At 71.8% G+C, this 43,042-nt stretch carries 41 protein-coding genes; 18 read left to right on the forward strand and 23 right to left on the reverse strand.

What is annotated here, in order from left to right:
* Positions 1 to 839 (reverse strand): Holliday junction branch migration DNA helicase RuvB (gene ruvB, locus VQ02_RS01820; RefSeq protein WP_245239593.1); only part of this gene is annotated, 839 nt, incomplete at its 3' end.
* Between the two features lie 162 nt (positions 840 to 1,001).
* Here ruvB and chrA point away from each other — a divergent pair.
* The gene (chrA, locus tag VQ02_RS01825) at positions 1,002 to 2,408 is read left to right on the forward strand and encodes a chromate efflux transporter (protein WP_048442447.1); all 1,407 of its coding nucleotides are present in this window, start codon (positions 1,002 to 1,004) and stop codon (positions 2,406 to 2,408) included.
* Positions 2,409 to 2,507: 99 nt separating this feature from the next.
* Here the strand turns inward: chrA and VQ02_RS01830 are convergent, their stop codons facing one another.
* On the reverse strand, positions 2,508 to 3,260 hold the full coding sequence (locus tag VQ02_RS01830) for a FadR/GntR family transcriptional regulator (protein ID WP_048442448.1): 753 nt from the start codon (positions 3,258 to 3,260) through the stop codon (positions 2,508 to 2,510).
* Between the two features lie 5 nt (positions 3,261 to 3,265).
* Positions 3,266 to 3,802: a hypothetical protein gene (locus VQ02_RS01835; RefSeq protein ID WP_048442449.1), complete on the reverse strand. Its 537-nt coding sequence runs from the start codon at positions 3,800 to 3,802 to the stop codon at positions 3,266 to 3,268.
* A 185-nt stretch (positions 3,803 to 3,987) separates the two neighbouring features.
* On the opposite strand from VQ02_RS01835, the gene VQ02_RS01840 reads away from it, so the two are divergent.
* From VQ02_RS01840 to VQ02_RS01850, 3 genes are all read left to right on the forward strand, one after another.
* A complete protein-coding gene (locus VQ02_RS01840) occupies positions 3,988 to 5,370 on the forward strand; it encodes an aminotransferase (RefSeq protein ID WP_048442450.1) in 1,383 nt (460 codons plus the stop codon).
* 683 nt (positions 5,371 to 6,053) lie between these two features.
* Entirely contained in the window at positions 6,054 to 7,514 is a 1,461-nt protein-coding gene (locus VQ02_RS01845; RefSeq protein WP_048442451.1) for a methyl-accepting chemotaxis protein, read from the forward strand.
* A 509-nt stretch (positions 7,515 to 8,023) separates the two neighbouring features.
* Positions 8,024 to 9,484: a methyl-accepting chemotaxis protein gene (locus tag VQ02_RS01850; RefSeq protein ID WP_048442452.1), complete on the forward strand. Its 1,461-nt coding sequence runs from the start codon at positions 8,024 to 8,026 to the stop codon at positions 9,482 to 9,484.
* A 134-nt stretch (positions 9,485 to 9,618) separates the two neighbouring features.
* On the opposite strand, the gene VQ02_RS01855 is transcribed toward VQ02_RS01850, so the two are convergent.
* The 3 genes from VQ02_RS01855 to VQ02_RS01860 all read right to left on the reverse strand — a co-directional run bounded on the left by VQ02_RS01855 (position 9,619) and on the right by VQ02_RS01860 (position 11,972).
* Entirely contained in the window at positions 9,619 to 11,151 is a 1,533-nt protein-coding gene (locus VQ02_RS01855) for an acyl-CoA carboxylase subunit beta (protein ID WP_048442453.1), read from the reverse strand.
* A 216-nt stretch (positions 11,152 to 11,367) separates the two neighbouring features.
* Positions 11,368 to 11,517: a hypothetical protein gene (locus VQ02_RS38010; RefSeq protein ID WP_167350698.1), complete on the reverse strand. Its 150-nt coding sequence runs from the start codon at positions 11,515 to 11,517 to the stop codon at positions 11,368 to 11,370.
* Positions 11,514 to 11,972 carry a DUF2243 domain-containing protein gene (locus tag VQ02_RS01860; protein WP_048442454.1) on the reverse strand — a complete coding sequence of 153 codons (459 nt, stop codon included), beginning with the start codon at positions 11,970 to 11,972 and terminating at the stop codon, positions 11,514 to 11,516. The genes VQ02_RS38010 and VQ02_RS01860 overlap by 4 nt, the downstream gene beginning before the upstream one ends.
* A 144-nt stretch (positions 11,973 to 12,116) precedes the next feature.
* Between VQ02_RS01860 and VQ02_RS01865 the strand changes: the two genes are divergently transcribed.
* Complete coding sequence (locus VQ02_RS01865) at positions 12,117 to 13,283, forward strand: complex I NDUFA9 subunit family protein (protein WP_048442455.1); 1,167 nt, start codon at positions 12,117 to 12,119, stop codon at positions 13,281 to 13,283.
* 147 nt (positions 13,284 to 13,430) lie between these two features.
* Here VQ02_RS01865 and VQ02_RS01870 read toward each other — a convergent pair whose 3' ends face one another.
* Both VQ02_RS01870 and argH read right to left on the reverse strand, forming a co-directional pair.
* Complete coding sequence (locus tag VQ02_RS01870) at positions 13,431 to 14,213, reverse strand: SDR family oxidoreductase (RefSeq protein ID WP_048442456.1); 783 nt, start codon at positions 14,211 to 14,213, stop codon at positions 13,431 to 13,433.
* Between the two features lie 349 nt (positions 14,214 to 14,562).
* Entirely contained in the window at positions 14,563 to 15,954 is a 1,392-nt protein-coding gene (argH, locus tag VQ02_RS01875; RefSeq protein ID WP_048442457.1) for an argininosuccinate lyase, read from the reverse strand.
* On the opposite strand from argH, the gene tlpA reads away from it, so the two are divergent.
* Positions 15,953 to 16,600 carry a thiol:disulfide interchange protein TlpA gene (gene tlpA / locus VQ02_RS01880; protein WP_048442458.1) on the forward strand — a complete coding sequence of 216 codons (648 nt, stop codon included), beginning with the start codon at positions 15,953 to 15,955 and terminating at the stop codon, positions 16,598 to 16,600. The genes argH and tlpA overlap by 2 nt on opposite strands.
* Positions 16,601 to 16,651: 51 nt before the next feature.
* Positions 16,652 to 17,860, forward strand: a complete 1,209-nt coding sequence (gene nhaA, locus VQ02_RS01885; protein ID WP_048442459.1) for a Na+/H+ antiporter NhaA — start codon at positions 16,652 to 16,654, stop codon at positions 17,858 to 17,860.
* 13 nt (positions 17,861 to 17,873) lie between these two features.
* Here nhaA and VQ02_RS01890 read toward each other — a convergent pair whose 3' ends face one another.
* Together VQ02_RS01890 and VQ02_RS01895 are read right to left on the reverse strand one after the other, a co-directional pair.
* The gene (locus VQ02_RS01890; RefSeq protein ID WP_048442460.1) at positions 17,874 to 19,421 is read right to left on the reverse strand and encodes a L,D-transpeptidase family protein; all 1,548 of its coding nucleotides are present in this window, start codon (positions 19,419 to 19,421) and stop codon (positions 17,874 to 17,876) included.
* A 447-nt stretch (positions 19,422 to 19,868) separates the two neighbouring features.
* A complete protein-coding gene (locus VQ02_RS01895; RefSeq protein WP_048442461.1) occupies positions 19,869 to 20,822 on the reverse strand; it encodes an acetyl-CoA carboxylase carboxyltransferase subunit alpha in 954 nt (317 codons plus the stop codon).
* 284 nt (positions 20,823 to 21,106) lie between these two features.
* On the opposite strand from VQ02_RS01895, the gene VQ02_RS01900 reads away from it, so the two are divergent.
* The 3 genes from VQ02_RS01900 (at position 21,107) to VQ02_RS01910 (ending at position 23,851) form a co-directional block, all read left to right on the forward strand.
* Complete coding sequence (locus VQ02_RS01900; protein WP_048442462.1) at positions 21,107 to 22,234, forward strand: patatin-like phospholipase family protein; 1,128 nt, start codon at positions 21,107 to 21,109, stop codon at positions 22,232 to 22,234.
* A 61-nt stretch (positions 22,235 to 22,295) separates the two neighbouring features.
* Positions 22,296 to 23,039, forward strand: coding sequence for an acetoacetate decarboxylase (locus VQ02_RS01905; protein ID WP_048442463.1), 744 nt, complete (start codon positions 22,296 to 22,298; stop codon positions 23,037 to 23,039).
* 26 nt (positions 23,040 to 23,065) lie between these two features.
* The gene (locus tag VQ02_RS01910; RefSeq protein WP_048442464.1) at positions 23,066 to 23,851 is read left to right on the forward strand and encodes a 3-hydroxybutyrate dehydrogenase; all 786 of its coding nucleotides are present in this window, start codon (positions 23,066 to 23,068) and stop codon (positions 23,849 to 23,851) included.
* Positions 23,852 to 23,894: 43 nt separating this feature from the next.
* On the opposite strand, the gene VQ02_RS01915 is transcribed toward VQ02_RS01910, so the two are convergent.
* On the reverse strand, positions 23,895 to 25,490 hold the full coding sequence (locus tag VQ02_RS01915; RefSeq protein WP_048442465.1) for an NAD-dependent malic enzyme: 1,596 nt from the start codon (positions 25,488 to 25,490) through the stop codon (positions 23,895 to 23,897).
* Positions 25,491 to 25,831: 341 nt separating this feature from the next.
* Between VQ02_RS01915 and VQ02_RS38930 the strand changes: the two genes are divergently transcribed.
* The 3 genes from VQ02_RS38930 to VQ02_RS01925 all read left to right on the forward strand — a co-directional run bounded on the left by VQ02_RS38930 (position 25,832) and on the right by VQ02_RS01925 (position 27,208).
* Complete coding sequence (locus tag VQ02_RS38930) at positions 25,832 to 25,999, forward strand: hypothetical protein (RefSeq protein WP_245239595.1); 168 nt, start codon at positions 25,832 to 25,834, stop codon at positions 25,997 to 25,999.
* Between the two features lie 12 nt (positions 26,000 to 26,011).
* A complete protein-coding gene (locus VQ02_RS01920; protein ID WP_245239596.1) occupies positions 26,012 to 26,656 on the forward strand; it encodes a YfdX family protein in 645 nt (214 codons plus the stop codon).
* 186 nt (positions 26,657 to 26,842) lie between these two features.
* The gene (locus VQ02_RS01925) at positions 26,843 to 27,208 is read left to right on the forward strand and encodes a hypothetical protein (RefSeq protein WP_048442466.1); all 366 of its coding nucleotides are present in this window, start codon (positions 26,843 to 26,845) and stop codon (positions 27,206 to 27,208) included.
* Positions 27,209 to 27,269: 61 nt separating this feature from the next.
* On the opposite strand, the gene VQ02_RS01930 is transcribed toward VQ02_RS01925, so the two are convergent.
* From VQ02_RS01930 to dapB, 4 genes are all read right to left on the reverse strand, one after another.
* Positions 27,270 to 28,172: a PhnA-like protein gene (locus VQ02_RS01930; protein ID WP_048442467.1), complete on the reverse strand. Its 903-nt coding sequence runs from the start codon at positions 28,170 to 28,172 to the stop codon at positions 27,270 to 27,272.
* A 48-nt stretch (positions 28,173 to 28,220) separates the two neighbouring features.
* Positions 28,221 to 28,565: a CsbD family protein gene (locus tag VQ02_RS01935; RefSeq protein ID WP_048442468.1), complete on the reverse strand. Its 345-nt coding sequence runs from the start codon at positions 28,563 to 28,565 to the stop codon at positions 28,221 to 28,223.
* A 370-nt stretch (positions 28,566 to 28,935) separates the two neighbouring features.
* Positions 28,936 to 29,559, reverse strand: a complete 624-nt coding sequence (locus VQ02_RS01940; RefSeq protein ID WP_048442469.1) for a 2,3-bisphosphoglycerate-dependent phosphoglycerate mutase — start codon at positions 29,557 to 29,559, stop codon at positions 28,936 to 28,938.
* A gap of 34 nt (positions 29,560 to 29,593) precedes the next feature.
* The gene (dapB, locus tag VQ02_RS01945; RefSeq protein WP_048442470.1) at positions 29,594 to 30,391 is read right to left on the reverse strand and encodes a 4-hydroxy-tetrahydrodipicolinate reductase; all 798 of its coding nucleotides are present in this window, start codon (positions 30,389 to 30,391) and stop codon (positions 29,594 to 29,596) included.
* A gap of 240 nt (positions 30,392 to 30,631) precedes the next feature.
* Here dapB and VQ02_RS01950 point away from each other — a divergent pair, with 240 nt between their 5' ends.
* Positions 30,632 to 31,663: an alpha/beta fold hydrolase gene (locus tag VQ02_RS01950; protein WP_048442471.1), complete on the forward strand. Its 1,032-nt coding sequence runs from the start codon at positions 30,632 to 30,634 to the stop codon at positions 31,661 to 31,663.
* Here the strand turns inward: VQ02_RS01950 and VQ02_RS01955 are convergent.
* Positions 31,629 to 32,351 (reverse strand): MarC family protein, encoded by a 723-nt coding sequence (locus VQ02_RS01955; RefSeq protein WP_048442483.1) that lies wholly within the window; start codon positions 32,349 to 32,351, stop codon positions 31,629 to 31,631. The genes VQ02_RS01950 and VQ02_RS01955 overlap by 35 nt on opposite strands.
* Complete coding sequence (locus VQ02_RS01960) at positions 32,348 to 33,094, reverse strand: class I SAM-dependent methyltransferase (RefSeq protein WP_048442472.1); 747 nt, start codon at positions 33,092 to 33,094, stop codon at positions 32,348 to 32,350. Before VQ02_RS01960 ends, VQ02_RS01955 begins: the two co-directional genes overlap by 4 nt.
* A 182-nt stretch (positions 33,095 to 33,276) precedes the next feature.
* Between VQ02_RS01960 and gloB the strand changes: the two genes are divergently transcribed.
* Both gloB and VQ02_RS01970 read left to right on the forward strand, forming a co-directional pair.
* Positions 33,277 to 34,056 carry a hydroxyacylglutathione hydrolase gene (gene gloB, locus VQ02_RS01965; RefSeq protein WP_048442473.1) on the forward strand — a complete coding sequence of 260 codons (780 nt, stop codon included), beginning with the start codon at positions 33,277 to 33,279 and terminating at the stop codon, positions 34,054 to 34,056.
* Positions 34,057 to 34,061: 5 nt separating this feature from the next.
* Complete coding sequence (locus VQ02_RS01970; protein ID WP_048442474.1) at positions 34,062 to 34,514, forward strand: cupin domain-containing protein; 453 nt, start codon at positions 34,062 to 34,064, stop codon at positions 34,512 to 34,514.
* 193 nt (positions 34,515 to 34,707) lie between these two features.
* Here VQ02_RS01970 and VQ02_RS01975 read toward each other — a convergent pair whose 3' ends face one another.
* From VQ02_RS01975 to yddG, 3 genes are all read right to left on the reverse strand, one after another.
* On the reverse strand, positions 34,708 to 36,378 hold the full coding sequence (locus VQ02_RS01975) for a methyl-accepting chemotaxis protein (protein ID WP_048442475.1): 1,671 nt from the start codon (positions 36,376 to 36,378) through the stop codon (positions 34,708 to 34,710).
* A gap of 87 nt (positions 36,379 to 36,465) precedes the next feature.
* A complete protein-coding gene (locus tag VQ02_RS36660; protein ID WP_157080456.1) occupies positions 36,466 to 36,783 on the reverse strand; it encodes a hypothetical protein in 318 nt (105 codons plus the stop codon).
* A gap of 167 nt (positions 36,784 to 36,950) precedes the next feature.
* On the reverse strand, positions 36,951 to 37,844 hold the full coding sequence (gene yddG, locus VQ02_RS01980) for an aromatic amino acid exporter YddG (protein ID WP_048442476.1): 894 nt from the start codon (positions 37,842 to 37,844) through the stop codon (positions 36,951 to 36,953).
* 82 nt (positions 37,845 to 37,926) lie between these two features.
* On the opposite strand from yddG, the gene VQ02_RS01985 reads away from it, so the two are divergent.
* On the forward strand, positions 37,927 to 38,580 hold the full coding sequence (locus tag VQ02_RS01985) for an alpha-ketoglutarate-dependent dioxygenase AlkB (protein ID WP_048442477.1): 654 nt from the start codon (positions 37,927 to 37,929) through the stop codon (positions 38,578 to 38,580).
* A gap of 88 nt (positions 38,581 to 38,668) precedes the next feature.
* Complete coding sequence (locus tag VQ02_RS01990) at positions 38,669 to 39,628, forward strand: hypothetical protein (RefSeq protein ID WP_048442478.1); 960 nt, start codon at positions 38,669 to 38,671, stop codon at positions 39,626 to 39,628.
* A 24-nt stretch (positions 39,629 to 39,652) separates the two neighbouring features.
* Here the strand turns inward: VQ02_RS01990 and VQ02_RS01995 are convergent, their stop codons facing one another.
* From VQ02_RS01995 to VQ02_RS02005, 3 genes are all read right to left on the reverse strand, one after another.
* Positions 39,653 to 40,537 (reverse strand): peptidoglycan-binding protein, encoded by an 885-nt coding sequence (locus VQ02_RS01995; RefSeq protein WP_048442479.1) that lies wholly within the window; start codon positions 40,535 to 40,537, stop codon positions 39,653 to 39,655.
* A gap of 29 nt (positions 40,538 to 40,566) precedes the next feature.
* The gene (locus tag VQ02_RS02000; protein WP_048442480.1) at positions 40,567 to 42,411 is read right to left on the reverse strand and encodes a sensor histidine kinase; all 1,845 of its coding nucleotides are present in this window, start codon (positions 42,409 to 42,411) and stop codon (positions 40,567 to 40,569) included.
* Positions 42,412 to 42,582: 171 nt separating this feature from the next.
* Positions 42,583 to 42,816, reverse strand: a complete 234-nt coding sequence (locus VQ02_RS02005; protein ID WP_048442481.1) for a heavy-metal-associated domain-containing protein — start codon at positions 42,814 to 42,816, stop codon at positions 42,583 to 42,585.
* Positions 42,817 to 43,042: the final 226 nt, after the last annotated feature.

Consider the following 43,042-nt stretch of genomic DNA (forward strand, 5'->3'; position numbering starts at 1 on the left):
CCGTGCGCGCGGGGGTGGAAGGTGGGGAGGTTGATGAGTAACGCCTTCGGGTCCGGTGGTGGGGGGCCGGGGGGGCCGGGGCGGGGGCGCCGCGGCGCGGGGGGGGGGGGGGGGGGGGTGGGGGGGGGGGCCCCCCCCAGGTGGGGGAGGCCCCCCCCCCGCCGCAGCAGCCGGCCGGCGATGCGGGGCGTGCCGCGGGCCCGCTTGGCGATCTCGTTGGCGCCGTCCGGCGCCATGCCGATGCCGAGCACCCGGGCGCCGCGGCTGACGATCAGCTCCAGCTCGTCGATGTCGTAGAATTCGAGCCGGACCGGGATGCCGAAGCGGTCGCGCAACGGCGTCGTGAGGAGGCCCGCCCGGGTGGTGGCGGCCACCAGCGTGAACTTCGGCAGCTCGATCTTCACCGAGCGGGCCGCGGGCCCCTCGCCGATGATCAGGTCGAGCTGGTAATCCTCCATCGCCGGGTAGAGGATCTCCTCCACCGCCGGGTTGAGGCGGTGGATCTCGTCGATGAACAGGACGTCGCGCTCCTCGAGATTCGTGAGCTGCGCCGCGAGGTCGCCGGCCTTGGCGATCACCGGCCCGGAGGTGGAGCGGAAGTTCACCCCGAGCTCGCGGGCGACGATCTGGGCGAGCGTCGTCTTGCCGAGGCCCGGGGGCCCGACGAACAGCACGTGGTCGAGGGCCTGGCCGGTCTTCTTGGCGGCGTCGATGAACACCTGGAGGTTGGCGCGGGCCGCCTTCTGGCCGGTGAAGTCGGCGAGGCTGAGCGGCCGGATCGAGGTGTCGACGTCGTCCTCGCGGCGCTCGGGGGTGAGGAGGGCTTTGGGCTTGCTCAAGCGGGACCTGCCGGGACGTTCTTGACGGAGTGTTCTTGAGGCGCGTTCTCGCGGCGGCGCGAGGCCGGCGGCCCCCGCTTCCCGGATGTAATCGTTGCGGCGTGTCGCACAACGCGACCGATCGCGCTACGGTGCGGCACCCCTGAGAACGGACTTCCAACGATGCCCGAATCCGTGGCGCGTACGGACGCGCAGGATCCGACGCCGGCCCCGGCGGACGCGCCCCGGCCCGTCACCCTGGCCGAGGCCTTGCCGGTCTGGGCGCGAATCGCCGCCCTGTCGTTCGGCGGCCCGGCCGGGCAGATCGCGGTGATGCACCGGGTGCTGGTCGAGGAGCGCCGCTGGATCTCCGAGAACCGCTTCCTGCACGCCCTGAACTTCTGCACCCTGCTGCCCGGGCCGGAGGCGCAGCAGCTCGCCACCTATGTCGGCTGGCTGATGCACGGGACCCGCGGCGGCCTCCTCGCCGGGGGCCTGTTCGTGCTGCCGGGGCTGCTGGCCATCATGTCCTTGAGCTGGGTCTACGTCCTCGTCGGCCAGGCCGGCCCGGTCGCCGGCCTGTTCTTCGGCCTGAAGGCGGCGGTGCTCGCCATCGTGCTGGAGGCGGTCCGGCGCATCGGCCGGCGGGCGCTGCGGGGCCGGGTCATGACCGGGCTCGCCGCCGCGGCCTTCGCGGCGATCTTCCTCCTCGACGTGCCGTTCCCGCTCATCGTCGCGGCGGCGGCCCTCATCGGCTATCTCGGTGGCCGGGCCGGGCACCCGGACTTCCGCCCCGGGGGTGGGCACGGCGCCGGCGCGGCCTCGGGCCCGTTCCTCCTCGGCGACGACGCGCTGCCGCAGGAACGCGCGGCCCTGCGCGACACGCTCGCCACCCTCGTCGTCTGGGCCGCGCTCTGGCTCGCGCCCGTCGCCGCCCTCCTCCTCGCCCTCGGGCCGGACGACGTCTACGCCCGGGTCGGGGTGTTCTTCTCCAAGATGGCGCTGGTGACCTTCGGCGGCGCCTACGCGGTGCTGGCCTACGTCGCCCAGCAGGCGGTGGAGCAGTTCGGCTGGCTCAGTGCCGGCGAGATGCTGGACGGACTGGGGCTGGCCGAGACCACGCCCGGCCCGCTGATCATGGTGACCCAGTTCGTCGGCTTCCTCGCCGCCTACCGGACCCCCGGGGCGCTGCCGCCCCTCGCCGCCGGCACGCTGGGCGGCCTCCTCACCACCTGGGTCACCTTCGCGCCCTGCTTCCTCTGGATCTTCGTCGGCGCTCCCTACGTCGAGCGCCTGCGCAGCCACCGGGCGCTCGCCGGAGCGCTCGCGGCGATCACCGCGGCGGTGGTGGGGGTCATCCTCAACCTGGCGGTCTGGTTCGCGCTCCACACGCTGTTTCGCGAGCTGCGCCCGGTCACGGCCGGGCCGCTGAAGCTCGAGGTGCCGGTACTCGCGAGCGTCGACCCCTACGCCCTCGCCCTGGCGCTCGCGGCGGTGGTGGCGGTGTTCCGCTTCCGGGCCGGGATGGTCCCGGTGCTCGCGGCCTGCGCGGCCGCGGGCGTGGCGTTGCGGCTGACCGGGCTGATCTGACCGCCAGCCGGCAGGGTCGATCGGCGGACGACCCGGATCCGGCGCTCGCGGTGCTGGCGTCGGCGGCCATCCGGAGCGCCGTCGCGCGCCGGCGATCCCTCAGCTCAGCATCGACAGCTCGGTATCGGCGAGCGCCAGGCGGATCAGCTCCGCCATCCGCGCCCGCGCCAATGGCCCCTCCCCCGCCGCGACCGCCTCGAACAGCGCCCGGTGCTCCGGCAGGGGATCGCGCGGCAGGGCGCGGCGGCGCTGCTTGTAGATCGTGGTCCAGGTGACCGAAGCGGCGATGGAGCTCGACAGGGCAATGAGCGGCGCGTTGCCGGTCGCCTCCAGGATCGCGTGATGGAAGGCCTGGTCGGCGGCGCGGCCGGCCGGGACGGCGAGGCCGTGGCGCGCCATCCCGTCGAGGGCCTGGGCCATCCGGTCGAGGTGGCGGTCGCTGCGCCGCAGCGCGGCGAGTTCCGCCGCCGCCGGCTCGACGATCTGGCGCAGCTCGAACAGGTCTCGGATGAAGGCCTCGCCCGGCTCGGTCTCGAAGGCCCAGGCCAGAACATCCGGATCGAGCAGGTTCCAGCGCCCGCGCTCGCTCACCCGGGTGCCGGCCTTGGGCCGGCTCTCCACCAGGCCCTTGGCGCTCAGGGTGCGGACCGCCTCGCGGTAGGCGGTGCGCGAGACCGCGAGCCCCTCCGAGGCCGCGATCTCCCCCGGGAGCACCGTGCCCGGCGGGGTGCGCCCGGACAGGATCGCGATCCCGAGCTCGCGCGCCACCGCGCCGTGGAGGCGGTGCGAGGCCGAGGCGAGAGGGAGCACGACGGCGTCGCGCTCACGCTCCTCCTTGCCGTCCCGAGCCATCGCCCTCAGACCACCGTCCGCTTCTCCACGTCGAGCACCAGGCCCTTCGGGGTCATCCGCTCGCGGGCGACCAGCCGGTCGCCGGGGGCGAAGATGCCCAGGGGCTCGTCCCGGTCCGGCAGCACCACGGTGGCGCTGCGGTTGATGAAGACCAGCACGTGCCGGCGCTGCGGCAGCGAGGCCACGGCCCAGCGCTTGAGCTGGCCGTAATAGGGCTCCCGGCGCCAGACGCTCGGCTGGCTCGGATCGACCTGGACGTGCAGGAAGCGGGTCGTCGGATCGAGGCTCAGCACCATCTTGGCCTTGTCCGGCTTCCATTCCGGGCCGAGCCAGCCCTCGGTCATCCACAGGCAGTGGAAGGCGCGGCAATGGCCGGGCCTGGTCTCGTGGATGCCGCAGCCGCGGCCCGGCTTCGCGTGGCGGCACCACTCCCCGGCCACGCTCTCCACCGCCGGCACGTCGTAGACCTTGCAGCACAGGGTACAGGTGCCGCAGGCCCGGCCGGGCGCGGGCGTCGAGACGAGTTGGGCGGGGTCGAGCATGCGCGTCGGTCTGACCAGGATTGTGAGGAGCTGCCGCGTGAGCGGCCCGGGTTGTGCGTCGGCATCGCGCCGCTAGTGTGACGGCGCAAGCGAATTCTGCTCCGCGCGGCCAGGGCCTCTCCGGCCCCTTCCATGAGACAGCCTGGGCTCGTCCCGAGCCCCTGCCTTCAGAAAGTGACAGGACGATGCTCTCGAACCTCGCCACCCGCGACGTCGAAACCTTGATCCACCCCTACACCAACCTGGCGGCCTTCCGGCAGACCGGGCCCCTGGTGCTCGAGCGCGGTCACGGCGTGTGGGTCTACGACACCGACGGCCGGCCCTACCTGGAGGGCATGGCGGGCCTGTGGTGCACGGCGCTCGGCTATTCCAACGAGGAGCTGGTCGAGGCCGCCCGCGAGCAGATGGCGCGCCTGCCCTTCACCCACCTCTTCTCCGGCCGCAGCCACGACCCGGCGATCGAGCTCGCCGAGACCCTGAAGGAGCTGGCGCCGATCCAGGTCTCGAAGGTGTTCTTCACCTCCTCGGGCTCGGAGGCCAACGACACCCAGGTCAAGCTGACCTGGTACCTCAACAATGCGCTGGGCCGGCCGCAGAAGAAGAAGATCATCGGCCGGCACAAGGGCTATCACGGCGTCACGGTGGCGTCGGCCTCGCTCACCGGGCTCACCGCCAACCACGCCGACTGGGACCTGCCCCTGCCGGGCTTCCTGCACGCCGCCTGCCCGCACCATTACCGCGGCGCGGAAGCGGGCGAGAGCGAGGAGGCATACTCGGCGCGGCTCGCGGCCGAGCTCGAGGAGATGATCCTGCGCGAGGGCCCCGAGACGGTCGCGGCCTTCATCGCCGAGCCGGTGATGGGCGCCGGCGGCGCCATCGTGCCGCCGAGGGGCTATTTCGCCGCGATCGAGCCGGTGCTCGCCCGCTACGACGTGCGGCTCATCGCCGACGAGGTGATCTGCGGCTTCGGGCGGCTCGGCACCTGGTTCGGCTCCGAGACGATGGGCATGCGCCCGCACAGCCTGTCCTTCGCCAAGGCGCTGACCTCGGCCTACATGCCGCTCGGCGGCGTCACCGTCGACGAGCCGCTCTACCAGGCGATGCAGGACCAAAGCCGCAAGATCGGCACCTTCGGGCACGGCACCACCTATTCGGGCCACCCGGTGGCGAGCGCGGTGGCACTCAAGACGATCGAGATCTACCGGCGCGACCGCATCATCGAGGGCGCGGCCGAGAAGGCGCCGCAGTTCCAGCGCCGGCTGTCGGCCCTGGAGGAGCACCCGCTCGTCGGCGAGGCCAAGGGCCTCGGCCTGATCGGCGGCCTCGAGATCGTCGCCGACAAGGCGACGAAGCGCCAGTACGACCCGAAGGCCGGCGTCGCTGCCCGCTGCGTCGCCTTCGCGCAGGAGGAGGGCCTGATCGTCCGCTTCCTCACCGGCGACCGCGTTGCGGTCTGCCCGCCGCTGGTGATCCGCCCGGACGAGATCGACACCCTGTTCGACCGGCTCGGCACCGCCCTCGACCGGACCCAGGCCTGGATCCGCGAGCAGGGCCTGACCGCGGCCTGACGGCGCGCGGCCGGGTCGCGGCCGCCTTCCTTCCGGTGCCGGTTCGTCACAGCACGACCGGAAGCCCGGACCCGCGTCCGATCGCGCCGCGGTCGGACGCAGCTGCCAGATGTCGACGTGCTGGCGCGTCTCCCTCGACGGAACGGTATTCGCCTCGTCGGAGACGCCTCCGGTTGAGTTCACCGCGTGGTCGCGCCCGCGATGCGGCAAGTCCGCACCTGACGCGGGCGCAAAAGCTCCATCTCTCCGCGCCGGCCTGCGAGACGAAGTCCGGCCGTCATCGATCCTGACGTCACCCGATCTCGGCGATCGGGAGCGCCGCGGCTCCATGCCCGAATCCGCTCCGACGACGGCAGGCGTCGCGGCCGGTCGCGTACGGGCCGCGCACCCGGCACGCGCGCCTCGCTCTCGCGACCAGGCAGAGCGGTTCCGGGGTCGACCGAAACACCCCGACCAGCGCTTCATCCGACCATGCTGCGGCGCCCAACCGCCGGTATCCCGCGATCTTCGTTCGACATCGATGTTGGGAATCTTCCCCTAAGAACCTCGCCCCGAGTGCTGAGCCACTACCTGCCAAGCCACGACAGGCATCAGTATATTCACACCTGCCACTCCACGTTTACGCTATTTTAAGCTGATTACCTTACGTCGTCACGACAGATACGCATCAAGGAACCCTGCAGATGCTGCGCAAGAGGCGCCACGATCTGGCGGAGGCGACGCTCAAGGCCCTCGATCAGTCGCTCGCGATCATCGAACTCGACATGAGCGGCACGATCCTGCGAGCCAACGGCAACTTCCTCGACGTGACCGGCTACCGGTCGGAAGACGTCGTCGGCCAGCACCATCGGATCTTTCTCGGCAAGGAGGCGGCCGCCTCGCCCGAATACACCGCGTTCTGGGACACGCTCCGAAGCGGAGCGCACTTCGCCGGCGAGTTCCAGCGCTTCGGCAAGAACGGCAAGTGCATCTGGCTCGAGGCGACGTACAACCCGGTCCTCGACGCCACCGGCAAGCCGGCCAAGATCGTGAAGCTCGCCACCGACATCACGCAGAGAAAGAACGAGTTCAGCCGCCTCCGCACCATGATCGAGGGCATGCCGGTCGCGGTGATGACGGCCGATCCGAACGACGACTTCCGCATCGATTACATGAACGCTGCGTCGAAGAACACCCTCGGTCCGCTCGCGCAGTATCTGCCGATCAAGACGGACCTGATGGTTGGCTCGTCCATCGACGTCTTCCACAAGGACCCGTCGCACCAGCGCCGGCTGCTGGCCGATGCGAGCCGGCTGCCGCACCGCGCGAAGATCCGCCTCGGACCGGAAGTGCTCGACCTGCAGGTCTCGGCGATCATGGGCGCGGACGGCAGCTATCGCGGCCCGATGCTGACCTGGGCCGTCGTCACCGCGCACACGAACATGGCCTCCGACGTCTCCCGTGTGGTCGGCGCGATGAGTACCGCGGTCGAGGAGATGCAGCGCTCGGCGGAAGGCCTGACCCGCTCGGCGGACGATGCCCGCCGCCGCGCCGCGACGGTGGCGGCGGGCTCCGAGGAGATCACGACCTCGATCCAGGAGATCGCCGGTCAGGTCGGCCGGGTGTCCGAGCGCGCCCAGCAGATCGCCGCCCAGGCCGAGACGACCGACGCCACGGTGCGCAGCCTCTCGGCCAAGGCGCGCGAGGTCGATTCTGTCGTCGGCATGATCCGCACGATCGCCGACCAGACCAACCTGCTGGCCCTCAACGCGACGATCGAGGCGGCGCGCGCCGGGGCGGCGGGACGCGGTTTCGCGGTGGTCGCCGCCGAGGTGAAGGAGCTGGCCGGTCAGACCGCCAGGGCGACCGGCGAGATCACCCAGCGCGTCGGCGACATCCAGGGCGCGACCGGCGAAGCGGTGGCGGCGATCGCGACGATCAGCGCGGCGGTGGCGGAGCTGTCGCGGCTGACGCTGGCCATCGCGAGCGCGGTCGAGGAGCAGGCCGCCTCGACCCAGGAGGTGTCGAGCAACATCGTGGCCGTGTCGGAGGCCGCGAACGCGACGGGGAAGATCGCCGACGCCGTCCGGGGCGTGTCGGAGACGCTCGCCGGCCACTCGAGCGGCCTGACCGAGAGCGTGGAGAGGTTCAGGAAGGCGGGCTGACACCGCTCAGGGATGACGAGCCGCCACCCGACGGCCTTGCCCGGACAATCGGGAAGGCTCCGCACCTGCGCCGGAGCGGCGCCGCGGCGGGACGCACCGTACCATGACGCCCTGCCCTCAACGTGTCGACGGCAGGGCTTTCCGCGTGAGATCAGGGGCCCGGGCTCCCGCGCCATCACACCCGTTCGGCGGCGATGCGCCTCGCGCGGCGCAGGCATCCTTCTGCGGCAGCGACGACGGCCGAAGCCGCAGGATCGCTCCGCGGCCCGGCTTTACGGTTAGGAGCCCGCGGGATCGCCGGATGCGCCGACGTCACCGGCCAGCCGTGCCAACCCATTTCCTCCCAACATCTATTTCGATTCGGCGCCTGCAACCCGCCCATGTGACGCTGGGCTCGGCATGTCTTCTCTGCGCCACCCCGACGCTGAAACATCCAGGTTCTTTTATGAAATATTTAAGCTTGTCAGTCCAAGTCTTGAGCGAAATGCGCTCAAAGAGGACGTGACGACATGTTTCGCAGGCAGCGGGAGAACTTGTCAGAGGCAACGCTGACCGCTCTCAGCCGATCTCTCGCGATCATCGAGTTCAACCTCGACGGTACGGTGATCCAGGCGAACGCGAACTTCCTTGACCTGCTCGGCTACAAGCTCGACGAGATCGTCGGCCAGCACCACCGGATGTTCCTCGGCGCGGAGGCAGCCGCCTCGCCCGAATACACCGCGTTCTGGGACAAGCTGCGAGGCGGAGCGTATTGCGCGGACGAGTTCCTGCGCTTCGGGAAGAACGGCACGCGGGTCTGGCTCGAGGCGACCTACAACCCGGTCCTCGACGCCAACGGGAAGCCGGTCAAGGTGGTGAAGCTCGCCGCCGACATCACGAAGAAGAAGAACGAGGTCAGCCGCCTCCTGACGATGATCGAGGGCATGCCGGTCGCGGTGATGACCGCCGATCCGCAGGACGACTTCCGCATCAACTACATGAACGGCGCGTCGCGCCGCACCCTCGGACCGCTCGCGCAGTACCTGCCGGTCGCCGCGGAGCTGATGGTCGGCACGTCGATCGACGTGTTCCACAAGAACCCGGCGCACCAGCGCCGGATGCTGGCCGATGCGAGCCGGCTGCCGCACCGGACCAAGATCAAGCTCGGGCCGGAGGTGCTCGACCTGCAGGTCTCGGCGATCATGGGGCCGGACGGCGCCTATGTCGGGCCGATGCTGACCTGGTCCGTGGTCACCGCACAGGCGACCATGGCCTCCGACGTCTCGCAGGTGGTCAGCGCCATGGGCGCGGCCGTCGACGAGATGCAACGCTCGGCCACGGGCCTCGGCCACTCGGCCGATGAGGCGCGCGAGCGCGCCGCGACGGTGGCGGCGGGCTCCGAGGAGATGACGGCGGCGATCCAGGAGATCGCCGGCCAGGTCGGCCGGGTGTCCGAGCGCGCCCAGCAGATCGCCGCCCAGGCCGAGGCGACCGACACCACGGTGCGCAGCCTCTCGGCCAAGGCGCGCGAAGTCGACTCGGTCGTCGGCATGATCAGCACGATCGCCGACCAGACCAACCTGCTGGCGCTGAACGCCACGATCGAGGCGGCCCGGGCCGGGGCGGCCGGCCGCGGCTTCGCGGTGGTCGCCGCCGAGGTCAAGGAGCTGGCCGGCCAGACCGCCAAGGCGACCGGCGAGATCACCCAGCGCATCGGCGACATCCAGGGCGCGACCGGCGAAGCGGTGGCGGCGATCGCGACGATCAGCGCGGCGGTGGCGGAGCTGTCGCGGCTGACGCTGGCCATCGCGAGCGCGGTCGAGGAGCAGGCCGCCTCGACCCAGGAGGTGTCGAGCAACATCGTGGCCGTGTCGGACGCCGCCAACGCCACGGGCCGGATCGCCGAGACCGTCCGGACGGTGTCCGAGAGCCTCGCCGAGCATTCGAGCGGGCTGACCGGGAGCGTCGAGAAGTTCCTGAAGGCGGGGTGAGGTCCGTCCGGCTGCGAGCGCGGGCGAGGAAGCCACTCCCCTTCCCTCCCCCTCCCGCGTCATCCCGGGTTCCGCTTTCGCGGCCCCGGGATGACCAGAGGCGTGTCAGTTCCGTCGAGGGATCTGATCGCCGCTCACAGCGGGATGTTGTCGTGCTTCTTCCAGGGCTGCTCGCTCTCCTTGGTGCGCAGCATGGCGAGCGCCCGGGCGATGCGGCGGCGGGTCGAGTGCGGCATGATCACCTCGTCGATGTAGCCGCGCTCGGCGGCCACGAAGGGCGACATGAAGCGCTCCTCGTACTCGGCCGTGCGGGCCGCGATCTTGTCCGGGTCGCCGAGGTCCTGGCGGAAGATGATCTCCACCGCGCCCTTGGCGCCCATCACGGCGATCTGCGCGGTCGGCCAGGCGTAGTTCACGTCGCCGCCGACATGCTTGGAGGCCATCACGTCGTAGGCACCCCCGAAGGCCTTGCGGGTGATGACCGTGACGAGCGGCACCGTCGCCTGGCTGTAGGCGAAGAGCAGCTTGGCGCCGTGCTTGATGAGCCCGCCATATTCCTGCGCGGTGCCGGGCAGGAAGCCCGGCACGTCGACGAAGGTGACGATCGGGATCGAGAACGCGTCGCAGAAGCGCACGAAGCGGGCGGCCTTGCGCGAGGCGTCCGAGTCGAGCACGCCGGCCAGCACCATCGGCTGGTTGGCGACGAAGCCGACGGTGCGGCCCTCGATGCGGCCGAAGCCCGTGATGATGTTGCGGGCATACGCCGCCTGGATCTCGAAGAAGTCGCCCTCGTCGACGACCCGCCGGATCAGCTCGCCCATGTCGTAGGGCTTGTTCGGGTTGTCGGGGATCAGGGTGTCGAGGCTGCGGTCGAGGCGGGAGGGATCGTCGAAGCTCTCGATCTCCGGCACGCCGGCCTGGTTGTTGGCCGGCAGGAAGTCCATCAGGCGCCGGATCTGCAGCAGCGCCTCGACGTCGTTCTCGTAGGAGCCGTCGGCGATCGACGACTTGGTGGTGTGGACCTTGGCGCCGCCAAGCTCCTCGGCCGTCACCACCTCGTTGGTGACGGTCTTCACCACGTCGGGCCCGGTCACGAACATGTAGCTTGTGTCGCGCACCATGAAGATGAAGTCGGTCATCGCCGGCGAGTAGACGTCGCCGCCGGCGCAGGGGCCCATGATGACCGAGATCTGCGGGATCACGCCCGACGCCGTGACGTTGCGCTTGAACACCTCGCCGTAGCCGCCGAGCGCCGCCACGCCCTCCTGGATGCGGGCGCCGCCGGCATCGAACAGGCCGATGATCGGGGCGCGCATCTTGAGCGCCATGTCCTGGACCTTGATGATCTTCTGGGCGTGCGCCTCGGAGAGCGAGCCGCCGAAGACCGTGAAGTCCTTGGAGAACACGAAGACGGTGCGGCCGTTGATGGTGCCCCATCCGGTGATGACGCCGTCGCCCGGGATCTTCTGCCGCTCCATCCCGAAATCGATCGAGCGGTGCTGCACGAACATGTCGAACTCCTCGAACGACCCGGAGTCGAGGAGGAGCTCGATGCGCTCCCGCGCCGTGAGCTTGCCGCGCTTGTGCTGCGCCGCCACCCGGCTCTCGCCGCCGCCGACCCGGGCCTGCGCGCGCCGCTGGTCGAGCCGTTCGAGGATGTCCTTCATGCTGTCGCCCGTTCCTGAAGAAGAGTCGCGCGCCCGCCGGGAGGCTTTTGGCCCGGAGGCCTTGTGGCCCGAGGCTTGGAGCCCGGAGGCTTGGCCGTGCCTGCGGCCTTAGCACGCGCCGGGCCGCGGCGAAAACTCGGCCTTCCGGGCGAGAGGCGGCGCCGCGGCGCAGTCTCCGGGGCTGCCCTCGCGCCGGCCCCCCCCGCGGCTGCCGCGTCACGACGCGCGGGGATCCGGCCCGCAGCGCAGGCGGAGGAGCTCGTCGACGGTCGGGTCGAATCCGGTGACGAGCCGGCCCCAGGCCGGGGCAGTCGCGGCCGCCAGCGCCAGCGTGAGGACGATCCAGGGGAGCGCGGCGCGGATCACAGCCGCCCCCACACCAGCAGGCCGCCCGCCACCGCCATGGCGGCGCCCCAGAGGAGAAAGCCGGCATCCCACCACGGCCAGGCCGCCCGCGACACCGTCTCGTTGACGTGGTGGACGCCGAGGATCTGGTGGTCGATCAATCCCTCGACCAAGTTGAAGGCGCCCCACCCGAGCAGCACCGTGCCCGCGAGGGCACGCCCGTCCTGGGAGAAGCCGCGGCGCCAGAGCAGGAAGATCCCGAGCACCGCGAGCACGTAGGTGGCGCTGTGGAAGTAGCCGTCCCAGCGGGTGTTGAGTTCGAGGGCCTCGAGCGAGGTGATGGGGTACCAGCTGCTCAGCATGTGGTGCCATTGCAGCAGCTGGTGCAGCACGATCCCGTCGAAGAAGCCGCCGAGGCCGAGGCCGATGAGCAGGCCGGGCAACAGGCCGTGCCGGGGTCGGGTGAGCGCCGTCATGCGGGACGAACGGGCGTGAACTGCATCCGTTCCGGGGGCCGCGGCAGCGCCGGCGCTTCACAGGGCCGGCCCCCTCGACTAAGGAGCCGGCAAGAGCCCCGGCAAGACCCCTCCGGACAAGACCCGCGGAAGGACCCCACGACCATGACCGGCTTCGACCATGTCGGCCTGACCCGGCCCGCCTCGCAGCTCGTGACGGTGTTCGGGGGATCGGGCTTCCTCGGCCGCCACGTCGTGCGGGCGCTGGCCAAGCGCGGCTACCGGATCCGGGTGGCGGTGCGCCGGCCCGATCTCGCCCAGTTCCTCCAGCCCCTCGGCCGCGTCGGCCAGATCGTCGGCGTCCAGGCCAACCTGCGCAACCCGGCCTCGATCGTCCGGGCCGCCGAGCACGCCGACATCGTGGTCAACCTGGTCGGCATCCTGCAGGAGAGCGGCAGCCAGAGCTTCCAGCGTCTCCAGGCCGAAGGCGCCGGCGAGGTCGCCCGCGCCGCCGCCGCGGTGAACGCCCCGATGGTGCACGTCTCGGCGCTCGGCGCCGACGAGACCTCGGCCTCGGTCTACGCCCGCACGAAGGCGATCGGCGAGGCCCGCGTGTTCGAGGCGCAGCCCGACGCGGTGATCTTCCGGCCGTCCATCGTGTTCGGGCCGGGCGACAGCTTCTTCAACCGCTTCGCAGGCCTCGCCCGGATGCTGCCGGTGCTGCCGCTCGCCGGGGCCGAGGCGCGGATGCAGCCGGTCTTCGTCGGCGACGTCGCCGAGGCGATCGCCCGGGCGGTCGAGGGCCAGCTCCAGGGCGGCCGGGTCTACGAGCTCGGCGGGCCGGAAATCCTGACCCTGCAGCAGCTCGTCGAGTACACCCTCAAGGTCACGATGCGCAGCCGCGTGGTGCTGCCGCTGCCGGCTCCCGCCGCCCGGTTCCAGGCCCGGGTGATGGAGCTCGTCGACACCGCGACGCTCGGCCTCCTGCCCGACAGCCTGAAGCTCAGCCGCGACCAGGTCACCCTGCTGCAGAGCGACAACGTCGTGTCGGAGGCCGCCAAGGCGGAAGGGCGCACGATCGAGGGCATCGGCATCGCGCCGACGGCGATCGAGGCGGTGGTGCCGGGCTACCTCTGGCGCTTCCGCAAGGCCGGCCAGTTCGCCACCGGCCGCGGCACCCCCGACATGGCCGCGACCCCGGACCTGATGGCCGCCGACCCGATGGGCCAGGGCTCGCAGCACCACCCGGGTGATGCCTCGGGCCCCGCGGTCGGGCAGCTCGCGGCGGGCGCGGGCCCGGCGCCGGGCGTGCGCTGGGGCAAGCGGCAGTAGGTATTTCTGGAGGTTCGACAACGAGAAAGGGCGGCCCGGGGGCCGCCCTTTTTTGATTCCCAATCCCCTTTCCCGGACGACTGCAGCGAAGCGGAAGGAGATCCGGGAAAGGGAGGAAGCGAGACGAGAACCGTCGCGCCTCGTTCGTCAGATCGACCGAACGGCGCCTCCGTCCACCCGGATCATGCTGCCGGTGACGTAGGAGGCCCGCTCGGAGGCCAGGAAGCACGCCACGTCGGCGAATTCCTGCACTTTGCCGTAGCGCTTGGCTGGGATCGCCGCCCGCGCGGCCTCGGCGATCTCCTCGCGGGACTTGCCCTGCGCCTTGGCGTTGGCGGTGTCGAGCTCGCCGGTGCGGTCGGTCTCGATCCGGCCTGGCAGGATCATGTTGACGGTGACGCCGTCCGCCGCGACCTCGGCCGACAGCGTCTTCGCCCAGCCGGCGATCGAGGCGCGGAGCGCGTTCGACATCACGAGGTTCGGGATCGGCTGCTCGACGCCGCTCGAGGCGACGACCAGGATGCGGCCGAAGCCAGCCTGGCGCATGCCCGGCAAAACAAGCCCGGCGAGGCGGAAGACCGGGGTCACCATCGCCTCGAACTGGGGCGTCCAGGCCTCGGGCTGCACGGTGAGCGCGGTGCCGGCCGGCGGACCGCCGGTATTGGCGACCAGGATGTCGACCCCGCCGAGATGCTCCTGGGCGGCGGCGTAGATCGCCTCGACGTTCTCCTTCAGGCTGCCCGCGAAGGCGTGGGCGCGGCCCTGGCCGCGGGCGTTGATCGCCGCCACCGCCTCGTCCAGGCGCTCGGCCGTGCGGGCGGTGAGCAGCACGTCCGCGCCCTCGGCCGCCAGGGCCTCGGCGATGCCGCGGCCGAGTCCGCGGCTGGACGACAGGACGAGGGCGCGCTTGCCCTTGAGACCGAGATCCATGGTGTTTCCTCCCGTAATGGTCGAGCTTGTTCGATGCCGACAGGAACTAACATACGCACCGGCCCCATCCCACCCGCGACCGCATGCTGAGAGCCGGTCGATGTCCCTGACGCGATTGACACCCGCACAGTCATCCCGGGGCCGCGAAAGCGGAGCCTGGGATCCAGACACTCAGGTGGGAGAGGGTGAAGCGGACCCATGTCAGCTTCTTCCTGCATCGCCTGCGGATCTAAATTCCGGGCTCCGCTTTCGCGGCCCCGGAATGACCAGGTTGGTGTCATGTCTGTCGCCCAGGTCGAACAGGCCCTGGGGACGAGGTTCTGGATAGGATGAGCGCCGTGAAAAACGCTCAGGCCGCCTCGCCGGCGAGCCGCTTCAGCCAGCCTTCGGCCTGCGCCCGGACGTTATCCGGCGCGGTGCCGCCGTAGCTGGTGCGGCTACGCACCGAGTTCTCGACCCCGAGCACCGCGAACACCGCGTCGGTGATGCGCGGCTCCTCGGCCTGCATCACCGCGAGCGGAAGCGCCTCGAGACCGATGCCACGGGACGAGGCCTCGCCGACGAGGCGGCCCGTCACGTGGTGAGCGTCGCGGAAGGGGAGGCCGAGCTCGCGCACCAGCCAGTCGGCGAGATCGGTGGCGGTGGCGTAGCCGGAGCAGGCCGCAACCTTCAGGACTTCCGGCACCGGCTCGAGGTCGCGCACCATGCCGGCCATGGCGGCGAGGCAGAGCGAGAGGGTCTGGAGCGCGTCGAAGGTGCCCTCCTTGTCCTCCTGCATGTCCTTCGAATAGGCGAGCGGCAGGCCCTTCATGACGATGAGCAGGCCCGACAGCGCGCCGATGATCCGGCCGGACTTCGCCCGAACCAGCTCGGCGGCGTCGGGGTTGCGCTTCTGCGGCATGATCGAGGAGCCGGTGGTGAACCGGTCCGAGAGCCTGACGAAGCCGAACTGGGCCGAGGTCCAGACCACGATCTCTTCCGCGAACCGCGACAGGTGCACCGCCGCGATCGCCGCCGCCGAGAGCGCCTCGAGGGCGAAGTCGCGGTCGGCCACCGAATCGAGCGAGTTCGCGGTCGGCCGGTCGAAGCCGAGGCTGGCGGCGGTGGCGTGGCGGTCGATCGGGAACGAGGTGCCGGCGAGCGCGGCGGCGCCGAGCGGGCACTCGTTGAGGCGGGCGCGGGCGTCGCGGAACCGGCCGCGGTCGCGGGCCAGCATCTCGACATAGGCGAGCAGGTGGTGGCCGAAGGTGACGGGCTGGGCCGACTGCAGGTGGGTGAAGCCCGGCATCACCGTGCCGGCATGCGTGAGCGCCAGCTCGGCCAGGGCCTGCTGCAGGTCGGCGGCCTGGCCGTCGAGGGCGTCGAGGGTGTCGCGCACCCACAGCCGCATGTCGGTGGCGACCTGGTCGTTGCGCGAGCGCGCGGTGTGGAGCCGCCCGGCCGCCGGGCCGACGATCTCGCGCAGACGGCTCTCCACGCTCATGTGGATGTCCTCGAGCTCGCGGCGGAACTCGAACGAGCCGGCCTCGATCTCGTCCCGGACGGTCTTGAGCCCGGCCTCGATCTTCGCCACATCCTCGGCCGGCAGGATCCCCGCCTTGCCCAGCATCGCCACGTGGGCCAGAGAGCCGCGGATGTCCTGGGGAGCGAGGCGCTTGTCGAAGCCGATGGAGGCGTTGATCTCCTCCATGATCTCGGCGGGGCCGCTCGCGAAGCGCCCGCCCCACATCCGGTTGCTCATGTCCTCACCTCGTCTCGCATCCTCGCGAAAAGCCCGCCTCGCCCTCGTCGCGGGGGGGCTCGTCGCCGTCCTCGGCCTCGGGGCTGCCCTATACGGGAGTGCGGGCGGGAGCAACGGCGGCGCCTGCCCGCTCGGCCCGGCCACGGCCGCCCGGGTCGCGCCGCTTGCCCGCGGCGAGGTCGCGGCGCTCCAGGTCGATTCCAGTCCGAAGCCGGCGCCCGACATCACCTTCACCGGGCCGGACGGGCAGTCGCGCACGCTCGCCGACCTCAAGGGCCGCACCGTGCTCCTGAACCTGTGGGCGACGTGGTGCGCGCCGTGCAAGGCGGAGATGCCGGCACTCGACCGGCTCCAGGGCGCCCTCGGCGGTCAGGACTTCGAGGTGGTGGCGCTCAACCTCGACACCCGCAACCTCGACCGGCCGCCGCTCTGGATGAAGGAGAACGGGATCACGCGCCTCGCCTACTATGCCGATCCGGCTGGGCGGGCGCTGCCGGTGCTGCAGAAGAGCGGCGAGGTCGTCGGCCTGCCCACCACCTTCCTGATCGACCCCAATGGCTGCGCGATCGGCGTGATGAAGGGCCCGGCGGAGTGGGCGAGCGAGGACGCGCTGAAGCTGGTGCGGGCGGCTCTGGGGCGGGGGTGAGCCGCGCTCCCTGCGTTGATCCAGCTCAGGATTCCTGGCACGCGGGGCGCCATGCAACCGGCCCCCTCCCCCCGGCGCCTGCCGCGCCCGCTCTCCGCCCTGCGCGGCCTCATCGTCAGCAGCGCCGGCGGCGGCCTCGTCCTGGTGGCGAGCGCGGTGCTCGCGCTCATCGTCGCCAACGGCCCTTACGGCGACGTGTATGACCGCGCGCTGCACGCGAAGATCGGGCCGCTGAGCCTACTGCACTGGATCAACGACGGCCTGATGGCCGTGTTCTTCCTGCTCGTCGGGCTCGAGATCAAGCGCGAGATCCTGGACGGGTCCTTGCGCACGTGGCCGGCCCGGGCGCTGCCGGGCGTCGCGGCCCTCGGCGGCATGCTGGCGCCGGCCCTCGTCTTTGCTGCCATCAACTGGTCCTCCCCGGCGACCTTGCGCGGCTGGGCGATCCCTGCCGCCACCGACATCGCCTTCGCGCTGGGGGTGCTGGCGCTGCTCGGCTCGCGGGTGCCGGTGTCGCTCAAGGTCTTCCTCACCGCCCTCGCGATCCTCGACGACCTCGGCGCCGTGGTGATCATCGCGCTGTTCTACACCGCCGACCTGTCCTGGCCGATGCTCGGCCTCGCCGCCGCCGTGGTGGCGATGCTGGCGACCCTCAACCGCGTCGGCTTGCGCCGGCTCGGGCCCTACCTGATCCTCGGCGCCGTGCTCTGGCTGCTGGTGCTGCGCTCAGGGCTGCACGCCACCGTGGCGGGGGTGGTCCTGGCGCTGGCGATCCCGCTGCGGGCGAGCCCTGGTCGGCCGGATGACGGGGAATCGCCTCTTCACCGGCTGGAGCACGCGCTCCACCCCTGGGTCGCCTACCTGATCCTGCCGGTCTTCGGCTTCGCCAATGCGGGCGTCTCGCTCGCGGGGCTGACGCCGGCGGCGCTGCTCGCTCCCGTCACCCTGGGGGTGGCGGCGGGGCTGTTCGTGGGAAAGCAGGTCGGCGTCCTCGGCGGCGTCTGGCTCGCGGTGCGGACCGGCCTGGCCCGGAAGCCCGCCGGCGCCGACTGGCGCCACATCTACGGGGTGGCGCTGCTCTGCGGCATTGGCTTCACCATGAGCCTGTTCATCGGCGGCCTCGCCTTCGCGGATACGCCGGAATTCGACACGGAGACGAAGCTCGGGGTCATCCTGGGCTCCGTGGCCTCGACCCTGGCCGGCGCCCTGGTCCTGTCCCTCGGGCGGCGGGAGGCCGTGCGGCCGCCGGCGGCGCGATGACCGCCGCTCGGCCTCAGTTCGCCGGCTGCGAGGCGGCGACGCGGGGGCGGTTCGGGAGTTCGGTCCGCTTTCCCGCCTCCGGCGCCTTGCCGTCGGCCGGCTTGGCTTCGGCCGGCTTGGCGTCGCCGGCCTTGGCGGCGGGCTTCGTCTCCACCTTGGCGGAGACGGGCCTGGTCGCGTCGGTCTTCGGTGCGTCGACCTTGGCGGCAGCGGCGACCGGATGGGCGGCCGGGGTCGGGTGCAGCCGGGCGGTGACCTTCTTCGGCAGGGGTGCGGCCGGCGAGATCGCCGCGACGGCGGGCGCGGTGGTGTCGGCCGCCGGCAGGGCCGCCGGGGCGACCGGAGGCGCCGCCGGCGCGCCGCCGAACAGGTTGCCGAGGAGCTTGCGATAGCTCGACGCGTCGCCGTCCGCGCTCGCCACGGTGATCGGGGCCGCCGGGGCGGCCGCGGCCTGCGCGGCCTCGCGGGTCGGGATCGGCGCGGGATCGGTCGCCGGCGCCGCGAAGGCGAGCGCCGTCGGCTTGCCGGCGCCGGGCTTGGCCCGCTCGTTCTTGGCCAGCAGGACCGGCTTCACCTTCGGCTCGATGGCGATCTCCTGCGGCGCCGCCGCCAGGGCCTCGGGACGGCTGATGGTGCCCATGTTCGGCCGCGGCTGCGCCTGCTCGGCGAAGAGCTGGGTGCTGGGCGAGGTCTCGCGGAAGAACGGGTGCTGGCCGCCGTCCTGGTAGACCAGGCGGGTCGCCGGCGTGCCCTTGGCGACGAGCTCGGCCACCTCCTGCTCGTCCTTCTCGCGCTTGGCGACGACGACCGGATCGACCTTCGGGTTGCAGGCGCCGGCCGCCGCATCCTGACCGCCGAAGACGTAGCGGGTGCCGCAGACGCCGACCCGCGGCTCCTCGCGCAGGGTCTCGAAGTAGTCCGAGCCCTCCTTGAGGTTCCTCCAGAAGCCGATGTGGGGGTCGTTGCGGAACCTGGCGAGGTTCTGCGCGGTCATCCGGAACGGATAGGACTGGAACTGGAACGCGCGCTGGCCGCCGGCGAAGGCCTCGCGGGCGATGGCGTAGATCTCCGAGATCGCCTCGTCGGTCATGGCGAAGCAGCCGGCCGAGGAGCAGGTGCCGTGCACCATCAGGTAGCTGCCGGTGCGGCCGTTGGCGCGGTCGAAGGCGTTGGGATAGCCGGTGTCGAAGGAGAGGTAGTAGGACGAGTTCGGGTTCATCTGGCCCATCGAGATGGTGTAGAACCCCTCGGGCGCCTGACGGTCCCCCTCCCGGATCTTCGGCCCGAGCTGGCCGGACCAGCGGCAGATCGGGAAGGTCTTGAGCAGCGCGTACTGGCCGTCGGTGCCGCGCTTCCACACCTCCATCTCCGATTCCTTCTTGAAGGCGCGGATCAGGATCGGGTCGCGGGGCGACATGTTCTTGGTCGCCATCAGGGCGACCGTCTTCGGGGGGATCGGCTCGCGGGCGCGGGCCGAGCCGGCGGCCGAGAAGCCCGCATCCTGGCAGGCCCCGAGGGACAGCGCGACGACGAGCCCGCTCGCCGCCAGCACCGGACGCATCGTCAGACGCCTCGCCAGACGCACCATGGGAACCCCGCCTTCTCACCCGTCGGACCGCCGGCACCCTGACGCCGCGGACCGGTCTCCCCAACCCCATAGCTTCGTTAAACTTACCCGGCTCTTACCGCAAGAACGGTTAAGATTGCGGGGATCCGTTCAACAGGCGCGTCGGGCAAGCAAGCCGGCGCACGGCGTCACGGGGTTCACCCGCGAAGACATCCGCCCCGTCTTCGGCAAATTGAAGGCCGGGTTGTGTCTGGGGTATGGGGGTGGTGCGGGGCTGTGGAAGACGGGGACGGGAGCATTCATGCTCCGGCAGAGCGCGCCTCTCGACCGGCTCCCGCGACCTTCCTGCCCCCCTCCTGGTCATCCCGGTCTCCGCTGCGCGGCCCCGGGATGACCAGGAGGGTGTCAGATCCGTCGCGGGACAAGCGGATCCGGCTACCTCTACAGGCTCCGGCCGATCTCCAGGAACTTCTGGGCCCGGCGGTCGCGCAGGGCGTCCGCGTCGAGGGCCGACAGCGGCTCGAGGGCGCTCGCGATCGCCTCGCCGGTCGCCCGGATCGCCGCCTGGCCGTCCCGGTGGGCGCCGCCGGTGGGCTCGGGCACGATGCCGTCGATGACGCCGAGGCGCAGGAGGTCCTGGGCGGTGATCTTCATCGCGGTGGCGGCGTCCTGGGCCCGGCCGGCGTCGCGCCACAGGATCGAGGCGGCGCCCTCCGGCGAGATCACGCTGTAGATCGCGTGCTCCAGCATCAGGACGGTGTTGGCAGTGGCGAGCGCGATGGCGCCGCCCGAGCCGCCCTCCCCGATCACCACGGTGACGTTCGGGGTCGGCAGGCCGAGGCAGGCCTCGGTGGAGCGGGCGATGGCCTCGGCCTGGCCGCGCTCCTCCGCCTCGATGCCTGGATAGGCCCCGGCCGTGTCGACGAAGGTGAGGACCGGCAGGCCGAACCGGCCGGCGAGCCCCATCAGCCGCACCGCCTTGCGGTAGCCCTCGGGCTTGGCCATGCCGAAATTGTGCCGGATGCGGGCCTCGGTGGTGGCGCCCTTCTCCTGTCCGATGACGCAGACCGGCCGGCCGCGGAAGCGGCCGAAGCCGCCGACCACCGCCTCGTCCTCGCCGAAGGCCCGATCGCCGGCGAGCGGCTGGAATTCCTGGATCAGGCCGGCGCAGTAATCGACGAAGTGCGGCCGCTGGGGATGGCGGGCGACCTGGGTCTTCTGCCAGGGAGTCAGGCCGGCGTAGAGCTCGGCCAGGGCCGCCGCGGCCTTCGCCTCCAGCCGCGCCACGTCCTCGCTGATCGCCACCGCGCCGTCGCGGTCGCCGAGAGCCTTGAGCTCCTCGAGCTTCGCCTCGAGCTCGGCGACGGGCTTTTCGAAGTCGAGGTAGGAGCGCATCGGGTCCTGTGCTGTGTCGGGCCGGCGTCGCGAGGGCTTCGGCGGAGGGTGCGGGGCAAGACCCTGCGGAGACTGGAGAAAACCCTGCGGGCGCAGCGGTCGGCCCGCCCGGGAACCCGGGACCGGGCGGCGCGGAGGCTTGGCGGAGGGGCCGGCCCGTGTCAACCCGGGGCACCGGCCCGCAGGGTCGCCGCCCGCCCCCTGGCCGGAAGCGCACGGGCGGAAGACTTGTCTCGCGGCAGTGCAGCATCATCTTACAGCCGAGATTCGTGCGCGGAGGACCCATGGACGAGCCGGATCAGTCGCAGCGGGACGAGTGCCGGGTGCTGGTGCTGCAGGGCGGCGGCGCCCTCGGCTCCTACCAGGCCGGCGTCGCCGAGGCGATGCAGGATGCCGCCCTCCCTCCGGACTGGGTCGCGGGCATCTCGATCGGGGCGATCAACGCCGCGCTCATCGCCGGCAACCCGCCCGGGCGGCGGGTCGAGCGGCTGCGGACCTTCTGGGAGACGGTGTCCTCGGCCATCACCGTGTCGCCCTGGTGGCCCGGCGAGCAGGCCCGCGAGGTGTTCAACGCCTGGAGCGCGGCCTTCGGCGCCGCGGTCGGCGTGCCGGGCTTCTTCGCGCCACGCTGGCCCCCGGCCGCCCTCTACCCGGCGGGCGCCCCCCAGGCCCTGAGCTACTACGACACGACGCCGCTGCGTCAGACCCTCGAGACGCTGATCGACTTCGGCCGCATCAACCGGCGCGAGACGCGCCTCAGCGTCGGGGCCGTCAACATCCGCACCGGCAACTTCGTCTACTTCGACAACCACCGCGACCGGATCGGGCCCGAGCACATCATGGCCTCGGGCGCCCTGCCGCCGGGCTTCCCGCCGGTGGAGATCGACGGCGAGCACTACTGGGACGGCGGCATCGTCTCGAACACGCCGCTGCAATACGTCCTCGACGAGGAGCGCCTGCGCGACCTCGCGGTGTTCCAGGTCGACCTGTTCAGCGCCCGCGGGCCGCTGCCCCGCACCCTGTCCGAGGCGTCCGAGCGCGAGAAGGACATCCGCTACTCCAGCCGCACCCGGCTGAACACCGACGACCAGATCGAGATCCACAAGGCCAAGACCGCCTTCCGGCGCCTCGCCGCCAAGCTGCCGCCGGAGCTGCGCCAGGACCCGGACGTGGCTTTCCTGTCGGAGGTGAGCCACCAGAACGCGGTGACGATCCTCCAGCTGATCTACCGAGCCAAGAACTACGAGAGCGACGCCAAGGACTACGAGTTCTCGCGCGCCACGATGCTGGAGCACTGGAAGGCCGGCCGCAACGACGTGCGCCGCTCGCTGCGCCACCGCCGCTGGATCGAGCGCTGCCGGCCCGAGGCGGGCGTGAGCGTGTTCGACCTCACCCGCGACGCGCGGGATTGACCCCGGGCGCGGGCTCCGCCGCGCCGGGACACGCCCCCCAGGAGCCGAGAAGGAACGCCGCATGACCCGCGACGAGATCCTGAGCGCCCCCTCGATGCCGGCCTTCAGCCCGAGCTACCCACACGGGCCCTACCGGTTCATCCGGCGCGAGTACCTGATCATCACCTACGAGACCGACCCGGACGCCCTGCGGGCCGCCCTCCCCGAGCCCCTCGAGCCGGCGCCCGGCAACCTTGCCTACTACGAGTGGATGAAGATGCCGGATTCCTCCGGCTTCGGCGACTACGAGGAGAGCGGCTCGGCCATCGTCGCGACGTATAACGGCGAGCCCTGCAACTACTCGGTCCAGATGTACCTCGACGACGAGCCGCCGATCACCGCCGGCCGCGAGATCTGGGGCTTTCCGAAGAAGTACGGCGTGCCGCGCCTCAAGCTGACGAAGGACACGCTCACCGGCACCCTGCACTACGACGACGAGCGGGTGGCGATGGGCACCATGACCTACAAGCACCGCAGCCTGGAGGACCAGCTCGACAAGGTCCGCGACGGGATCGGCCAGCTCAACGTCAACCTGAAGCTGATCCCGGACGTCGACGGCGGCGTGAAGGTGGCCCAGCTCGTCGGCTACCGGCTGCAGGACATCCGGGTCCACGGCGCCTGGGAGGGCGAGGCCCGGCTGCACCTGATCCCGCACGTCAATTGCCGCGTCGCCGACCTGCCGGTGCGCCGGATCGTGCGCGGCCGCCACCAGATCGTCGATTTCACCTTGCCGTACGGCCACGTGCTGCACGACTACCTGGCTTGAACGTCCCGGCCCGAGGAGACCGTACCATGTCGCTGCAATCCAAGACCGCCCTCGTCACCGGCTCGACGAGTGGCATCGGCCTCGCCATCGCGCGGGCCCTGGCGCAGCACGGCGCCAACGTGGTCATCAACGGCTTCGGCAAGCCCGACGCCATCGAGAAGGAGCGGGCCGGCATCGAGGCCGAGTTCCACGTCAGGGCCCAGTACTCCGCCGCCGACATGACGAAGCCCGAGGAGATCGCCGCCATGGTGGCGGAGGCCGAGCGGGAATTCGGCGCGGTCGACATCCTGGTCAACAATGCGGGGATTCAGTACGTCTCGGCGATCGAGGAATTCCCGGTCGAGAAGTGGGACCAGATCATCGCGATCAACCTATCCTCGGCCTTCCACACCATGCGGGCGGCGATTCCCGGCATGAAGCAGCGCGGCTGGGGCCGGATCATCAACACGGCGTCCGCCCACTCGCTGGTCGCCTCGCCCTACAAGTCGGCCTACGTGGCGGCCAAGCACGGCATCGCGGGCCTGACCAAGACCGCCGCCCTCGAACTCGCCACCCACAAGATCACCGTCAACTGCATCTCCCCCGGCTACGTCTGGACGCCGCTGGTCGAGGCCCAGATCCCCGACACCATGAAGGCCCGGGGCCTGACCAAGGAGCAGGTGATCGACGACGTGCTGCTGAAGGCTCAGCCGACCAAGGAGTTCGTCACCGTCGAGCAGGTCGCGGCGATCGCCGTGTTCCTGTGCTCGGAGGCGGCGAGCCAGATCACCGGCATCAACATGCCGGTGGATGGCGGCTGGACGGCGCAGTAGCGCGCGAGGGCGGGGCATCGGACCGCGCTGCGGTCCGATGCCCTCAATCCCGGGTGCCCGCGTAGGTCGGCCGGTAGCTCATGGCCTCGATGAAGGCACGGATGTCGCGCGGGCGCTCCACCGTGGCGAGCCCCCGCGCGAAGATCGACTCGGCAACCCGCGTCGCCGTCGTCCGCTCGGTCTCCAGGATGTTGTCCTGGCGGGGATACAGCATGCCCTCGCCGCGCTCCGCATGGCTGACCTGGTCGGCCGTGGCGCGCGCCGCCTCGATGAACATCGCGTCGTCGATGCGCTCGGGCCTCGTCGCGTAGACCGCGAGCGCGAGCGCCGGGAAGATGTAGAAGTTGTTCGCCTGCCCCGGGTGGAAGGTCCTGCCGTCCCGCACGACGTCCGGGAACTGCACGCCGCAGGCGACGAGGGCCCGGCCGTCGGTCCAGCCATAGGCCTGTTCCGGCGTGCATTCGGCCTTGTCGGTCGGATTGGAGAGCGGGAAGATCACCGGCCGGTCGCACGCCTCGGCCATGGCCTTCACCACCGCCTCGGTGAAGAGGCCACCGACGGTCGAGACCCCGACGAGCACCGTCGGCCTGATCCGCCGGACCGCCTCGGCGAGGTCGCGCGTCGGCTCTGCGTCGCGGGCGTAGGGGGCCTGCGACGGGTTCAGGTCCGTCCGGCTCGTCTCGATCAGGCCGTTGACGTCGAACAGGGTGATGCGCGAACGCGCCTCGTCCTCGCTCGCGCCGGCCTCCCGCATCGCCGTGACGATCATCCCGGCGATGCCGATGCCGGCCGATCCGGCGCCCGCGAACAGGATGCGCTGATCGGCGAGCGCCTCGCCCTTGATCTGGAGGGCCGTGAGCAGCCCCGCCAGCGCCACGCTCGCTGTCCCCTGGATGTCGTCGTTGTAGACGAGGTAGCGATCCCGGTAGCGCGCGAGGAGCCGGATCGCGTCGTCGCCCTTCCAGTCCTCGAAATGCACGCAGACGCCGGGAAAGACCTCGTTCGCGGCGGCCATGAACGCGTCGACCACCGCGTCGACCTCGTCGGAATCCGGCGGCTCCTCGCGCAGGCCGGTATAGAGCGCGTCGGCGCGCAGGGCCGCGTTGGCGGTCCCGATGTCGAGATGGACCGGCAGCAGGCCCGCCGGCGGCACGGCCGCGCAGGCGGTGTAGAGCTGGAGCTTGCCGATCGGGATCGGCGCGCCGTTGGCTCCGATGTCGCCGAGGCCGAGGATGCGGCCGCCCGAGGAGACGCAGATGAAGCGCACGTCCCGGACCGGCCAGTTGCGCAGCACCTCGGCGAACCGGTCCTTCATGTGCCGGTGGAGGTACATGCCCTGAGGCTGGCGGTAGATGTGGCCGTAGGTCAGGCAGGCATCGGCGATGGTCGGATCGTAGACAATCGGCACGAAGCGCACCGGATCGGACATCACGGTGGCGTAGAAGAGCGTCTCGTTGCGTGTGCTGAGCTCCTGCAGGTAGATGTACCGCTCGACGTCGTCGGGCTTCGACGCGAGGTGACCGAGGACCCGCTCGACCTGCCGCTCGAGCGTTTCGACGGCAGTGGGGAGCAGCCCTTCGAGGCCGCGGGCCTCGCGTTCGGCCTCGGTGTAGGCCGTTCCCCTCGATGACTGCGTCACGGCTGAGCCTCCGGTTCTTCCCCAAGGGTGAGGCGGGGGATCGCGGACGGTCCCGCGCTCACCCGCACGATGGCGGGACAACGGGACGAGGCCGTTTTTGTTGCGCCGCACCATGACGCTGGGTGAGGCAACGATCGACCGGCCTGCGGATCGGCCCGTCCGCACGGCGGCTCCTCCGGCAAGTGGCGCGACGGCCATGCCGCTCCTCAGGAGCTCTTGCAGAATTACCGGCTTTTAATGAGACGTACAGGCAATGACTACGCCGGCGATGTGTTATTGAAACGTAGTCGATATGACGCTGCAATGGAACAATACCAGCATCGATCTTGAGAGGAGGCATCATGATGACCTGTCGGAAATCCATCGCCGCCGCCCTCGTCGCCACCACGATCCTCGGCAGTGCGGCCTACGCCACCGAGCAGGCGGCCAAGCCGGCGGGAATGCAGGAGACCGCGGCGCAGAAGGCGGTCGACCGGGACGTCGGCAAGCTCTCGAAGGACGGGGACTAGGCGTTCCGCGACATGCATCTCGCCCGGATCGCCATCTTCGACGCCGACCCGGCCCAGGCGAAGAGCTACATCGCGAAGGCCCAGGCCGCCCTGGCGAAGGCGAAGACGGACGACGCCGTGTTCACCAAGGCGGAAGCCGACCTGCGCACGCCGGCTGACATGGCGGTCGCCAAGGACGCGTCCAAAGGCACGCCCAAGGCCGCGACGGCCGACGCGGCGTCGGCGGACAAGCCGGCCACGGCGCAACCGCCGTCCAAGCCGCAGATCGCCTGGATCCCCGTCGATGCCCAGCTGACGCTCGGCGAGGACTTCACGGCGACGCCCGAGAAGGCGTCCGCCGTGACCGAAGCGAACAAGAGCCTCGCCAAGGGCGATCAGAAGGGCGCGATCGAGAAGCTCAAGCTCGCCCATGTCGGCGTGAGCTTCATCATGGCCGCGCTCCCCCTCGACAAGACGGCGGCGGACGTGAGCCAGGCCGCCTCCCTGATCGGCCAGGGCAAGTACTACGAGGCGAACGCCGTGCTGAAGACGGCCGAGGACGGGATGCGATTCGACGTGGTCGACGCGGTGGGCACGCCCCAGAAGGCATCTCCGCAGCCGGCCGGCAAGACCGCGCAGCCCGGCGCCGCCGCGACGGACGGCAAGTCCACGAAGTAGGCACGTTGCGGGTCCGGGGCGCCTCGCCCCGGCTCGCCGCGCGGGATGCCGGCTCCGGGAACGACGCCGAGAGGTACGCTCCAGGAACCGCCCGTTGTGCGAGGCATCGGGCCCTGGCGACGCTCAAAGGAGAATGACCGTCGGTCTGGTTCCCGCAATGGTGGTATTCCACGTCAGAGGACCACCATGACTCGAAGCCGGATCCTGGTTCCCGTCGCGGTCGGGCTGGCGCTGTCCGGCCCGGCGGCGGCGCGCGGCACCGATTTTCCCCGCTTCTCCCTCAGCGGAACCTGCGCACTGGAGCGCACCGCCGGGGCTCGCTTTGACGCGGCGAGCTACCGCAGCTGCCTGTCCGACGAGCGCGCGGCACGGCGCACCCTGCGGCGGCGGTGGGCGAGCTTTCCGCCCGCGGATCGGCAGAACTGCCGTGAGGAGAACGAGATCGGCGGCCCGCCGTCCTACGTCGCCCTGCTGACCTGCCTTCAACTCGCCGCCGACACCCTGCCGTTCCGTCCGGCCCCGATGCCGCGTCCCGGAGCGACCGGGAGGTGAGCGCCCGTCCATCGCGGGCGGCGCCTCGCACGACCGGGATCGCGCGAGGCGCCGCGCCGGCTCACGCCACCGCGCCCGAGCGCCCGCACAGGTACGACGCCAGCGCCCCCAGGATCAGCGCGGCCGCCGCGGTGAGCGCCCCCTGCGAGGCCGCCTTGCGGGTCGTCTCGGCGGCCTGCTTGGCCTGGGCGGAGGCCTTGTCGGCGGCCTCGCGGTACTGCTGCTCGTAGGATTGCACCTGCTGGCGGGCCTGGTCGACCGGTATGCCCTTCGCCCTGGCCAGGGCCTCGGCGGCCCGGTCGCGGGCCTGCTGCTGCTGGGCGGCGTCGCCGGTCAGCGCCGAGCGCACGGCCTGGACGGCGGTGTCGCGCAGCGCCTGCGGGTCCTGGCCGCCGGAGGCGTCGCGGACCTGGCGCTCGATCCCGGCGAAGGGGTCGGTGACCTGGCCGAGCGCGGGGGACGCGGTCTCCGCCGCTGTCCTCACGGCGCCGCCGACGGCCTGGCCGGCGCCGCCGAGGGCCGAGGTGAGGCCCCCGAAGGCGCCGCCGAGGAGGCCGCTCGCCGCCGAGGTCAGCAGGTAGACCACCACCAGGGTCGTCACCACCCAGGAGACCAGGCCGTGGTAGCCCGCCGTGGAGGCGCCCGGCCGGCCGGAGAGGCGGCCGGCGAGGTAGCCGCCCGCCGCCGACGCGAAGATGCCTGAGAAGACCCACCACAGCAGCGCGCCGAGGGAGAGCGTGCCGACCTCCGGGTTGTCGCCGGCGGTGGCGCTCACCGCGGCGAGCCCGACGCCGACGCCGATCAGGTTGAGGATGAGCTGCACCACCAGGGCGGCGGCGGCGCCGGCGATGACCGCGCCCCAGGACAGGCGGTGGAGCATCACGGTGCGCAGGTCGTCGGCGACCGGCACGGTCCCGGCATGGCCGGAGTCCCGCGGGGGCGCGGAGGCAGGGCGGAGCGCCATGGTTCGAGACTCCTCTGGGCGAGATTCCTCTGGAACGGGAGCGGGCGCTCAGCGGCGCCCGTGCACCAGGAGGGCGAGGCCGTAGCCGACGGCACCGGCGATGAGCAGGGCAACGAGCGGGGTCTCCTCGACGGCGTGGGTCACCGTGCGGGCACCGCGCCGCACCACGTGGCGGCCCCGGTCGTAGGCGTCCTCGGCGTAGTCGGCGGCGGTCTCGGCGTAGTCCCGGACGGCGTCACGGGCCTCGCCGGCGAGGCCCTCGGCGCGCCCCTGCGCCTCGCGGAAGCGGCCCTCGACCTGCGAGCGGTGGTCGCCCACGAGGTCGCCGACGGCGCTCTGCGCCTTGCCGCCGAACTCGCGGGCTGCGCCGGTAATGCGATCCATGTCGACCATCTGTCACTCCCTTGCCGGAATCGAGCCCCTCGCCGAAGCGAGACCCTCGCACGGTCAACGCGCGCGCAGGCTCCGGGCGGGGGCGGTCCGCGCGGCGCGGCCCGTTCAACGAGGCTCACGCCGCGTCACGACAGGTGGGACCCGGGATCACGGAGGCAATAGGCACTCGCCGCATTCTTTCCGGTATGGTCGGATGATCGCCTTGAGTGGAATTGCACGAAGCAATTCTGCTGAGTCTCTTGCTTTATCCTTTGTTATCGATGCGGCCGGCACGCGGGAGGCCCGCTCCGGTGCGGGCAGGACCGCGTCGCCGGCTCCGGGGGCGGGCCCCGCGTCGCCCCGGTCGCGGGGCGCAGGGCCCGCGCCGCGCTCAGTCGCGGTCGAGGATCTCCTTCGAGGCGACGGTCGTGTCGTCCTTCAGGCGGTAGACCAGCGGCACGCCGGTGGCGAGCTCGAGGCCCGGGATCGTCTCGGTGGTGAGCCCGTCGAGCACCATCACGAGGGCGCGCAGCGAGTTGCCGTGGGCGGCGACCAGCACGCGCTCGCCCCGCATCACCCGCGGCAGGATCTCCCGCATCGTGTAGGGAAGGACCCGGGCCACGGTGTCCTTCAGGCTCTCGCCGCCGGGCGGGGGCACGTCGTAGGAGCGGCGCCAGACGTGGACCTGGTCCTCGCCCCACTTGGCGCGGGCGTCGTCCTTGTTGAGGCCCGAGAGGTCGCCGTAGTCGCGCTCGTTGAGGGCGGCGTCGGCGATCGTCGGCAGGTCGGACTGGCCGAGCTCCTCGAGGATCAGCGCGCAGGTGCGCTGGGCCCGGGTCAGGGCCGAGGTGAAGGCGACATCGAACTGCACGCCCTTCGCCTTGAGCCGCCGCCCAGCCGCCCGCGCCTCCTCGACGCCGAGATCGGTGAGGCCCGGGTCCTTCCACCCGGTGAACAGGTTCTTCAGGTTCCACTCGCTCTGGCCGTGGCGCGCGAGGACGAGAAGACGCTCCATGATGCGTGTCGCTCCGTTGTCGATCGGGGGGAGGTCAGAGGCCCAGCACGTCGTCCATGCCGTAGAGGCCCGGTTCGCGGGATTGCGCCCAGAGGGCGGCCTTGACGGCGCCGGCGGCGAAGAGGCCGCGGTCGCTCGCCAGATGGGTGAGCGCGATCCGCTCGCCGGCGCCGGCGAAGATCACGCTGTGCTCGCCGACGACGCTGCCGCCCCGCAGGGTGGCGAAGCCGATGCCGCCGGGCTCGCGCGGGCCGGTATGGCCGTCGCGCACCGCAACCTTGCGCTCGGCGAGGGCCACGCCCCGGCCTTCCGCCGCGGCCTCGCCGAGGAGGAGCGCGGTGCCGGAAGGGGCATCCACCTTGTGGCGGTGGTGCATCTCCAGGATCTCGATGTCGTACTCGTCGCCGAGCGTCGCCGCGACCTTGCGCACCAGGCCGGCGAGCAGGTTGACGCCGAGCGACATGTTGCCCGACTGCACGATGCGGGCGTGGAAGGCGGCCGCCTTCAGCTTCGCGAAGTCGTCCGGCGAGAGGCCGGTGGTGCCGACCACGTGGACGATGCGGGCCTGGGCGGCGAGCTCGGCGTAGAACACCGTGGCGGCGGGCGCCGTGAAATCGAGGACGCCGTCGGCATCGGCGAAGGCCGGCAGCGGATCGTCCGTGACCGCGACGCCGAGGGGGGACAGGCCGGCGAGGACGCCCGCGTCCTCGCCGAGCGCGGCTGAGCCCTCGCGCTCGATCGCGCCCGCCAGGGTGCAACCCTCCGCCCCGGCCACGGCCTGGATCAGCATCCGCCCCATGCGCCCGGAGGCGCCGACGACGACGAGACGCATGGGTCAGCTCCTCAATCCTGCCATCGCGCCGTCGCATGGCGGCGTCCCGGCATATTGGCGCCGGCGACCGGTCGGAGTCGCCTGCCCGCGCGTCCTACAGGGGCGGGGCGGTGCTGCCAAGGCGGGACTGCCGGGGCAGGACTGCTCCTGCGGCAGGCCTCGGCCCGGAGTTGGGGATAGGCGCGGGACCGCGGACGCGCCATCTTGTTTTGCAGTGCAGCATCGGGCGGGAGATCTCCCATGGCCTTTCGGTTCGTTCCAGGACGCGCCACCCGCCGCGCCGCCACCGGCGCCGTCCGGATCCTGCGCGCCACCGCCAAGGCGAACGCGGCCGCGGCCCGCCAGACCGGCGCGCTGATGCGGCAGGGCGCGCAGGCGCTGAAGAAGGACGAGCCGGCGCACAAGCCGGCGGGGCGCTTCGTCGAGGTCGACGGCGTCCGGATCCACTACATCGCCCGCGGCAAGGGCCGGCCGGTGGTGCTGATCCACGGCAACGGCACCATGGCGGAGGACTTCGTGATCTGCGGGCTGGTGGACCAGCTCGCCAAGACCTACCGCGTCGTCGCGATCGACCGGCCGGGCTTCGGCCATACCGAGCGGCCGCGGCACTGGGTCTGGACCGCCCAGGCCCAGGCGCGGCTGATCGGGCACGCGCTCAAAGCCCTCAACGTCGAGCGGCCGGTGGTCGTCGGCCATTCCTGGGGCACGATCGTCTCCCTGGCCCTGGCGATCCACGAGGTCGCGGACCTGCGCGGTCTGGTGCTGCTCTCAGGCTATTACTATCCGGGCCGGCGGGCGGACGTGAGGCTGATCGCGCCCCTCGCCGTGCCGGGCCTCGGCGACGCCGCCCGGGCGATGCTGCCGGACGCCGTCGGGCAGATGATGGCGCCGCAGGTGTTTCGCCACGTGTTCAAGCCGCAGCCGGTGCCGGCGCGGTTCACGGCGCGGTTCCCAGTGGCGCTCTCCTTGAGCCCGACCCAGGCGCGGGCGAGCGCCGAGGACACCGCGAGCATGAACGCCGCCGTCGCCCTGCTCCAGGGGCACTACCCGTCCCTGCGCCTGCCGGTGGCGATCCTCTCGGGCGACGCCGACGCCGTCGTCGATCCCCGCGAGCAGTCCTGCCGCCTGCACGAGGAGGTCGCCGGCAGCACCCTGACCCTGCTGCCCGACCAGGGCCACATGATCCACTACGCGGCGAACGCCCGGATCGTCCGGGCGGTCCACGCCCAGATGGCGCTCACGGGGCGGACCCTGGCCTGGCGCTCGCGATGAGCGGGCCGAGCACGTCGACGACCCCCGTCAGGGTGATCTGGGTGCCGACGCAGAGGAGCAGGAAGGCGGCGAGCCGCCCCAGCACCCGGGCCCGGGCGTGGCCGAGCCGCTCCACCAGCCGGTCGGCCGAGGCGTAGGCGAGGAGCACCAGGAGGGCGATGACGAGGGAGGCCGCCGAGGCGCCGGCGAGGTAGGCGACGCGGTCGGCGCCCGCCTCCGGCCGGCCGGCGCCGAGGGCGATCGCCACCGCGATGGTGCCGGGGCCGGTGGTGAAGGGCAGGGTCAGGGGGAAGAAGGCGACCTCCGCCAGGGCGGCGGGCTCCGGGTCGCCCTCCGTCCCCTGCGCCGGCTCGGCCTGGGCGGCCTTGCGGGCCTCGCGCTGCTCGGGCGCGGCGAGGAGGTTCCAGGCCTGGGCCGCCACCACGAGGCCGCCGGCGATGCGCAGGGCCGCGAGCGAGATGCCGAAGAAGCTCAGCACCGAGGCCCCGACCCAGAGCGAGACCAGCATCACGGCCGCCGCGTAGACGCCGATCCGGCCGGCGAGCCAGGTGCGCTCGGCGTGGCTGCGACCCGCGGTGACCTGGGCGAAGATCAGCGCCGCACCGGGCGGGTTGACGATGGAGAACAGGGCCGAGAAGGCGAGGAGGAAGCTCTGGAGCGCGGCTTCCGCGCCCGGGAACGGCATCAGGCGCTCCCCGGCACGGGGGCGGGCACCGGCGCCGGCACCAGCACCCGGGCACCGAGGCGCGCCGCCCGGCGGGCCTGGACGGTGACCGGGCGGTAGAGCTGCTTCGTCGCCTCGACCACGTGCAGGCCGGCGAAGGGCAGTGACAATCCGGTGCCGACCCGCTCCCAGGCGCTCGCGGTGCGCAGGGTGAGCCAGCCTTCGACCGGCGGCACGTACAGAGTCTCGGCCCAGTCCTCGGGCGAGAAGAGCGTCTCGCGCATCAGGCGGCCGAGCTGGGAGCGGCTGTAGGGCTGGCCGTGGCCGAAGGGCGTGGCGTCCCGCCGCGCCCACAGGCCGCGGCGGTTCGGCACCGCCACGATCAGCCGGCCGCCCGGGGTGAGGACGCGCCAGACCTCCTGCAGCAGCTCGGCCGGACTCTCGACGGCCTCGATGGCGTGGATCAGCAGCACCCGGTCGAGGGCCGCGTCGGGCAGCGGCATCATGGTGGGATCGACGAGGGCCGAGGCCGAGCGGCCGGAGCCGGGCCAGTTCACGACCCCCTGCGTCGCCGGCATGAAGGCGAGCGTCCGCTCGGCGGCGTGACGGACCGGCCCGAGATACGGCACCGCGTAGCCGAGCCCCATCACCCGCAGGCCCGAGACCGAGCCGAGCATGCGGTGGACCGTGCGGCCGACGAGCCGCTGCGCCACCGTGCCCAGGGGGCTGGCGTAGAAGGCGCGCAGGTCGGTGACGTCGAGGCTCATCGGTTCTCGGGACGTGCGGCGCGGTATGCGGTCGGGGCCATCAATGGGGAGTGGCGCGAAGCGCGGCAAGGCGTCAACCCGCAAGGCCCCGCGCGCTCCCCGCTATTCGCCCGAACCCGGTCGCGCGGCCGGACGCGCGCCCTATCTCTCCCCCCGTGAGATTTGACCCGAGAGGCGCCGCCATGCCGGAGATCCGTCCCGAGATCCGCACCTTCCTGTGCCGGAGCGACAATATCGGCGTGCTGATGCGCGATCCCGAGACCGGGGCCTGCGCGGCGATCGACGTGCCGGAGGCGGCCGCGGTGCTGCGCGCCCTCGACGAGACCGGCTGGCGCCTCACCGATATCCTGGTCACCCATCGCCACGGCGACCACGTCGAGGGCATCCCGGAGGTGAAGGCCCGCACCGGGGCGCGGGTGACGGCGCCGGCCCGGGCCGGTGCCGCGGTGCCGCAGGTCGACGCCACCGTGCGCGAGGGCGACGTCGTGACGGTGGGCTCGCTCGCCGCCGCCGTGTGGGAGACGCCCGGCCACTGCGACGACCACGTCACCTACTGGTTCGAGGAGGCGGGCATCGCGTTCGCCGGCGACACGCTGTTCACCCTCGGCTGCGGCCGGGTGCTGGAGGGCCCGCCCCAGGTGCTGTGGCGCTCGCTCTCGCGCTTCCTTCCCCTGGCCGACGAGACCGTGATCTACTCGGGCCACGACTACGTTTTGTCGAACGCCCGCTTCGCGCTGGCCGCCGAGCCGGAGAACCGGAACCTGAAGGACCGGGCAGCGCTCGCCGAGACGGCCAAGGCGGAGGGGCGCTTCCTGGTGCCCACTACCCTGGGCGAGGAGAAGGCCACCAATCCGTTCCTGCGGGCCGATCAGCCGGCGCTGGCGCGGGCGGTCGGGATGGAGCCGGGCGCCGATCCGGCGGCGGTGTTCGTCGCGTTGCGCGAGTGGAAGAACCGGTTCTGACGCCGATGCAAAGCCTCACAGCCCAAAACCTCACCGCCACCGAGGTCGTGCGCCTGCTCGACCTCAAGCCTCACCCGGAGGGCGGGCATTACCGCGAGACCTTCCGGGACCCCCGTGAGATCGACGGGCGCTCCGCCTCGACGGCGATCTACTACCTGCTCGACGTCGGCGAGACGTCGGAGTGGCACCGGGTCGACGCGACGGAGATCTGGCTCTGGCATGCCGGGGCGCCGCTGGTCATCACCACCAGCCCCAACGGCCACGACGCCGAGGCGCGCCACCTCGGCCCCGACCTCGCGCGGGGCCACCGGCCGCAGATCGTGGTGCCGGCCGGCCACTGGCAGACCGCCACCAGCCTCGGCGCCTGGACCCTGGTGAGCTGCACCGTGGCACCGGGCTTCCGGTTCGAGGGCTTCGAGATGGCGCCGCCGGACTGGCGGCCGACGCCGCGGGCATAGATTTCGGCCATGACCGGCCCGGGCCTCGGGCCGGTTGACGGAGCGCTACTTCGGAACCTTCGCACTGAGCCGTCGGATCAGCTATCCGATGCCTGGCAGTAGAGTTTGCTGACCCGGATTAGTTCAAAACAAGGCCCCTGTCCGCCATTCGTTGGACAACCCGACGAGTTTCTCTTAGCCGTGTCTCACGGCCTCAGGCGGCGCGTACGGTGGAGAGAAAGCGCTGCACCTCGGCCGAGAGATAATCGGACTGCCGCGACAGCTCGGAGGCGGACGCGAGGACTTGAGCCGCTGCGGCACCGGTTTGTTCCGAGGCCTGTGCCACACCCGCGATGTTGCTCGTCACCTCGCCCGTGCCGGCTGAGGCCTGGGCGACGTTGCGCACAATCTCCTGTGTGGCGGCGCCCTGCTCCTCGACCGCCGCAGCGATGCTCGCTGCCACCGTGTCGATCTCACGAATGCGAGCCGTGATCGCGCCGATCGCCGTCACCGCCTGATCTGTTACACCCTGAATCTCGCCGATCTGGCCGGCGATCTCCTCGGTGGCCTTGGCCGTCTGATTGGCCAGTTCCTTGACCTCGGCGGCCACCACCGCGAAACCGCGGCCTGCCTGGCCAGCGCGCGCCGCCTCGATCGTCGCGTTGAGCGCCAGCAGGTTGGTCTGGCTTGCGATGTTGGAGATGAGCCCGACCATGGTTCCGATCTTGGCCGAGGCCGACCGCATCATCTGCACCAAGTGGGCGGTCTGGTCGGCCTCGCTGACTGCGCTCTGCGCCAACCCGGTCGAACCCTGCACCTGACGGCCGATCTCCTGCACCGAAGTCCCGAGTTCCTCCGCAGCGGCTGCCACGGTCTCCACGTTCGAGGCGGCCTCCTCGGCCGCCGCGGCAACGGTCGTGGACTGGGAGGCTGTTTCGGTCGCAGTGGCAGTCATTTGCTGAGCCGTGGCCTGCAACTCGGTGGCGGAGGAGGACACCATGCCGATGATGCCGCCCACCGCTGCCTCAAAGTCATCGGCCATCTTGCGCATGCCGGCCTTGCGCTGGTCCTCAGCCGAGGCGCGCGCCAGCGCTGTCTCGTCCTCGAGCTGGCGGGTGCGGATCAGATTAGCCCGCGACGCCTCGACGGCAACGGCGATCGCACCGATCTCGTTGGTCCGCGTCGCGAAGGGAACCTGAGCTTGGGTGTCGCCAGCGGCGAGATCACGCATCCGCCGGATCAGGCGATCGATGGGGCGTGTGACACCGAAGATCACGTAGATGACGGCGCAGATGCCGCCGGCCAGCGCGATGCCGCAGAGAAGTGACGTGAGCCAGATGGCTCGCCCGTAAGTCTGGTCCGTCGCCGTGATGGCCCGCTCGCTGCCCGTCACGTTCAAGGCCGTGTCCTGGTCGAGGAGATTCAGGGCTGCCTCGTAGGGCTTGCGCGATATCTGGAAGAGATCGTTGAGGGCGCTCGTATCCTTCGCCTGTGCTGCCGCTATCAGCCTCGCGCGGTATCCGAGATAGTCACTCCACTGCTGCTTGTACGAGACCCAGAGGGCCCGCTCTTCCGCGCTGCTGATCAGAGGCTCGTAGCGGGTTGCGATCGCTTCGGCCTCTCCCAGCCGCCGATCCGAGAGCTTGGCCAGATCGCTTACCGGTTCGATGGCAGTGACGAAGCGCGCATCGACGAGGCGCAGACGTGTGATCTTATACTTGAGCTCACCGAGTTCACGGACACTCGGCAACCAATTTTTCGCAAGGTCGAGCGCGTTGTCGTTGACGGATCGAAGCTGTGCGAGGCCCATTATTCCCTGAATAAGGATAGCAAAGGTGAGGCTACATACGAGACCGGTCAACACGTGCTTGATTTTAAGATTCATGGCAAAACCTCCGTTAGATTTTTATAATTACATGGAAAATCATCTAAATACAAATGATGTTGTTTTCGTTAATCTGCTGAGTGATGATCAAATTTTTAGCAAAATGCGAACGCTAATGACAAACCCAACTCTTGGTTGCTCTACGTCATCCAAGCTACATTTTTTGACCGAGATGTTGAGCCGATCATCCCGAACAGGCAAGGCAGGCCTTCGCAGAGGGCTGACTGGCTGGACAGCAGACCTGGCCGGCTCGTTGAGCGTATTGCGGTGGCGCGCGGCGGCGTCTGCCTTCTCGGGGATACGGGGCGGCAGGCCCGGGATGCGCAGGATGAGATCCTCGCGCTCGGCGACAGCTTCGGCAATCTGACAGTCGAGACCGGCAAGCTTGTCCCGGTGCCCTGCCATGTGCACTCACTCCGGCGATCTGCGCCCGTCTCGCTCCATGCCCCTCGGCACCGCGCGTGCAGACGACGCGCGCAACCAGACACTCCCGACGCGCCGCACACGTCCGGAAGAATCCGGGAGCCGTGTCTCGCAGGACGGCCTTGATCGGCCCCTGCCGCCGGATCCCGCTAACGCCCGCCCTCCGCCACCGCCTCCCGGCCCCTGCCGGCCCGCGTCGCCACCAGCGCTCCGGCCACGATGAGCCCGCAGGCCAGCGCCAGCGACCAGGTCGCCGGCGCGTAGCCGGCGGCGACGAGGATCAGGGTCGAGAGCACCGGGGCGGCGTAGGAGCCGACGCCGAGGAGGCGGATGTCGCCGCGCTTTACGCCGATGTCCCAGAGGTAGAACGCCGCCCCGACCGGCCCGAGGCCGAGTGCGGCGACCGCCGCCCACTGGCCTGCGCCCTCCGGCCAGACCGTGCGCTCGAAGGCGAGGTGGCAGACCAGGCTGAGCGCCGCGGTGGCGAGGCAGAAGCCCGCCACGGCGTCCGTCGGCACCGCGCCGACCCGGCGCGACAGCACCGAGTAGCCCGACCACAGGAAGGCGCACGTCGCCGCCGCGGCGTAGCCCGGCAGGGCGGCGGCCTCGAAGCTGAGCGAGCCGCGGCCGAGGAAGAGCGCCACCACCCCGGCGAGGCCGAGGAGGGCGCCGGCGAGGTGCGCGGCGCGCAGGCCCCCTTCCCCCGGCAGCAGGGCGGAGAAGAGCACGATCAGCAGCGGCCAGAGATAGCTGATGAGCCCGGCCTCCGCCGGCGGCGCGAGGCGCAGGGCCGCGAAGTAGAGCGCGTGGTAGCCGAACAACCCGACGATGCCGAGGGCCCACACCGCGGGGGGCTGGCGCAGGGCGGCGAGGCCGGAGGGCCGGACGATCCAGCTGGCGCAGCCGAGGAGGCCGCCGACCAGGAACGTCATCGCGGCGAGCTGGAACGGCGGCACCGCGCCGGAGGCGGCGGTGAACAGGGCGAGCAGCGACCAGAGCAGAATGGCGCCGGAGCCGATCAGGGTGGCGGTGCGGGTGGTCATGGGTCGGGCCCTATCACGGCGGGCCTGCCGGCTCACCCGGAAATCGGCTAGGGCGTGAGATCCCCCACGGAGATGCCGACCCGTGATCGAACTCGCCCCCGGCCTGATCCATCACCCGGGCTACCTCGACGCCGACGCCCAGGCCGCGCTCGCCGCCGATCTCGCTTGCGTGCTGCGCGAGGCCCCACCCTTCACGCCGGCAATGCCCCGCACCGGCAAGCCGTTCTCGGTCCGGATGACGAATTGCGGTCCCCTCGGCTGGGTCTCGGACCGGGCGGGCTACCGCTACCAGGCGACGCACCCGGAGACCGGCCGGCCCTGGCCGGCGATGCCGGCGGCGGTGAGGCGGGCCTGGGACGCGCTCGCCGGCTGCCCGGCCGAGCCCGAGGCCTGCCTCGTCAACCTCTACTCACCCGGTACCCGGATGGGGCTGCACCAGGACCGGGACGAGGCGGAGTTCGCCGCCCCGGTGCTCTCCTTGTCCCTCGGCGCCACCGCCCTGTTCCGGTACGGCGGCCTCGAGCGCGGCGCCCCGACCCGCTCCGTGCGCCTCGCCTCCGGCGACGCCCTGGTGATCGGCGGGCCGTCGCGCCTGATCTTCCACGGCGTCGACCGCATCCTGAGCGCGACGCCCGACCTCCTCGGGCCCGCGGCGTCGGCCCTCCCCGAGGCCGTGCCGGCGGGCGGGCGCCTCAACCTGACCCTGCGACGCGTCTCGGCGTTCTGCCGCGCTTGACAGACCGGCGCGGGCGGCCGACCCATCCGCGCAGCCCCCGCGCGCCGCCCGTTCCGGGCGGCGTCAGCCGAACCCAGAGACGAGTCTCATGTCGACGAGTCCCCTGTCGCTGCGCGCCCTGGCGCTCCTGTCCTGCCTCGCCGGCTTTCCCGCGGGGGCCCTCGCGGCCGACCCGATCTATCCGCCGGGCTCGCGCTTCGGCTTCGAGCCGGCGAAGGAGATGGTGGTGTCGCGCCGCTTCACCGGGTTCGAGCGCCAGAGCGGCGGCGCCACGGTCTCGGTGGTCGAGCTGCCGCCCCAGGCCTACCGCGACCTGACCGCCAACTTCACGGACGAGAACCTGAAGAGCCAGGGCCTGATCGTGAAGAGCCGCGAGGAGCTGAAGCTCGCCGACGGCCGCGAGGGCATCTTGTTCACCGGCGAGCAGCCGATCGAGCAGCCCCCCGGCACGCCGGCCCTGCACAAGTGGGTCTTCCTCGTCTCCGACCCGACCGTGACCGGCATCATCATCGGCCAGACCCTGCCGGGCGCCGAGACGGACGAGGCGATGCGCGGCATGCTGACCAGCGTGCGGGTGCGCCCGGCCCTGACCCTCGACCAGCAGGTGGCGGCCCTGCCGTTCCGGGTCACCGAGACCGCGGGCTTCCGCCCGGTGCGGGTGCTCGGCGGCAACTCGGTGCTCTACACCGACGGGCCGAAGGACCAGATGATGAACCTTGAGCAGCCGATCCTGGTCCTGGCCGAGGCGGTGCAGCCCGCGCCCTCGGCCGAGCAGCGCGACGCCTTCGCGCGGGCCGCGTTGTACTCGAACCAGACCATGAAGGACTTCGTGATCGAGCGCTCGCAGGGCTTCCGCCAGAACGGCGCCGACTGGCACGAGATCGTGGCGCGGGCCACCGACGTGCCCTCGGGCACCCCGGTGGTGGTGTCGCAGACCATCCGCTTCCAACCCGACGGCTACTTCCGCGCCGTCGGCGTGGTCCGCGCTCCCGACCGCGACGCGATGCTGCCGCGCTTCCGCAAGGTGGTGGACAGCGTCGGGTTCTGAAGGCGCGGCGGGGAAACCCCCGCCTCACTCGGGCTTCAGGCCCGATCGCGCCTCGAGTTCCTGAAGGGTCCGGCGCGCCACGCTGGCGCCCGGCAGCCGGCGCTCGCGCTCGAAGCGCGCCAGCGCCGCGCGGGTGCTCGGGCCGGCGATCCCGTCCACGGCAAGCGGGCCGTAGCCGAGCTTCACCAGGGCGCGCTGGGCGAAGGCGACCGCCTTGTCGGGCGTGCCGCCGGATGCGGCCGCGCCGGCATGGAGGGCCGCGGCCCGGGCGGGCTCCGCCGCCCTCGCCTCGCGGACGGGCGCCGCCGCGTGAGCGGGCGCGGCCTTGCCGGATTCCTTGACCGCTCCGTCCCTGGCCGGCGGCGCCTTCGCGGCCGCCGTCCCGCCCGAAGCCGGCTTGGCGGCCGTTGAGGCCGCCTGCCTGGCCGGGACTGCCTTCGGGCCGACCGAGGCGGTGGCGTGGTCGCCGTCCTGGATCAGCGCGCCGATCCCGTCGGGTTTCGGAACCCGCGGCGCATCCTCCTTGGGCGCGCGCGGCGTGTCCTGACCCTGGGCCCGTGACGCCTCGGCGCGGGCCGTCGTCGACGGCGCGGCGCCCCCGGCGGGCTCCGGCCGCGGCGGCGCCTTGGCGAAGAGCGGGGCCGGGTGGCGGCCGGTCTGGAAGCTCAGGGCGTTCGCCGCCACCGCCGCCACCGCCCCGAGGGCGAGGAGGCCGCCGACGATGCCGACCGGGTGCCGCATCAGCCGGTCGGCCCGGACCCGCAGGCGATCGAGGGCGCCGGCGGGCCGCGGGGCGGCGGTCCGGGACGCGCGCGGCGCGCGCGGGGCCGGCCGCGGCCGCGGCGCCAGCCGCGCCTCCGCGGTCAACGCCACGTCGGGATCATGTCGCCGGGCTGGCGCCTCGGACATCGCGTCTCCTTCTCGTCTGACGGCGGGGCTCAGCCGGTCAACCGCATCGTGGTGGGCGCCTCGACCGCGAAGGCCCCGACAAGGGCGCCGGTGCGGATCGGCACCGGCCCGCCGGGAACCGCGCGGCCGCCGCGGCAGTCGAGCGGCAGGGTCACCACCACCCGCGTCCCGTGCGACGGGCTGCTCTCGACGGAGAGCTCGCCGTGGTGCAGCCCGACGAGGCCGCGCACCACCGAGAGCCCGAGGCCGGTGCCCTCGTGCGGGCGGCCATAGGCGGCGCCCGCGCCGACACCGGCCTGGAAGAAGGGATCGCCGAGGCGCGGCAGGTCGGCCTCGGCGATGCCGATGCCGGTATCGACCACCGCCATCTCGACCCGGTCGAACACCCGGCGCACCGACAGCACCACCTCGCCGCCCCGGGGCGTGAACTTCACGGCGTTCGACAGGAGGTTGATCAGCATCTGCCGGCAGGCCCGGGGGTCGGCCGTGACCTCCGGCAGGTCGGCGGCGATGGCGCGCCGCAGGCTCACGCCGCCCTGGTCGGCGCGGATCTGCATCAGGTCGCAGCAGCCGCGGGCGAGCCCGGCGAGGTCGAACGGCTCGGGCACGTAGTCGAAGTTGCCGCTCTGGATCCGCGACATGTCGAGGAGCGCGTTCACCACCTCGAGGAGGTGCTGGCCCGAAGCGTGGATGATGCCGGCATATTCCCGCCGCCGCTCCGGCCCGAGCGCCAGGGTCGATTCGGCCTCCAGCATCTCCGAGAAGCCGATGATGGCGTTGAGCGGCGTGCGCAGCTCGTGGCTCACGGTGGCGAGGAACCGGCTCTTGACCTCGTCGGCGCGCTCCGCCGCCGCCCGGGCCTGGTCGAGCTCCTCGGCCCGGCGGCGGTGCTCCGAGACGTCGCGGGTCACCGCCACCACGGCGGCCTCGCCGGCCGCCGCCGGCACCGCGGCTCCCGGCACCCGGTGGGCCCGCATCTCGGCCCAGATCACCCGGCCGGGCTCGCCCGCCTCCCCGGCGGCGTGGAGGCGGAACTGCACCGTCACCGGGTGGGCCTGGCCGGCCGCGTCGCTGAGCGCGGTCAGGAAGGCGGGCCGGTCCGAGACGTGGACGCGGTTGAACAGGCCGCGGCCCTCCAGGGCGTCCGGCGCCGTGCCGGCGAGCGACTGCGCGGCCGGGCTCGCCTGCAGCACGCTGCCGTTGCGGTCGTGCCAGGTCACGAGGTCGTCGATCGCGTCGAGGAGCAGGGCATCCCGCAGGGAGGCGGCGTGGAGCCGGTCGCTCCAGCGGCCCTCCCGGCGGCGATGCTCGAGGGAGAGCGCCAGCACGTGGCAGATCGCCGTGATGGCGAAGACCGGCATCGCCAGGGCCGCCGGCCAGGAGAAGAAGCTGAAGCCGGCGGCGGCGGGCTCGATGAGCGCGACCGTCACCGCCCCCAGCATCGCGAAGGCCGCCGCCACCAGGGCGGACCGGTGCGAGCCGGCGAGCAGCGCCTCGACCGGGATCATCACCAGCCAGATGCTGGCCGCCGAGGTCGGCCCACCGGTCAGGCTCGCCAGGCAGACGATCAGCCCGGTGAGGGCCGCCGAGGACAGGCCGTGGGCGAGGGTGAGGTTGCCGGTGCGCGCGAGCAGCAGGGCCGCGACGACAGGAAGCACCAGGCAGGCCGCCGCCGCTGCCTCGACCAGCGTCGGCACGCCGCGCCAGAGGAGGTAGGGCGGCAGCATCGCCATCAGCACGGCGCCGGTGGCGAGCCGGGAGATCAGGAACCGCTCGTGACGGGCCCGCTCGGCCGGGTCGCCCGCGGCGGAGTCGTGGACGAGGCCCGCCAGCCGGGCATCGATCAGGGACGCAAAGGCACTGTTGATACGCACACCGCCACGCCAGCGCGGGGAACCTCGCGGCCCCGGCGCCCCTACACTGCGAACACCGGAACCCTCGCAGAGGGGGCTTAAACGAACGTTAGAGCGCGCCTCGGCCGGGATCCCTGTCCACGGCCGGGTCCCGCGACCGCCCGGCCGCGGCCGTCACCTCACCCGGTCACGTCACCCGGTCATGGCCTCGGCGTCGTAGCCGGCGCGGCCGAGGGCCTGGGCCACCTCGAGGGCCTGGGCGGCGGTGACGGCGGAGAGCCGGCCGGTTTCGAGGTCCACGCTCACCTGGGCCCCCGGATCGAGGCGCTGGATCGCCTTCGTCACCGCGGCGACGCAGCCCTGGCAGGTCATGCCCTCGACCTTCATCAGAAGTTCCATCCGCTCGTCGCCGCGATCGGTCGTCATCGTCCTGCCCTCGCCAGTCGCGGCCGGTCAGGGCCGCACAAGCCATGTCGGGTACTGCGGCACCGGGGACAAGGGTACGGTGAAAACCGTGGGCAGCCCGCCGCGGCGTCTTGCGGGCATTCGGCGCCTCGGCGACAACCGGGAGCAGCCGGGTCCGCGGAACCCGGCATGTCCTCGACGCGTAAGAGGAATCGCCATGGCCCTCCAGACCGGCCGGCGCGCCGGC

The organism is Methylobacterium variabile (assembly GCF_001043975.1).
Lineage (GTDB): Bacteria > Pseudomonadota > Alphaproteobacteria > Rhizobiales > Beijerinckiaceae > Methylobacterium > Methylobacterium variabile.

Excerpts from the sequence above, each read along its gene's own strand:
- gloB (WP_048442473.1), top strand. The coding sequence starts at position 33,277 with ATGCCGGAGATCCGTCCCGAGATCCGCACCTTCCTGTGCCGGAGCGAC.
- VQ02_RS01830 (WP_048442448.1), bottom strand. The coding sequence starts at position 3,260 with ATGGCTCGGGACGGCAAGGAGGAGCGTGAGCGCGACGCCGTCGTGCTC.
- VQ02_RS01950 (WP_048442471.1), top strand. The coding sequence starts at position 30,632 with ATGGCCTTTCGGTTCGTTCCAGGACGCGCCACCCGCCGCGCCGCCACC.
- VQ02_RS01970 (WP_048442474.1), top strand. The coding sequence starts at position 34,062 with ATGCAAAGCCTCACAGCCCAAAACCTCACCGCCACCGAGGTCGTGCGC.
- nhaA (WP_048442459.1), top strand. The coding sequence starts at position 16,652 with ATGCAACCGGCCCCCTCCCCCCGGCGCCTGCCGCGCCCGCTCTCCGCC.
- VQ02_RS01935 (WP_048442468.1), bottom strand. The coding sequence starts at position 28,565 with ATGGTCGACATGGATCGCATTACCGGCGCAGCCCGCGAGTTCGGCGGC.
- VQ02_RS01995 (WP_048442479.1), bottom strand. The coding sequence starts at position 40,537 with ATGTCCGAGGCGCCAGCCCGGCGACATGATCCCGACGTGGCGTTGACC.
- VQ02_RS01855 (WP_048442453.1), bottom strand. The coding sequence starts at position 11,151 with ATGAAGGACATCCTCGAACGGCTCGACCAGCGGCGCGCGCAGGCCCGG.
- VQ02_RS01960 (WP_048442472.1), bottom strand. The coding sequence starts at position 33,094 with ATGAGCCTCGACGTCACCGACCTGCGCGCCTTCTACGCCAGCCCCCTG.
- VQ02_RS01910 (WP_048442464.1), top strand. The coding sequence starts at position 23,066 with ATGTCGCTGCAATCCAAGACCGCCCTCGTCACCGGCTCGACGAGTGGC.
- chrA (WP_048442447.1), top strand. The coding sequence starts at position 1,002 with ATGCCCGAATCCGTGGCGCGTACGGACGCGCAGGATCCGACGCCGGCC.
- VQ02_RS01890 (WP_048442460.1), bottom strand. The coding sequence starts at position 19,421 with ATGCGTCCGGTGCTGGCGGCGAGCGGGCTCGTCGTCGCGCTGTCCCTC.
- VQ02_RS01840 (WP_048442450.1), top strand. The coding sequence starts at position 3,988 with ATGCTCTCGAACCTCGCCACCCGCGACGTCGAAACCTTGATCCACCCC.
- VQ02_RS01920 (WP_245239596.1), top strand. The coding sequence starts at position 26,012 with ATGCATCTCGCCCGGATCGCCATCTTCGACGCCGACCCGGCCCAGGCG.
- VQ02_RS01860 (WP_048442454.1), bottom strand. The coding sequence starts at position 11,972 with ATGACGGCGCTCACCCGACCCCGGCACGGCCTGTTGCCCGGCCTGCTC.
- argH (WP_048442457.1), bottom strand. The coding sequence starts at position 15,954 with ATGAGCAACCGGATGTGGGGCGGGCGCTTCGCGAGCGGCCCCGCCGAG.
- VQ02_RS01930 (WP_048442467.1), bottom strand. The coding sequence starts at position 28,172 with ATGGCGCTCCGCCCTGCCTCCGCGCCCCCGCGGGACTCCGGCCATGCC.
- VQ02_RS01835 (WP_048442449.1), bottom strand. The coding sequence starts at position 3,802 with ATGCTCGACCCCGCCCAACTCGTCTCGACGCCCGCGCCCGGCCGGGCC.
- VQ02_RS01865 (WP_048442455.1), top strand. The coding sequence starts at position 12,117 with ATGACCGGCTTCGACCATGTCGGCCTGACCCGGCCCGCCTCGCAGCTC.
- VQ02_RS01870 (WP_048442456.1), bottom strand. The coding sequence starts at position 14,213 with ATGGATCTCGGTCTCAAGGGCAAGCGCGCCCTCGTCCTGTCGTCCAGC.
- VQ02_RS02005 (WP_048442481.1), bottom strand. The coding sequence starts at position 42,816 with ATGACGACCGATCGCGGCGACGAGCGGATGGAACTTCTGATGAAGGTC.
- VQ02_RS01900 (WP_048442462.1), top strand. The coding sequence starts at position 21,107 with ATGGACGAGCCGGATCAGTCGCAGCGGGACGAGTGCCGGGTGCTGGTG.
- VQ02_RS01940 (WP_048442469.1), bottom strand. The coding sequence starts at position 29,559 with ATGGAGCGTCTTCTCGTCCTCGCGCGCCACGGCCAGAGCGAGTGGAAC.
- VQ02_RS01990 (WP_048442478.1), top strand. The coding sequence starts at position 38,669 with ATGTCGACGAGTCCCCTGTCGCTGCGCGCCCTGGCGCTCCTGTCCTGC.
- tlpA (WP_048442458.1), top strand. The coding sequence starts at position 15,953 with ATGTCCTCACCTCGTCTCGCATCCTCGCGAAAAGCCCGCCTCGCCCTC.
- VQ02_RS36660 (WP_157080456.1), bottom strand. The coding sequence starts at position 36,783 with ATGGCAGGGCACCGGGACAAGCTTGCCGGTCTCGACTGTCAGATTGCC.
- VQ02_RS01845 (WP_048442451.1), top strand. The coding sequence starts at position 6,054 with ATGCTGCGCAAGAGGCGCCACGATCTGGCGGAGGCGACGCTCAAGGCC.
- VQ02_RS01975 (WP_048442475.1), bottom strand. The coding sequence starts at position 36,378 with ATGAATCTTAAAATCAAGCACGTGTTGACCGGTCTCGTATGTAGCCTC.
- VQ02_RS01905 (WP_048442463.1), top strand. The coding sequence starts at position 22,296 with ATGACCCGCGACGAGATCCTGAGCGCCCCCTCGATGCCGGCCTTCAGC.
- yddG (WP_048442476.1), bottom strand. The coding sequence starts at position 37,844 with ATGACCACCCGCACCGCCACCCTGATCGGCTCCGGCGCCATTCTGCTC.
- VQ02_RS01925 (WP_048442466.1), top strand. The coding sequence starts at position 26,843 with ATGACTCGAAGCCGGATCCTGGTTCCCGTCGCGGTCGGGCTGGCGCTG.
- dapB (WP_048442470.1), bottom strand. The coding sequence starts at position 30,391 with ATGCGTCTCGTCGTCGTCGGCGCCTCCGGGCGCATGGGGCGGATGCTG.
- VQ02_RS01895 (WP_048442461.1), bottom strand. The coding sequence starts at position 20,822 with ATGCGCTCCTACCTCGACTTCGAAAAGCCCGTCGCCGAGCTCGAGGCG.
- VQ02_RS38930 (WP_245239595.1), top strand. The coding sequence starts at position 25,832 with ATGATGACCTGTCGGAAATCCATCGCCGCCGCCCTCGTCGCCACCACG.
- VQ02_RS01850 (WP_048442452.1), top strand. The coding sequence starts at position 8,024 with ATGTTTCGCAGGCAGCGGGAGAACTTGTCAGAGGCAACGCTGACCGCT.